General features: G+C 70.5%; 45 protein-coding genes, 1 tRNA gene and 2 pseudogenes (1 of these 48 running past the window's edge). 19 read left to right on the top strand and 29 right to left on the bottom strand.

The window, feature by feature from the left end:
* The 4 genes in view from AB0M26_RS23205 to AB0M26_RS23190 are tightly spaced (at most 11 nt apart) and all read left to right on the top strand, a layout consistent with a single transcriptional unit that may run on beyond the window.
* Positions 1–458 carry the 3' portion of a radical SAM protein gene (locus AB0M26_RS23205; RefSeq protein ID WP_365263730.1) on the top strand. It extends 445 nt beyond the left edge of the window, so the window shows 458 of its 903 coding nt (coding positions 446–903); the start codon falls outside the window, past its left edge; its stop codon occupies positions 456–458.
* Positions 451–1,092 carry a hypothetical protein gene (locus tag AB0M26_RS23200; protein WP_365263729.1) on the top strand — a complete coding sequence of 214 codons (642 nt, stop codon included), beginning with the start codon at positions 451–453 and terminating at the stop codon, positions 1,090–1,092. The genes AB0M26_RS23205 and AB0M26_RS23200 overlap by 8 nt, the downstream gene beginning before the upstream one ends.
* Positions 1,010–1,672 carry an SAM-dependent methyltransferase gene (locus tag AB0M26_RS23195; RefSeq protein WP_365263728.1) on the top strand — a complete coding sequence of 221 codons (663 nt, stop codon included), beginning with the start codon at positions 1,010–1,012 and terminating at the stop codon, positions 1,670–1,672. The genes AB0M26_RS23200 and AB0M26_RS23195 overlap by 83 nt, the downstream gene beginning before the upstream one ends.
* Before the next feature lie 11 nt (positions 1,673–1,683).
* Positions 1,684–2,271 (top strand): class IV adenylate cyclase, encoded by a 588-nt coding sequence (locus AB0M26_RS23190; RefSeq protein ID WP_365263727.1) that lies wholly within the window; start codon positions 1,684–1,686, stop codon positions 2,269–2,271.
* Between the two features lie 521 nt (positions 2,272–2,792).
* Here the strand turns inward: AB0M26_RS23190 and AB0M26_RS23185 are convergent.
* The 6 genes from AB0M26_RS23185 to AB0M26_RS23160 all read right to left on the bottom strand — a co-directional run bounded on the left by AB0M26_RS23185 (position 2,793) and on the right by AB0M26_RS23160 (position 9,114).
* Positions 2,793–3,317: a hypothetical protein gene (locus AB0M26_RS23185; RefSeq protein ID WP_365263726.1), complete on the bottom strand. Its 525-nt coding sequence runs from the start codon at positions 3,315–3,317 to the stop codon at positions 2,793–2,795.
* A 165-nt stretch (positions 3,318–3,482) separates the two neighbouring features.
* Positions 3,483–5,195, bottom strand: coding sequence for a relaxase/mobilization nuclease domain-containing protein (locus AB0M26_RS23180; RefSeq protein ID WP_365263725.1), 1,713 nt, complete (start codon positions 5,193–5,195; stop codon positions 3,483–3,485).
* Positions 5,179–5,748 carry a MobC family plasmid mobilization relaxosome protein gene (locus AB0M26_RS23175; RefSeq protein ID WP_365263724.1) on the bottom strand — a complete coding sequence of 190 codons (570 nt, stop codon included), beginning with the start codon at positions 5,746–5,748 and terminating at the stop codon, positions 5,179–5,181. Before AB0M26_RS23175 ends, AB0M26_RS23180 begins: the two co-directional genes overlap by 17 nt.
* A gap of 323 nt (positions 5,749–6,071) precedes the next feature.
* Positions 6,072–6,926 (bottom strand): DUF2637 domain-containing protein, encoded by an 855-nt coding sequence (locus AB0M26_RS23170; protein ID WP_365263723.1) that lies wholly within the window; start codon positions 6,924–6,926, stop codon positions 6,072–6,074.
* A gap of 419 nt (positions 6,927–7,345) precedes the next feature.
* Positions 7,346–8,650, bottom strand: coding sequence for a DUF3631 domain-containing protein (locus tag AB0M26_RS23165; protein ID WP_365263722.1), 1,305 nt, complete (start codon positions 8,648–8,650; stop codon positions 7,346–7,348).
* Positions 8,651–8,883: 233 nt separating this feature from the next.
* Positions 8,884–9,114, bottom strand: coding sequence for a hypothetical protein (locus AB0M26_RS23160; RefSeq protein WP_365263721.1), 231 nt, complete (start codon positions 9,112–9,114; stop codon positions 8,884–8,886).
* Between the two features lie 94 nt (positions 9,115–9,208).
* Between AB0M26_RS23160 and AB0M26_RS23155 the strand changes: the two genes are divergently transcribed.
* Together AB0M26_RS23155 and AB0M26_RS23150 are read left to right on the top strand one after the other, a co-directional pair.
* A complete protein-coding gene (locus AB0M26_RS23155; protein ID WP_365263720.1) occupies positions 9,209–9,910 on the top strand; it encodes a helix-turn-helix transcriptional regulator in 702 nt (233 codons plus the stop codon).
* On the top strand, positions 9,907–11,520 hold the full coding sequence (locus AB0M26_RS23150; RefSeq protein WP_365263719.1) for a tyrosine-type recombinase/integrase: 1,614 nt from the start codon (positions 9,907–9,909) through the stop codon (positions 11,518–11,520). The genes AB0M26_RS23155 and AB0M26_RS23150 overlap by 4 nt, the downstream gene beginning before the upstream one ends.
* A gap of 127 nt (positions 11,521–11,647) precedes the next feature.
* Here the strand turns inward: AB0M26_RS23150 and AB0M26_RS23145 are convergent.
* From AB0M26_RS23145 to topA, 6 genes are all read right to left on the bottom strand, one after another.
* A tRNA-Thr gene (locus AB0M26_RS23145) sits at positions 11,648–11,721 on the bottom strand.
* A gap of 197 nt (positions 11,722–11,918) precedes the next feature.
* Positions 11,919–13,514 (bottom strand): alpha/beta hydrolase, encoded by a 1,596-nt coding sequence (locus tag AB0M26_RS23140; protein WP_365263718.1) that lies wholly within the window; start codon positions 13,512–13,514, stop codon positions 11,919–11,921.
* Positions 13,515–13,695: 181 nt separating this feature from the next.
* Positions 13,696–14,958, bottom strand: a complete 1,263-nt coding sequence (locus AB0M26_RS23135) for a DNA polymerase III subunit delta' (RefSeq protein ID WP_365263717.1) — start codon at positions 14,956–14,958, stop codon at positions 13,696–13,698.
* A 241-nt stretch (positions 14,959–15,199) separates the two neighbouring features.
* The gene (locus tag AB0M26_RS23130; RefSeq protein ID WP_365263716.1) at positions 15,200–16,141 is read right to left on the bottom strand and encodes a glutaminase; all 942 of its coding nucleotides are present in this window, start codon (positions 16,139–16,141) and stop codon (positions 15,200–15,202) included.
* A 196-nt stretch (positions 16,142–16,337) separates the two neighbouring features.
* Positions 16,338–19,610 carry a dTMP kinase gene (gene tmk / locus AB0M26_RS23125; RefSeq protein ID WP_365263715.1) on the bottom strand — a complete coding sequence of 1,091 codons (3,273 nt, stop codon included), beginning with the start codon at positions 19,608–19,610 and terminating at the stop codon, positions 16,338–16,340.
* Between the two features lie 315 nt (positions 19,611–19,925).
* Entirely contained in the window at positions 19,926–22,787 is a 2,862-nt protein-coding gene (gene topA, locus AB0M26_RS23120; RefSeq protein WP_365263714.1) for a type I DNA topoisomerase, read from the bottom strand.
* Positions 22,788–23,036: 249 nt separating this feature from the next.
* On the opposite strand from topA, the gene AB0M26_RS23115 reads away from it, so the two are divergent.
* The 3 genes from AB0M26_RS23115 (at position 23,037) to AB0M26_RS23105 (ending at position 24,716) form a co-directional block, all read left to right on the top strand.
* A complete protein-coding gene (locus tag AB0M26_RS23115) occupies positions 23,037–23,444 on the top strand; it encodes a TM2 domain-containing protein (RefSeq protein WP_365263713.1) in 408 nt (135 codons plus the stop codon).
* A 115-nt stretch (positions 23,445–23,559) separates the two neighbouring features.
* Entirely contained in the window at positions 23,560–23,904 is a 345-nt protein-coding gene (locus AB0M26_RS23110; RefSeq protein ID WP_365263745.1) for a DUF2752 domain-containing protein, read from the top strand.
* 536 nt (positions 23,905–24,440) lie between these two features.
* The gene (locus AB0M26_RS23105) at positions 24,441–24,716 is read left to right on the top strand and encodes a TM2 domain-containing protein (RefSeq protein WP_365263712.1); all 276 of its coding nucleotides are present in this window, start codon (positions 24,441–24,443) and stop codon (positions 24,714–24,716) included.
* A 219-nt stretch (positions 24,717–24,935) separates the two neighbouring features.
* On the opposite strand, the gene AB0M26_RS23100 is transcribed toward AB0M26_RS23105, so the two are convergent.
* The 5 genes from AB0M26_RS23100 to bldG all read right to left on the bottom strand — a co-directional run bounded on the left by AB0M26_RS23100 (position 24,936) and on the right by bldG (position 31,389).
* The gene (locus AB0M26_RS23100; protein ID WP_365263711.1) at positions 24,936–26,516 is read right to left on the bottom strand and encodes a methyltransferase; all 1,581 of its coding nucleotides are present in this window, start codon (positions 26,514–26,516) and stop codon (positions 24,936–24,938) included.
* A 58-nt stretch (positions 26,517–26,574) separates the two neighbouring features.
* Positions 26,575–27,138 (bottom strand): small secreted protein, encoded by a 564-nt coding sequence (locus AB0M26_RS23095; RefSeq protein ID WP_365263710.1) that lies wholly within the window; start codon positions 27,136–27,138, stop codon positions 26,575–26,577.
* A gap of 132 nt (positions 27,139–27,270) precedes the next feature.
* Positions 27,271–29,682, bottom strand: coding sequence for a sodium-translocating pyrophosphatase (locus tag AB0M26_RS23090; RefSeq protein ID WP_365263709.1), 2,412 nt, complete (start codon positions 29,680–29,682; stop codon positions 27,271–27,273).
* Between the two features lie 839 nt (positions 29,683–30,521).
* A complete protein-coding gene (locus AB0M26_RS23085) occupies positions 30,522–30,959 on the bottom strand; it encodes an ATP-binding protein (protein ID WP_365263708.1) in 438 nt (145 codons plus the stop codon).
* Between the two features lie 88 nt (positions 30,960–31,047).
* Positions 31,048–31,389: an anti-sigma factor antagonist BldG gene (gene bldG, locus AB0M26_RS23080; protein ID WP_009716787.1), complete on the bottom strand. Its 342-nt coding sequence runs from the start codon at positions 31,387–31,389 to the stop codon at positions 31,048–31,050.
* Positions 31,390–31,443: 54 nt separating this feature from the next.
* Here bldG and AB0M26_RS23075 point away from each other — a divergent pair, with 54 nt between their 5' ends.
* A complete protein-coding gene (locus tag AB0M26_RS23075) occupies positions 31,444–33,969 on the top strand; it encodes a DEAD/DEAH box helicase (protein WP_365263707.1) in 2,526 nt (841 codons plus the stop codon).
* Between the two features lie 745 nt (positions 33,970–34,714).
* Here AB0M26_RS23075 and AB0M26_RS23070 read toward each other — a convergent pair.
* The 7 genes and pseudogenes from AB0M26_RS23070 to ssd all read right to left on the bottom strand — a co-directional run.
* Positions 34,715–35,152: pseudogene (locus tag AB0M26_RS23070) on the bottom strand (Rv3654c family TadE-like protein); the annotation flags it as partial.
* Entirely contained in the window at positions 35,149–35,529 is a 381-nt protein-coding gene (locus AB0M26_RS23065; protein ID WP_365263706.1) for a TadE family type IV pilus minor pilin, read from the bottom strand. The pseudogene AB0M26_RS23070 and the gene AB0M26_RS23065, both read right to left, overlap by 4 nt.
* Entirely contained in the window at positions 35,516–35,713 is a 198-nt protein-coding gene (locus AB0M26_RS23060) for a DUF4244 domain-containing protein (protein ID WP_365263705.1), read from the bottom strand. The genes AB0M26_RS23065 and AB0M26_RS23060 overlap by 14 nt, the downstream gene beginning before the upstream one ends.
* 188 nt (positions 35,714–35,901) lie before the next feature.
* Positions 35,902–36,507: a type II secretion system F family protein gene (locus tag AB0M26_RS23055; protein ID WP_365263704.1), complete on the bottom strand. Its 606-nt coding sequence runs from the start codon at positions 36,505–36,507 to the stop codon at positions 35,902–35,904.
* 194 nt (positions 36,508–36,701) lie between these two features.
* The gene (locus AB0M26_RS23050; protein WP_365263703.1) at positions 36,702–37,643 is read right to left on the bottom strand and encodes a type II secretion system F family protein; all 942 of its coding nucleotides are present in this window, start codon (positions 37,641–37,643) and stop codon (positions 36,702–36,704) included.
* Positions 37,640–38,827, bottom strand: a complete 1,188-nt coding sequence (locus AB0M26_RS23045; RefSeq protein WP_365263702.1) for a TadA family conjugal transfer-associated ATPase — start codon at positions 38,825–38,827, stop codon at positions 37,640–37,642. The genes AB0M26_RS23050 and AB0M26_RS23045 overlap by 4 nt, the downstream gene beginning before the upstream one ends.
* Complete coding sequence (ssd, locus tag AB0M26_RS23040) at positions 38,824–40,011, bottom strand: septum site-determining protein Ssd (protein WP_365263701.1); 1,188 nt, start codon at positions 40,009–40,011, stop codon at positions 38,824–38,826. The genes AB0M26_RS23045 and ssd overlap by 4 nt, the downstream gene beginning before the upstream one ends.
* A gap of 440 nt (positions 40,012–40,451) precedes the next feature.
* Between ssd and AB0M26_RS23035 the strand changes: the two genes are divergently transcribed.
* Positions 40,452–41,288 carry an HAD family hydrolase gene (locus AB0M26_RS23035; protein WP_365263700.1) on the top strand — a complete coding sequence of 279 codons (837 nt, stop codon included), beginning with the start codon at positions 40,452–40,454 and terminating at the stop codon, positions 41,286–41,288.
* 474 nt (positions 41,289–41,762) lie between these two features.
* Here AB0M26_RS23035 and AB0M26_RS23030 read toward each other — a convergent pair whose 3' ends face one another.
* Complete coding sequence (locus AB0M26_RS23030; RefSeq protein ID WP_365263699.1) at positions 41,763–42,584, bottom strand: oxidoreductase; 822 nt, start codon at positions 42,582–42,584, stop codon at positions 41,763–41,765.
* A 102-nt stretch (positions 42,585–42,686) separates the two neighbouring features.
* On the opposite strand from AB0M26_RS23030, the gene AB0M26_RS23025 reads away from it, so the two are divergent.
* Positions 42,687–43,703: an ATP-binding protein gene (locus AB0M26_RS23025; protein ID WP_365263698.1), complete on the top strand. Its 1,017-nt coding sequence runs from the start codon at positions 42,687–42,689 to the stop codon at positions 43,701–43,703.
* Positions 43,704–44,055: 352 nt separating this feature from the next.
* Here the strand turns inward: AB0M26_RS23025 and AB0M26_RS23020 are convergent.
* Positions 44,056–45,267: pseudogene (locus AB0M26_RS23020) on the bottom strand (hypothetical protein); the annotation flags it as partial.
* Between the two features lie 265 nt (positions 45,268–45,532).
* Between AB0M26_RS23020 and AB0M26_RS23015 the strand changes: the two are divergent.
* From AB0M26_RS23015 to AB0M26_RS22990, 6 genes are all read left to right on the top strand, one after another.
* A complete protein-coding gene (locus tag AB0M26_RS23015) occupies positions 45,533–47,983 on the top strand; it encodes a bifunctional SulP family inorganic anion transporter/carbonic anhydrase (RefSeq protein ID WP_365263697.1) in 2,451 nt (816 codons plus the stop codon).
* A gap of 134 nt (positions 47,984–48,117) precedes the next feature.
* Positions 48,118–50,079, top strand: coding sequence for an acetate--CoA ligase (gene acs / locus AB0M26_RS23010; RefSeq protein ID WP_365263696.1), 1,962 nt, complete (start codon positions 48,118–48,120; stop codon positions 50,077–50,079).
* A 198-nt stretch (positions 50,080–50,277) separates the two neighbouring features.
* Positions 50,278–51,669, top strand: coding sequence for a Na+/H+ antiporter NhaA (gene nhaA, locus AB0M26_RS23005; protein ID WP_365263695.1), 1,392 nt, complete (start codon positions 50,278–50,280; stop codon positions 51,667–51,669).
* A 97-nt stretch (positions 51,670–51,766) separates the two neighbouring features.
* The gene (locus AB0M26_RS23000) at positions 51,767–52,222 is read left to right on the top strand and encodes a phage holin family protein (protein ID WP_365263694.1); all 456 of its coding nucleotides are present in this window, start codon (positions 51,767–51,769) and stop codon (positions 52,220–52,222) included.
* Positions 52,219–53,145, top strand: a complete 927-nt coding sequence (locus AB0M26_RS22995) for an alpha/beta hydrolase (RefSeq protein WP_365263693.1) — start codon at positions 52,219–52,221, stop codon at positions 53,143–53,145. Before AB0M26_RS23000 ends, AB0M26_RS22995 begins: the two co-directional genes overlap by 4 nt.
* Positions 53,146–53,299: 154 nt before the next feature.
* Positions 53,300–53,521, top strand: coding sequence for a hypothetical protein (locus AB0M26_RS22990; RefSeq protein ID WP_365263692.1), 222 nt, complete (start codon positions 53,300–53,302; stop codon positions 53,519–53,521).
* 141 nt (positions 53,522–53,662) lie between these two features.
* Here AB0M26_RS22990 and AB0M26_RS22985 read toward each other — a convergent pair whose 3' ends face one another.
* The 3 genes from AB0M26_RS22985 to nth are packed head-to-tail and all read right to left on the bottom strand — an operon-like array spanning position 53,663 to position 56,604.
* Entirely contained in the window at positions 53,663–54,862 is a 1,200-nt protein-coding gene (locus AB0M26_RS22985; RefSeq protein ID WP_365263691.1) for a MarP family serine protease, read from the bottom strand.
* 12 nt (positions 54,863–54,874) lie between these two features.
* Positions 54,875–55,786: a CoA pyrophosphatase gene (locus tag AB0M26_RS22980; RefSeq protein ID WP_365263690.1), complete on the bottom strand. Its 912-nt coding sequence runs from the start codon at positions 55,784–55,786 to the stop codon at positions 54,875–54,877.
* Positions 55,783–56,604 (bottom strand): endonuclease III, encoded by an 822-nt coding sequence (gene nth / locus AB0M26_RS22975; protein WP_365263689.1) that lies wholly within the window; start codon positions 56,602–56,604, stop codon positions 55,783–55,785. The genes AB0M26_RS22980 and nth overlap by 4 nt, the downstream gene beginning before the upstream one ends.
* A gap of 250 nt (positions 56,605–56,854) precedes the next feature.
* On the opposite strand from nth, the gene AB0M26_RS22970 reads away from it, so the two are divergent.
* Positions 56,855–57,529: a Crp/Fnr family transcriptional regulator gene (locus AB0M26_RS22970; protein WP_351508004.1), complete on the top strand. Its 675-nt coding sequence runs from the start codon at positions 56,855–56,857 to the stop codon at positions 57,527–57,529.
* Positions 57,530–57,671 lie beyond the last annotated feature (142 nt).

Raw genomic sequence — 57,671 nt, 5'->3', positions numbered from 1 at the left:
CCACGGGCGCGACCATGACCGTCACCTCGCGGAACATCGACGAGGTCCTTCCCCTCGCCGGCGCCCTGGGACAGCTCGGGGTCCGGCAACTCAAGCTCCACCACCTGCGGCCGGTCGGCAACGCCGCCGACCACCCCGAACTGCTGGTCACCGCCCCCTCCGCCTACGGCAGGCTTCGTGATGAGCTCGCGTCGGCCGATCTGCCCCTGGAGGTGATCGTCGACGAGGATCTTTCCGAGCACGGCACCCCACAGGTCTGCGCACCGTCTGACGGCCCTCGCGAGATCGACCGCATCGAGGCCGACCCGCGCGGTGCGCTGACCATGTCCTGCAAGGCCGTGGGCAAGGATTCGCACGCCTTTTGGTACGAGAAGGGGGCAGGACGCATCGTCCACAAGCCCTCGTCCGCCGACGAACTCACTCTCGCGGTGCCGGACGTGGTGTACGCCCGTGCCTGATCACCCGCTTTTCGAGAGCCTGGAAGGCTTACGGGGCACCGGCAAGTCCACCCTGGCGCCGATGCTCGCCGCCGCCCGCCAAGCCGTCCTCGTCCCCACCGTTCCGGCCCTCTACCAGCCTCTCAGACACACAGTGGACGAGCGCACGAATGTCGAAGCGCGGATGTGCCTTTACCTCTCCGCGCTGTTCACCGCTGCCGAGGAGATCCAGCACCACCTCGACGCCGGTGTCCCGGTCGTCGTCGAGAGCTACTTCGCCCGGTGCCTCGCCAGCCACCAGGCCATGGGCGCCCGGCTCGGTATGAACCTGCCGAGCTGGCTGCCGTCACCCGTCACCTACCACCTCGTCTGCGCCGACGACGAACGGCAACGCCGCCTCGCTGGACGGAACAAGCCGGCATCGCGGTGGGACGCGCTGATGGAGACCGTCACGGACCAGGTGACGAACGCCTACGCCTCGTTCCCGATGCATCGCGTCGACACCACAGGGCGCGGCCCCGACGAGGTCCTCCGCGTGATCACGGATACCGATACGGAAGGAGCGCACTCCCATGCAGACGCAGAGCCTGTGGGAGAACACCCTCACCTTCTTCCCCCAGTTCCTCGCCACACTGCGGGAACGCGTCGCCCCTGACGCCACCGTCGCGGTCGTCGGCGCGAGCGACGGCAAGTTCGTCCTGCCTCTCGCCGCCGCCGGGTACGACGTCGTCGCCATCGAACGCGACGCGGTCGCCCTCCACGGAGGCGACGTCCACCTCCCGGGTGACAGCCAGGCACACGCGCTGGGGCTGATCGATCGACTGAAGCGCGAAGAACTCCATGACCGAGTACAGATCGTGGAGGACGACTTCCTCGACGGCGAACCTCTGAGCGTGCGGTGCGAGGCGGTCTGGACGAGCTGCTCGTGGCACTACAGTGCCAACCACCACCGCCCGCTCGCCGAATTCGTGGACCGTATGAAACGCCTGGTTCGCCAGGATGGTGTGTTCGGCGCGGAGTTCATGATGCCCGTCGAAAGACGCCACCACATGATCGAGCACTACACCTCCCCCGAGCGCCTGCGCCATCACTTCCTCGGCGACTGGGAGGTCCTGCTCACCCTGCGCACGAACGAATTCACCGAGCGGCCCCACGTCGGCCAGCTACGCGACCACACCCACCGCATGGGCCTGCTCATGGCCACCCGCACATCGCCCCTCACCGACCACTTCTGAGAGAAGGACCCATGAAGCACGAGTACGAGGCGAAGTTCCTGGCCGTCGATGCCGCCGGTCTCCGGGCAAAGCTGACGGCCCTCGGCGCCGTCCAGGCGTTCCCCCGCACGCTTCTCACCCGCAAGATCTTCGAGAACGACTCCCTCGAGGGCGGGGCCTGGATCCGCCTGCGCGACGAGGGCACTCGATCGACGCTCACGCTCAAGCAGGTCACCGACGCCACGACGATCGACGGCACCAAGGAGATCGAGACCGAGGTCACCGACCTGCACGCCATGGCCGACATCCTCCGCCGGGTCGGCCTCACCGAGGTCCGCTACCAGGAGAACTACCGCGAGGAGTGGCGCCTGGGCGAGGTCGCCTTCGACTTCGACACCTGGCCCGACCTCCCCACCTTCCTGGAGATCGAGGGACCCGACGAGGCATCGGTCCGGCAGGCAGCCGCGCTGCTTGAACTTGATTACTCCGAGGCACGATTCGGCAGCGTCGACGAGATCTACAAGAGCGAGGCCAGCCGCGACATCCTCGCCGAGCCCACCCTCCTGTTCTCCGACGCCGAGAAGCAGGAGGACGCTGCTACGACGGCCCAGAACCGTTGATCACGGAAGCGGACGCGCCATGCTGACAGAAGTCGCCTTACAACACAGGGTGATCCCCGGGATCGCTGAATTCGCCCGCGGAGGACTACCCACGCCAGCGGCCACCGACGACGGCAACGAGTGGGTCGACGGATTCTGCTGGCTCTACTGCGGGCAGCGGTGGACGCGTGTCCTGTGGATCGGCCCCGCGAGCGTCGCCGGTGCTCAGGCATCCATGTACGCGTGCGGGCCCTGCATCCGCGAACTCCAAGCACGTGTCTGGGAGTCGCTGCTCAGCAGGGACGAATCGGCTCCCTCTGACCAACCTCCCGGGGCCACGGTCACCGGACGGCCCTCGGCCCGGCGTACTGGCAGGCACCGCGCCGAGAGCAGGTTCTTGCGCCGCAGTTGAGCCCCCGCCCTGGTCCCGGAAGAGCCTGCCGTCCCCCGCGGCACGAGCCTCGTGGCCAGGGCGGGTCTTCCCTGGACGCTGGTCCAGGTTGGCGACTCTGCTGAGAGGGCGTATGCTGATGGAGCGGAAGCTACGCCTCACTCCCCCGCGAGCGGAGACGCTCGTTCTCCCTTTCCAATGCGGCTACTCGCCGCTCAAGCTCCGTACGAGTCGGCCTCTTCGGCTTCGGAGTCTCTGGCTTCGCAGGAGAAGACGGCTCTCCGGCCAGTCCAATGGGCTCGAAGGCTACGATCGCTGATGGGTCCTTCCTGCACTCCGGGCACTGCATTGATGACGAGCCGTGCAGTGTGGGCTTGCCATTCTCACAATGCCGCTGAGTCTCAGCGATGTGGCCGCAATAGAGCCGTACGCGCCAACGCATAATCTCGCGCTCAGGCGTCTGGAAGCTGCGCAGCATGTCCAGAGCTCTGGCTGCGGCAGCGCGGCGACCTGCTGCGAGCACGGGGTCTGCCTGCTCTTCGGCCTCCTTCTCGGCGAGCACGTTCTCCACCCAAAGTCTGATGTTCTCCGACTGCTCCTGCTGTCGGTGATCTTGGCGAGTGAGCTGGTAGTTCTCCAACGGACAGCCGTAGCTCTCATACTCCACCTCGCGCATGTCTGACACCGTAGTCCTGAGCAACGGAACACTCAGGCAGAGTTCTCTCCCGATCGGCCGTGGTGCCGCCCTGTGCAGATCTGACAGCCAGCGAGAGCGAGATGGTCGTACACGACCGAGTGGACTCCGGAGCAGCCCGGCGCCCGCTCGGCCACAATCGGGCTTCTAACGCCGAGGACGGGGGTTCCGCCCTGGAGTGGCGGCGCGGGCGGCCTGCTGCGGTGCCGGGATCTCGCTTCCCGCAGGCCATGTCCCGTTGGTTGAGCGTCGGCGGGCGGCCTCGGCACGGCGGTTGGGTGCCGGATTTCGGCCGGTGTGCTGGATGCGGGTGATCAGGACGCGGGCGGGTTGGCGGGCGGTGGTCAGCTCGCGCTGTGCGGCGGCTTCTTTGAGGAGCTGGTGGGGTTGATGGCCGCCGGCTTCGGCGTCGGCGAGGACGGTGGCGAGCGCTGGCCAGGCCGGGTCGGTGAGGATCCGCTCGGCGTGGTCCGGGGCGGCTGCCCATACGTCGCCGACCAGAGCACGATGCGCTTGCTCCCTGGGCCGCCGGGCTGCGAGTTCGGTGAGCGTCGGGGCAAGCGCCTGGTCGGCGGCAGTCTGGAGGTGCTGGACGGCCTGGCGGGCGGCGTCGGCCTGATGGGCGTGGCCTTTCGCTTCGTGCCAGCGTCCGGCAACGATGGCGGCCCAGACGAGGGCTGCGAGCAGGGCGACGAGCGCGCTGCCGTCGGGGCCGGTGGCGGTCTGGACGATGTCCCGAGCTGCCTTGCGCAGGGTGTGGGCAGCCTGGTTCTCGGCCCGGATCTGGGAGCGCTGTGCGCGGGCGAACGCCCTTGAGGCGGATCGCAGTTCGGCCTGCAGGGGTGAGGGGGCCTTCTGGGCGGTGGCTTCGATGAGTTCAGAGAGCGCGGTGATGTGGGCTTGGGCGTGGGTGTCGTCGGCCATGCCGGGGCGGAGGGTGTCGAGAGCGTCGGTGGCCTGGTGCCAGGGGGTGGTGGGCCGCTCTCGGCGGGCGGAGGGGTGTTCCTCTGGCGCGGTGGTTTCCAGGCGGGCCTTGAGCTTGGGGAGGGTGAGGTCAGGGGCGATCTTTCCGCCGGGGTGGAAGATCTGTTCGTCATCCTTGTTGAGGTCGCCGGGGCGGCCGACGGCGTAGCCGAGGAGGTCTCCGGACGGTCCGCGGCGGGGTTTGACCGCGATGCCGTCGGCTTCGAGATAGGCGAGGAGTTCCTCGGCGCTGCCGGCGTGAGGGATGGCGGCGCGGATGCGGTCCTGGAGCCAGTCGCGGCTGGTCTGCTCCCAGCCGAGGCGCTCGGCCTTGTGCATCTCGGCTTGGGTGGGGCGGCGTCCGGCGGTGCGGTCGCCCTTCTTCAGTTGGCGCAGGCCGTAATCCTTCTCGATCTGGCGGCAGGCGTCGCCTACGCGGATGCCGCTGTCGTGGAGTTTGGGACGGCGGCCGTCTTCGCGGACGGTGGTGGCGAGGATGTGGATGTGGTCGTCCGCGTGGCGTACGGCGATCCACCGGCAGGCCAGGTTGTCTCCTGGCGGGGCGATGCCTGCGGCTTCGACGATCCGCTGGGCGATGTCAGCCCACTCGGCATCGGAGAGGTGCCGGTCCTCGGGGGCTGCGCGGACGGGGCAGTGCCAGACGTGGTCGGTGACCTTCCTACCGAACTCGCTGTTCCGGAGACGAACCGGCTCGTCGAGGTGGTGTGCGAGCTGGGTGAGAGTGGTGTCGGGATCGCGGCCAGGGTCGGGCATGCCGAGCATGGCGAAGCCGGCCACGATGTGTGGGTCGAGGTGTTCGTCATGACGGCCGGGGCCGTAGAGGTAGGCGAGTAGGCCGCGGGTGTTGGCCCCGGCCGGTTTAATGGCGGCTATCACGCGGCCTGGTCCTTCCTGAGGTCGGCTCGCGCAGCGCCTCGGCTATCAGCTCCAGCAGATGGTGCAGTTCGTCAAGGCGTTGGCGTACGTCGGGTGGGGTGAGGTCGCTGTTGAGTGCGCGGGCGATCTGGTTGACGTTGACGCCGATGCGGGTCAGCTCGCGCAGTACCTGGGCGCGGAACATGTGGGTTCGGCGGCGGTCCTCGGACAGCGGCAGGTTCGCGGTGAACCGACCGGTGATGAAGGCGAGGACGATGTCGGCGGCGAAGCCGGATTCGCCCTTGTAGCCGTGCTCGGCTGCGGCCTCCTGGAGGTCGGCGTGCTCATCGCCGGTGAAGCGCAGCGGGCCGACGCGGACGGTCCGCTTGGTGCCGGTGAAGCGGCGGATCGCTGGCTGGACGCTCTGCACGTCTCGCTCGCCTGTCGGCGGCGCGGCGGTGGGTGTGAGGTAGAGAATCTGCTGCTGGACGACGTGGTACTCGTCCTGGTCGGGGCCGCCCTCGGCACCGGCCTCCGGGCTCGGCGCCCCCTGGCGCCGAGCCGTCTCCGCCACCCCCGGGGCGGAGATCCCCGAAGACCGGCCTTGAGTCGGACTCGGGGTACTACTGGCTCCGCCAGGGGCCGTACGTCCGAACGCCCGCCGCAAGCGCCCCAGCAGCGTGGGGGAATGCATCGACGTGGGTGGCTCAGTGCGGGTGTCGGCAGGCAGGTGCTGGTCGTGCGTCAAGGAAGATGCTCCAGGTACGGCTGGGCAGGCGGGGCGAAGATTCCCGTCCGGCGGGGTCGTCGCGTGTCCACAGATGTGGAAATCTGCCGGGCGGCTGGCTGGCGCTCGGGGTGACCGGAAAGGTTCCGGTCACCCCGAGCAGGTCGCGGTCAGCGCCTGGAGACCTCGATCCCGGCGGCTTCGAGTTCCGGCCGAAGCAGCTCCATCACCTCGGTCTGCCGCTCACTGCCGATCGTCAGGTCACGGTCTTTCACTGCCGCTCGGAACAGGCCACGCGTGAGTTTGCCGTGCTGGTGACCGGTCGCCCGGCCGATATCCGCCAGCTCCGCGATGGTCGCCTTCGGCGGACGGCCACCGCTCGGCTTGCTCTCCGCAATCTTGGATGGAAGTTCCGTCCGCTCAGCGCCGGAGACATGCGGGCCATCGGAAGCGACGACAGGCGTAGGGCCGTGGCTGCCGCCGCTGACCGATGGGTCCTGCACCTGTACGGAACCGGTCTCCGGCGCATCGTCGGGCGGTGCGACGAGCTGGTGGATCTGTCGCATCAGGACGCCGAAGGCCACCATCGCGGCGGCCGGAGGAACCGCGGCGACCACGTAGTCGAGGAACGGGACGGTGCTCGCGTTGCCGGTGCCGCTGACCCCAGCGACGTTCAGCGCTATGGAGCCGACCGATCCGATGGCGGTAACGGCGATCGCCCAGGGGTCGGTGACGCGGCGCAGAGCTGCGCGCAGCATCAGCAGTTCGCCCGCGACGATGAACGCGTCCAGGGTGGCGGGCCAGGCCCAGCGACGGATGGGCGACGCTCCGAGTCCGTGCTGGCCGGCGACGCCCGCCAAGTGCGCGTACGAGAGCCAGAACGCTCCGGCGGTCAGCGCGACAATGACGATGCCTGCCGCGACGAGCGCGTACTGCTCGACGTCAGTCTTCTTCGGCTGCCCTTCGCGAGACTGGGCCTCTGGCGGCTGCGGCTGTGGTGCGTGAGAGAGGGGCGGGGCGGTCAAGCGGAGGACTCCTGGGGGTAGCGGTGTGAGGCGTCTTTACCGTCTTGGCCGTTGCAAGTGCAGGTCAGGGCTAGGACGGCAGCGCTCTGGCGTTCTGTCCTGGTGAACAGCGCTGACGTCTTGTTCCGAATCGGAACAAGAATCGGTGTATCCGGCGCTGTCCCGCCTCCGGCTGTCGTATCTCTCGAAGGGACGGCGGCGTTGCGTCTTCCGTCCCGGCAAGCAAGGCTGTGACCAGCGGCGATAAGGCAAGGACGCCTGGGACGGGCCAAGACGGATCTGGGTGGCGTCTCCGGGCGGGATACCCGCGCGGAGACGTTTGCGTTGCCGTCTTGCCCTCGGCTGCCGTCCTGCCGATGTGTGTTCTGACCTGCGAGATCACGGCAGGGACGGCAAGTACGGCAACCAGGGGGTGGGGCTCAGCCTTCGCCGCGAGGGGCGTCGACTGGGTGGACGGTAGGGCAGTACCGCCGCCAGGCGTCGAGGAACTTGTTGCGCGTGTAGCCCTTGCGCTGCGTCCGGTCAGCCATGCGCACGTTGCCGGGCCGGATGTCGTAGTCGCGTAGCATCCCGCTGAGTTCCCGAGAGGTCAGGCCGTAGCGTCCTCGCTCTCCCCACGGGGCTTCGGCGTCTCGGTTCAGGTGGTACAGGAGATCCTCGGTGGACAGGCTGTCCACCTCACGCTGGGCAAAGAAGACCCGGCGGATGTCGGCGAGGATCCGTGCACCACTCGGGTGGTCCTCCTCAGCCGCCACTTCGGCGGCGACCATCCGCGCGCACGCGATTCGTGCCAGCCGGGGCCAGCGACCGCCTGCCAAGTCGGCGACGATCACCAGGGGCTCCCATGTGTCGGCGGCACGGTCCTCGACCGGCATGTCCGGCTCCAGGTTCCCGGCGTCCTCCAGCAGCGGGCGGGCCCAGGCGTGGATGCGGTCGCGCAGCTCGTGCAGGGCCGGGATGTCGCGCCGTGAGCGGAAGGGCCTGACCCTCTCGCCCTCGGCCCGGCGCCGCATGCGGATAACCACAGACCGGTCCATGACCGTGTCCGGCAGGTCCCCGATCCCCGCGATGGCCGCCATGGCGAAGGTGGCGAACTTGTGCGGGGTGTGGTCGTTACCGACGACCCGGGTGACGTACCGGCCGCGCTGATGGCCTGCGTTGAGGAGGCCACGCGTCTCCTCGTTCTTCTCCGCCACCTTGGGGCCGAAGATGGTGTCGGCCTCGTCCACCAGCAGCGTCGGCGGCTCTTCCTCGTTGATCGAGCGGAAGATGGCCGCTGGTGTGGTGTTGATGGTGAGCATCGGCTCGTGGACCGTATCGGTCAGCACGTCGAGGAGACGCGACTTGCCGCAGCGCTTCGCCGGCCCCACCACCGCCAGTCGTGGGGCATGCTGCCATGCAGGCTGGAGGTGCGTTGCCGCCACCCACAGGGTGATCGCGTCCAGCGCCTCGGATGAGGGTGGGATCACGAACTGGGCTATCTGGGAGCGCAGTTTGTCGAGCAGCTTCGAGCCAGCTGTCGGCTCCGCATCGGGTATGAAGTCCAGCCCGCTCGCCGCATCCGTCTCGTCGGCGCTGCCGCCAACCGCATCGTCGCTCGGGTCCGCCGGGGCGCTGTCGGCCTGCGCGGCACGCAGGTGGGCGCCGGGCTGGCCGGGGATGGCCGTTGCAGGCCAGGCCGCTCGCGCGGGAGCGGAATAGGACTCAGGGTTCTCGGGTTGCACCAGGCGACTCCTCGTCTGGCGGCGTCGGGCTTGCACGCCCCTGCCGCCGGGTCGGTTCTCATGGGATCGCTGGGGAGTCTCGGGGCCTCCGGCGTTGCACCGCCGGAGGCTCTCCCTCTTCTCGCGGGCTTCTCGGCACCGCGAGCGACCACGGACAGTACGTCCACGCCGCACCACAGTCCAGCGTTTCTGTGTCAGCTCAGCGCAGAAGCACCTGCTGCGCATCAGGCGCTTCACACCGCCAGCCCCAGCAGGGCCAACAGGTCTGCGGTCACCACCCGGTAGGCGTTTCCGAGCCTGAGCACCTTGCACGGGTACTGGTCACGCTTGGCGAGCTCGTACCCCTTGCTCCGCCCAAGCCCCAGCGCTCGATTGCCTGTCTCCAGGTCAACGGCCGCCGGAAGCTCCAGAAGCTCCTCGCGGCTCATCCCCTTCAGTCGACTGGCCTCTTCGTTCTCACGCATGCGCGCTCCATCCATCACTGAGCCCACGGCGAACGCGACCACCGCGCCCGCCTCCAGGTCTTGGAATCCACGCTAGGCGAGCTAATGTGTCCAAATGACACAACATCCGAGCGACCATGGATCCAAGACGGCTGACGACGAGGACGACGTCCTTGAGTGGGTGGACCAGGTCATGGCCACCGTGGCCGCAGAGGTCCGCAGACGACGGAAGGAACTGGGTTGGAGCGCACAGGACTTGGCCGACAAGTGCGAGGAGATCGGCCACCCGATCCCCCGCAACGTCATCGCCAACATGGAGTCCGGACGCCGCTCCAACCTGCCCTTGGTCGACGTCATGGTTCTGGCCGAGGCGCTGAACACCCCGCCCATCTGCCTCATCTATCCCGTCGGCTACGTCGACGACGTGCAGCGGCTCCCGCTCCAGGACTCCACCTCCCCTATGAACGCACTGCGCTGGTTCACCGGGGAGGAGACCGATCTCGGCACGGACGATGACATGCTCCGCTACTTCCGGGCCCACCACGCTGCCCAGGAGCGACTGCGGAACGCGCGACGCGACGAGGAATACGCGCGCTACCACGCCGAGACCGCCCCCAACGCCGACCGGAAGGCCGAGGCACTCCGCTCCCAGGCCCGTGCCGCCGAGGCGGCCGACGACGCCGAGAGCCGCCTGCGTAGGATCCGCGCCTTCATCCGGGAAGAGGGCGTCACGCCTCCCGTCCTCTGGCCCGACCTTGCCGCCGCAATCGACTCACCCGGAAGCGACCCCGACACCACCGAGGAGAATGATCTTTGAAGGGCTCCACCTACCGCCGCTGCTCCTGCCGGGACCCCAAGACCGGCAAGGAACTCGGCAGCTCCTGCCCCAAGCGCAACAGCAGGAACCACTGCACCTACTCCATACGCCAAGAGCTCTCGCCCCGTGAGGACGGCAGCCGACGTTCCTTCGCCCGCGGCGGGTACGGCAGCCTCAAGGCGGCCCAGGCCGACCTCGACCACGTCCGCGCTCTCCTCGGGCTGGCCGAGTCGGACGACCTCGAGGGCACAGAACTCATTGCCGAGATGCTGGCGGAGGTCAGCCGCGAGCGGTCGCCTCTGCCCGAGGTCGAGGAGACGAGGCGGCGCCTGAACGCCGGCCAGGACCTCATCGGCAGCCTGACGTTGAGCGAGTGGCTCGACCGGTGGCTGGCCGGCAAGCGCATACGCAAGTCCGGCCTCAACCGCTACGAGACCGACATCCGCGTGCACTTGAAGCCGCGCATCGGAAACCGGCGTCTGGACCGGCTGCGCGTCAGCCACCTCAGCGAGATGTTCACGGACATCCGCGACGCCAACGCCCAGATCCTGGAGGACAACGCCCAGCGGCGAGCCGCGATCGACGAGCTGGCAACCGTACCGTGGAAGGGCGTGGACAACCGCGCCCGCCGCAAGGCGATGAAGGCGGCGATCGACGAGATGCCGCCGTTCCGCCGCATCACCGGCCCCGCCACGCGGCAGCACGTCAAGGCCACCCTCCGTGCTGCCCTGAACGACGCGATCGGACAGCAGATCATCACGTTCAACCCGGCCGCCCACGTCGAGATCGACCCCGTGCGCAAGCCGAAGGCGCTCGTGTGGACGGACGAGCGGGTCGCCAAGTGGGAGCAGACGGGAGAGAAGCCGTCTCCCGTGATGGTCTGGACGCCCCAGCAAACCGGTGCCTTTCTCGACTTCGTTTCCGAAGACCGGCTGTACGCGATGTGGCACCTGATCGCCTTCCGCGGCCTACGCCGTGGCGAGGCATGCGGCCAGCCGTGGTCGGAGACGAACCTCGACACCCACTCCCTCACCGTCTCCTCCCAACTCGTGCAGGACGGCTGGGAGATCGAGGCATCCGATCCCAAGACGGACAGCGGCTATCGCGTCGTCGCGCTCGACGACGACACCGTCGACGTCCTGAAGCGGCACCGCGAGCGGCAGGACGCGGATCGTAAGGAGTGGGGCTCGGCCTGGGTCGAGACCGGCCACGTCTTCACACAGGAAGACGGCTCATGGCTCCACCCAGGCAAGGTCACCGACCTCTTCGAGCGGCTCGTCACCGGCTCCGGTCTCCCGCCGATCCGGCTGCACGATCTGCGCCACGGCGCGGCCACCCTCATGCTCGCCGCTGACATCGACATCAAGATCGTGTCGGACACGCTCGGGCACAGTGACACCCGGATCACGCGGGACATCTACCAGAGCGTCCTCCCCCACGTCGGCAAGAGCGCCGCCGAGGCCACGGCCAAGCTGGTCCCGCTCCAGCGCAAGGCGGAGGCCGAAGAGGCCGCACGCAAAGCCGAGAAGGCCCGGAAGAAGGCCAAGCGCGCCAACAAGGCCCAGGCCGAAGGCAAGAAGAAGGCCCGACGGAAGAAGCCCAAGAAGTAGGGCCGATCCCCCTCCGCTCACGCATCGCTCACGCAAGCCATCCCACGGCACCCCGGTCGTGTGACGCGTCATGCCCCGAGCGAACGAAAAGGCCAGGTCACGGGCTATGTGACCTGGCCTTTTTCGGAGCCGCCTAAGGGAATCGAACCCTTGACCTACGCATTACGAGTGCGTCGCTCTGGCCGACTGAGCTAAGGCGGCGAGCTGCGGATGTGCCTGGTCGCTTCGCGCGAGACCCGGTGCCGCAACGGCGCCAAGTCTACACATTCAGCCGGGCTGCCTCGCACCCCGGCCAGGGCCGCGGGGCCGCCGCTGGGCGGCATGGGCGCTTTGCCCGGAATATCGCCCCGACAGCCCCATTCGGCGGCTGGCCTCTCAGGCCCCTGCGACCCCGCGAGCTAGTCGCAGCGCGTGCCGTCCTTCGGGGCCTTGCCCTCCAGCAGATAGGCGTTGATCGTCGAGTCGATGCAGTCGCTGCCGCGCCCGTACGCCGTGTGTCCGTCGCCGTCGTACGTCAGGAGCGTGCCCGAGCCGAGCTGGTTCGCCAGGGCCTGGGCCCAGCGGTAGGGGGTCGCGGGGTCGCGGGTGGTGCCGACCACAACGATCGGCGGCGCGCCCTTCGCCTCGATGCGGCTCGGGCGGCCGGACGCCTCCACCGGCCAGTACGTGCAGTTCATCGCCGCCCATGCCAAGCCCGTACCGAAGACGGGGGACGCCTTGCGGAAGGACGCCAGCGCCTTGCGCACGTCGTCCGGACCGTCGAATGCGGCGGGGAGGTCGAGGCAGTTGACGGCCGGGTTGGCGAACATCAGGTTCTCGTAGGAGCCGTCGGCGTCGCGCTCGTAGTAGAGGTCGGCGAGGCGCAGCAGTCCTGCGCCGTCGCCGTCCATTGCCGACTGCAGGGCACTGCGCAGCTCCGTCCAGGCGCCCTCGTCGTACATCGCCGCGATCACGGCGGTCGTCGCCAGGGATTCGCCGAGCTTGCGGTCCTCACCCGTGGAGACCGGGTCCTTGTCGAGCTTCGTGAAGAACGCCTGCAGGCGCCGGCCCGCGTCCTTGGCCGTGCCCTTGCCGAGCGGGCAGTCGTCGCGCCGTACGCAGTCCTCCGCGAACGCGGTGAACGCCGTCTCGAAGCCCGCCGTCTGGTCGCGGTTCATGGCCAGCGCGGACAGGGAGGGGTCCATCGCGCCGTCCAGGACGAGGCGCCCGGCGCGGGTGGGGTAGAGCCCCGCGTACGTGGCGCCGAGGAATGTGCCGTAGGAGGCGCCGACGTACGACAGCTTCTTGTCACCCAGTGCCCCGCGCAGGACGTCCATGTCGCGGGCCGCCTCGATCGTCGAGACGTGGCCGAGGACCTTGCCCGAGCGGTCCTGGCAGCCCGTCGCGAAGTCCTTGAAGGTCGAGACGAGTTCGTCGATCTCCTTCTGGTCGTCGGGCGTCTGGTCGACCTGGGTGAAGGCGTCCATCTGCGAGTCGGACAGGCAGGTGACGGGCGCGCTGCGGGCCACACCGCGCGGGTCGACGGCCACCATGTCGTACCGGGCCCGGACCGGCTCCGGGTAGCCGATGCCTGCATAGCTCTGGAGATAGCCGATCGCGGAGCCGCCCGGTCCGCCCGGGTTCACCAGCAGGGAGCCGAGCCGCTTGCCCGGGCCCGACGCGGTTCTGCGCGAGACGGCGAGTTTGACGTCGCGGCCCCCACCCGGGTTCGCGTAGTCCATGGGCACCTTGAGAGTGGCGCACTCGAACCCTTCGATGCCGCACTCGCGCCAGCGCAGCTTCTGCTCGTAGTACGGCCGCAGTCCGTCGGGCAGGGCGGCGGGCAGGGGCTGCAGCACGTGTACGGCGTCGGCTTTCTTCTGCGGCTGCCGGTTCGCCGCCTTCGGCGAGGCGGAGGGGGTCGACGACGAACTCCCGGAGGAACAGCCGGACATCAGAAGGCCCGCGACCGCCAGGACGGTCCAGGAGGTGCGGAGCAGACGACAGGGTTGCATGCGGCGATCCCTCGTTCAGTTCTTCGCGTGGGGTGATCGGAGCGTATCCGTCCGGACACAGTCCATGCGCGGTCCGCCGTCCTCGTACGGGTGAGAGCGTGTCCGGGACTGCTCCGCCCGCGGGCTCGTCACGGACTGCTCCCCCGCGGACTCGTCACTGACGGCCCCGCCCCCGGACCCGTCATCCTTCGCGCAAGGCCATCGTCATGGCCTCCACCGCCAGCAGCGGCGCGACATTGCTGTCCAGGGCCTCGCGGCAGGCGAGCACCGCTTCGATACGGCGGAGGCTCCGCTCGGGGGTGGAGGACTGCGCCACGCGCCGAAGGTCGTCGCCGGCCTCGGTGTTGGCGATGGCCACGGCGGAGCCGAGCTGGAGGGCCAGGACGTCGCGGTAGAAACCGGTGAGATCGGTGAGCGCCAGGTCGAGGCTGTCGCGCTGGGTGCGGGTGGCGCGCCGCTTCTGCCGGTCCTGCAGGTCCTTCATCACGCCCGCGGTGCCGCGCGGGAGGCGACCTCCGGTGCCGGACGCGGCGCCCAGCGCGGCCCGCAGTTCCTCGGTCTCCTTGGCGTCGACCTCCTCCGCCATCTGCTTGGCGTCCTCTGCGGCGGCGTCGACCAGCTCCTGGGCGGCCTTGAGGCAGGCGCCCACGTCGCCGACGCGCAGCGGCAGGCGCAGCACGGCGGCTCGGCGGGCGCGCGCCCGCTCGTCGGTGGCGAGCCTGCGGGCCCGGCCGATGTGGCCCTGGGTGGCAGCCGCGGCGGACCGGGCCAGGCCCGGTTCGATACCGTCGCGCCGCATCAGCACGTCCGCGACGGCCTCCACCGACGGTGTACGGAGCGTGAGGTGACGGCAGCGGGAGCGGATGGTGGGCAACACGTCCTCGACGGAGGGGGCGCAGAGCAGCCAGACCGTACGAGGCGCGGGCTCCTCCACGGCCTTCAGCAGCACATTGGCCGCGCCTTCGGTGAGACGGTCGGAGTCCTCGAGGACGATCACCTGCCAGCGGCCGTTCGCGGGCGAGAGCTGAGCGCGCCGGACAAGGTCGCGGGTCTCCTTCACACCGATCGACAGCACATCGGTCCTGACCACCTCGACATCGGCGTGGGTGCCGACGAGGGCCGTGTGGCAGCCCTCGCAGAATCCGCAGCCGGGGGCGCCACCCAGCGCGCGGTCGGGGCTGACGCACTGGAGGGCGGCGGCGAAGGCGCGGGCGGCGGTCGACCGGCCGGAGCCGGGAGGGCCGGTGAAAAGCCAGGCGTGGGTCATCCTCGACGGCCCGCGCTCCCCCCCGTCCGGTCCGTCCTGGGGCGCAGGCGTGAGGTCGAGCGCCGTGTCACTCTCCGCCGCCGCCTCGGCGGTGACGATGGCGTCGGCATCGCGGGCGGCGGCGGCGAGTTGCTCGGTCAGCCGCTCCTGTCCGACGACGTCGTCCCATACCGCCATGGCTGCCCCTTGCCCCTGCCTGCCGATGCTGCTGCCCGTGCTCGCGTGCGGGCGCTACCGCCCCGGGGCGACGCCTGCCGTTGCCCCCGCGGCACCCCATTGTGGTCCACGGGACCGACAACGGGCGACGCCCTCCCCGCTCGTCAGGGCCGGGGCGACGCCCTCCCCGCTCGTCGGGGCCGGGGGCCCGCCGGAGGGCGACCTGCCGGCGGAGACCGTCGGAACCCGTAGGCGGAGACCGTCAGAAGACGGATAGGCCGGTCAGCGTCGTGAACCGGTCGAGCGCCGCCACCCCGGCCACCGAGTTCCCGCGCGAGTCAAGACCGGGGCTCCAGACGGCGAGTGTGCACAGCCCGGGGATGACGGCGATGATGCCGCCTCCGACCCCGCTCTTCCCTGGCAGCCCCACCCGGTACGCGAAGTCGCCCGCCGCGTCGTACGTCCCGCAGGTGAGCATCACGGCGTTGATGCGCTTGGCCTCGCTGAGGGTCAGCAGCCGCGAGGAGTCCGCCCGTACGCCGTGACGGGCCAGGAACAGCCCGGCGGTCGCGAGGTCGGCACAGCTCAGCGTGATCGAGCACTGCCAGAAGTAGTGGTGCAGGACGGTCGGTACGGGGTTGCGCATGTTGCCGTAGGCGGCCATGAAGTGCGCGAGCGCGGCGTTGCGATCCCCGTGCGCCGCCTCGGACTCCGCGACCTCCTGGTCGAAGGCGAGTCCGGGGTTGCCGCTCTCCTCACGCAGGAACTCCAGCAGTTCGCTGCTGGCGTCGCCGGTCAGGCCCTGCAGATGGTCGGTGACGACGAGGGCTCCGGCGTTGATGAACGGGTTGCGCGGTATGCCCTGCTCCTGTTCGAGCTGGACCAGGGAGTTGAAGGGGTTGCCGGACGGTTCGCGGCCTACGTGCGCCCAGAGTTCCTCGCCGCCGCGGGCCAGGGTGAGCGCAAGGGTGAAGACCTTGGTGATGCTCTGGGCGGAGAACGGCTCGCGCCAGTCGCCCACGCCGTGCACCTGCCCGTCGATGTCGGCGACGGCCATGCCGAAGCGCCGGGGGTCCACGGATGCCAGCGCCGGTATGTACTCGGCGGGGCGGCCGCCACCGATCTGCGGTGCGACGTCCGCCGCCACTTGCTCCAGGATTCCCTGGTAGTCCAACGCGGCTCGGGTCACTGCCTCATTTTCCATCGCCCACGGGTACGGCGGCACGGCGGGTCCGCGTTAATCCGAACGAACGCCCGGCGCCAGGGCCTCCGGGGCACCCCGGGCCGGATCCGCTGCGCACCCGACGGCAGGACCACGGAGCACCGAGGCGGCCGGTCCGCCTGCCGGGACGCACGGACGACCGGGGCCGGGCCCCGGGCGTCCGGTCGCGCGTCGGCGGTCAGCGACCCCTGCGGCGGCCGTTGTTGCCGTCCTCCTCCTCGCGGGGGCCCAGCAGTTCGTCGGCCAGGCTCGGAAGGTCGTCGAGCGGGGTCTCCTCGGCCCACTCCGGGCGACGGCGGCGCGGACGGTCCCCCGAGGCCGGGTCGACCTGCGGCATCTCGCGCGTACGCTCGGCCTCGCGCGGCGCCGGAGGCTCCGAACCGCCCTCGTCCTGGCGGAAGAGCCACGGCGGCACCCGGTCGGCCGGGTCCCCCCGCCGCCCCTGTCCACCCGCGGCGTCCTCGGGCCGTACGGGCGGCAGGACCGCCGTCTCGTCGGCGCTCCCCGGCGCCGGGGGCTTCGGCAGGACGGCCGTGTCCTCGGCGTCCGCGCCCTTGGCCGGAGGTCCGTCGCCCTCCGGCTCGTCCGAGCGGACCGGTCGCAGCACCGCCGTCTCGTCATCGCGCCGGGACCGCTCGCCGGAAGCGCCGGCGTCCTTCCGGTCCACGCGCGGGGTCGGGACGGTCTGCGCCGTGTCGGGGGCGGGGCCCGCTGCGCTCGCCGGACCGGTCCCGCCCTCCTCCGGGCCCTCGGCCGGGACCGGCGTCTCCACCGTCGGGTCCTGGTCGTTCGTCCGGGACTTGGACGCCGCCTGGGCAGCGGCCGCCTCCGCCTCCAGGCGCGCTTCCTCAGCCCGCAGCAGGGCTTCCTCCGCCTTGCGCTGCTTTTCCAGACGGCGGGCCTCGGCCTCCGCCCGCAGCCGGGCCTCCTCCTCCGCCTGGCGGCGCAGCCGCTCCTGCTCGGCCCTGCGCGCGGCCTCCTCGGCCTCGCGCCGCTTGCGCTCCTCCTCGGCGAGGCGACGGGCTTCCTCTGCGCGCTGCCGCGCCTCCTCCGCCCGGCGCTCCTCCTCGCGGCGGCGCTCCTCCTCGGCCTCGCGCCGCTTGCGCTCCTCCTCCTCGGCGCGCAGCCGGGCCAGCTGCTCCTGGCGCTCGCGCTCCAGCCGCTCCTCCTCGGCCTTGCGCGCCGCCTCCTCGGCCTCACGCCGCTTGCGCTCCTCCTCGGCAGCCTTACGGGCCTCCTCCCGGGCCTGGATCTCGGCCTCGGAGAGCGGCAGCATCTGGTCGAGCCGGTGCCGTACGACCGTGGTGACCGCTTCCGGCTCCTGACCCGCGTCGACGACGAGGTAGCGGGCCGGGTCCGCCGCGGCCAGGGTCAGGAAGCCCGCGCGTACGCGCGCGTGGAACTCGGGTGGTTCGGACTCCAACCGGTCCGGCGCCTCGGTGAACCGCTCGCGTGCCGTCTCCGGTGCGATGTCCAGCAGGACCGTCAGATGGGGTACGAGGCCGTCCGTCGCCCAGCGCGAGATGCGGGCGATCTCGGTGGGCGACAGGTCACGGCCCGCGCCCTGGTAGGCGACGGAGGAGTCGATGTACCGGTCGGAGAGGACGACGGCGCCGCGGGCGAGCGCGGGCCGGACGACCGTGTCGACGTGCTCGGCGCGGTCCGCCGCGTAGAGCAGCGCCTCGGCGCGGTGGGAGAGCCCGGCACTGGAGACGTCGAGGAGGATCGACCGCAACCGCTTGCCGATGGCCGTCGCGCCCGGCTCGCGCGTGACGACCACCTCGTGCCCCTTGGCGCGGATCCACTCGGCAAGAGCTTCGACCTGGGTGGACTTCCCGGCGCCGTCGCCGCCTTCGACGGCGATGAAGAACCCGGTGGCGGCCGGTGCCTGCACGGGCTCCCCGCCGCGCAGCGCCTCGCGCAGGTCGCGGCGGAGCGGCACACCGGAGCGGTCGTCCGTCTTGCCGAGAACCAGGACCGCAAGCGGCAGCAGCAGGGCGCCGACGAGCATGAGCGTGAACGCCGCGCCGCCGTGCGCGAAGACGAAGTCCTCCCCGGCCAGACGGTGCGGTCCGATGGCGGCTGCGAGCAGCGGTGCCGCGATCACACCGAGGCCGACGAAGACGCGGACGACCGCGTGCAGATGCTCCGTCGTACGGGCCTGGCGGCCTTCCTCGGCCTCCTGGTCCAGCAACGTGTGGCCGGTGTGGGCGGCGATGCCCGCCGACGCACCCGCGACCAGCGTGATGAGCAGTACCGTCGTGGCGTCGGGCACCAGCCCCGCGGCGAGCAGCGAGATCCCGGTGAAAGCCGTCGCGATCGCCAGCAGCCGCCGGCGGGAGAGCGCGGGCAGCACGCGCGGGGCCAGCCGGATTCCCGCGACCGTTCCGGCGGTCAGTCCGAGGACGAGCAGGGCGAAGAGAACCGGTCCGCCGCCCAGATCGTCCGCGTGCAGCGCGGAGACGGCGACGGCGGATGCGATGGCGGCGGCCACGGCGGCGCAGGTGAGGACGAGCAGCGGGATCGCGCCCGTACGGCCCTTGTCGGCGCCTGTGCCGCTACGCGGCCTGCGCAGGCCCTCGAGGGGGGACCGCGGGCGGGGCGTGGATCCGCCGGGCAACTCGATGAACCACAGCACCGACACGGACGCGGCGAAGAGACCCGAGGCGACGTACGAGCCCAGGGCCGCCTGGTGCATGTCGAACCACTCGATCCCGGCGGCCAGCAGCTTCCCCAGGAGCGTGACGACGACCAGCCCCGCGGCGGCGATCGGCAGGGTGACGAACGTCGTGCGCAGCCAGAGGCGGCGCAGCGCGTCGTTGTTGTCGGGCAGCGGGCGGACGGCGGCGCCCTCGATGGGAGGCGCGGGCAGCAGGGCCGGAGCGGCGCCGTCCTTGGCGACGGTCCAGAAGCGCTCGGCGACTCCTGCGACGAAGACGGTGACGAGAAGGATGGCGAGGGCGTTGTCCGGGGTCCAGTCGATCCACAGGGGCGCGACGACAAGGAGCATGAGCCGCGCCACATCCGCGCCGATCATGGTCCAGCGCCGGTCGAGCGGTCCGCCCCCGCGACGCCCGGAGCGTCCCTCTCCTGAGGAGACGGGCGCGCGTCCCTTCTCCGGCCCCGGCGCGGTCAGCGACGACAGGGGCCCGAGGAGGACGGCGCCGAAGAGGACGGTTGCGACGAGACGTGCCCCGAAGACGGCGGCGACGGCGAATGCGGCACCGCGATATCCACCGCCGAAGGAGCCCTCCGCCACCGCTGCCTGCAGCGACAGCAGGAGGAGCACCAGCAGACCGAGGGCGTCTCCGACGCCACCGACGAACTGGGCGCTCCACAGTCGTCGCAGCGGGGGGAAACGCAGCAGTGCGCGTACGGCGCGCTCGCGTGAATCTGCGGCAAGGGCGTCGGATGTGGGGGTCACGACCGTTGGCTGCTCGGCTCGCGTCATCCCGTCAGCCTATCGGGCATGGCCGAATAGCTGTCGGCCTGTCCCGAACATGTGCCCGTAGGGAGACCCACCGCGGTGCCGGTACCGAGACCCACCGCGGTGCCGGTACGGAGACGCGCCGCGGTTGCCGGTACGGAGAGGCGCTCGTGCCCGTACGGAATCCGGTACTCGTCCCCGGACGGAGAGGTACTCGTCCCCGTACGGAAACCGGTGCCCGTCCCCGTACGGAGACCGGTGCCCGTCCCCGTACGGAAACCGGCTGCGTGCGCAGGGCGGGCCCCGCACCGCCTCGGCGGCGCGGCGGGGCCCCGTCCGTCAGTCCTCGCCCTCGACGGGGGCCTTGGCCGTTGCGGTCCTCTTCGTGGCGCTGTCGGCGGCCGCCGTGGCCTTCTTCGCCGTGGCCTTCTTGGCGGTGGTCTTCTTGGCCGCCGTCTTCTTGGCCGCGGTCTTCTTCGCTGGTGCCTTCTTCGCCGCGGTCTTCTTGGCCGTCTTCGCGGACTTCTTGGCCGGACCCTTGGCGCGCTTCTCCGCCAGCAGCTCGAATCCGCGCTCCGGGGTGATCGTCTCGACGTCGTCGTCCCGGCGCAGGGTCGCATTGGTCTCGCCGTCCGTGACATACGGACCGAAGCGGCCGTCTTTCACCACCACCGGGCGCTCGCTGACCGGGTCGGTGCCCAGCTCCTTCAGCGGCGGCTTGGCCGCGGCACGCCCGCGCTGCTTGGGCTGGGCGTAGATCGCCAGCGCCTGCTCCAGCGTGATCGTGAAGATCTGGTCCTCGCTCTCCAGCGACCGCGAGTCCGTCCCCTTCTTCAGGTACGGGCCATAGCGACCGTTCTGAGCGGTGATGTCGTGATCCGACTCGGGGTCGCTGCCGACGACGCGTGGCAGCGACATCAGCTTGAGGGCGTCCTCCAGCGTCACCGTATCGAGCGACATCGACTTGAAGAGCGAGGCCGTCCGCGGCTTGACCGCGTTCTTGCCCGTCTTCGGCGTGCCCTCGGGCAGGATCTCGGTGACGTACGGACCGTAGCGGCCGTCCTTCGCGACGATCGGACGGCCGGAGTCCGGTTCGGTGCCGAGGAGGCGCTCCCCACTCGGCTTGGCGAGCAGTTCCTTGGCGAGCTCCACGGTCAGCTCGTCCGGCGGCAGATCGTCGGGGACGTCGGCACGCTGACCCGGTTCGCCCTCGGTCTCCGAGGGCTTCTCGACGTACGGCCCGTAGCGCCCGACGCGCAGCACGATGCCCTCGCCGACCGGGAACGAGGAGACCTCGCGGGCATCGATCGCGCCGAGGTCGGTGACGAGTTCCTTGAGGCCGCCGAGGTGGTCTCCGTCACCGTTCCCGGCCTCGGCGGCCGCGCCCGCGGCGCTCTCGTCCGAGCCGAAGTAGAAGCGGCGCAGCCACGGCACGGCTTGGGCCTCGCCCCGAGCGATGCGGTCGAGGTCGTCCTCCATCCTCGCGGTGAAGTCGTAGTCGACGAGCCGGCCGAAGTGCTTCTCCAGCAGGCCGACGACGGCGAAGGAGAGGAAGGAGGGGACGAGCGCAGTGCCCTTCTTGAAGACATAGCCGCGGTCGAGGATGGTGCCGATGATCGACGCGTACGTGGACGGGCGGCCGATCTCCCGCTCCTCCAGCTCCTTGACCAGGCTGGCCTCGGTGTAGCGGGCCGGGGGCTTGGTGGCGTGGCCGTCGGCGGTGATCTCCTGGGCCGAAAGCGGGTCGCCTTCGGAGACCTGCGGCAGCCGGCGCTCGCGGTCGTCCAGCTCGGCGTTCGGGTCGTCGGCGCCCTCCACGTAGGCCTTCATGAAGCCGTGGAAGGTGATGATCTTGCCGGACGCGGAGAACTCGGCGTCGCGGCCGTCGCTCGCCCGGCCGCCGACCTTGACGGTCACCGACTGGCCGACGGCGTCCTTCATCTGGGAAGCGACGGTCCGCTTCCAGATCAGCTCGTAGAGCCGGAACTGGTCGCCGGTCAGGCCGGTCTCGGCGGGGGTGCGGAAACGATCACCCGAAGGCCGGATCGCCTCGTGCGCCTCCTGCGCGTTCTTGACCTTGCCCGCGTACATCCGCGGCTTCTCCGGCAGGTAGTCGGAGCCGTAGAGCTGTGTGACCTGCGCACGAGCCGCCGCGACCGCCGTGTCCGAGAGCGTCGTGGAGTCCGTACGCATATAGGTGATGAAGCCGTTCTCGTACAGCTTCTGGGCGATCTGCATCGTCGCCTTCGCACCGAAGCCGAGCTTCCGCGACGCCTCCTGCTGGAGCGTGGTCGTACGGAAGGGGGCGTACGGCGAGCGGCGGTACGGCTTGGACTCGACCGAGCGGACCGAGAACGCGGTGTCCTGCAGGGCGTCGGCGAGCGCCCGCGCGGTGGCCTCGTCCAGGTGCAGCACCTGGGAGCCGTCCTTGAGCTGCCCGTTCGCGCCGAAGTCGCGGCCCTGTGCGATACGGCGGCCGTCGACGGTGGTCAGACGGGCCGAGAAGGTGCCGGGATCGGTGGCGTCACCGGCGCGGCCGGTGGCGAAGGACCCGGTCAGGTCCCAGTACTCGGCGGAGCGGAAGGCGATGCGTTCGCGCTCCCGCTCGACGACGAGCCGGGTCGCCACGGACTGCACACGGCCCGCCGACAGCCGCGGCATGACCTTCTTCCACAGCACGGGCGAGACCTCGTAGCCGTAGAGACGGTCGAGGATCCGGCGGGTCTCCTGGGCGTCGACCAGGAGCTGGTTGAGCTCACGCGGGTTCGCGACGGCCTCGCGGATCGCGTCCTGGGTGATCTCGTGGAAGACCATCCGGCGGACCGGGACCTTGGGCTTGAGGACCTGCTGGAGATGCCAGGCGATGGCCTCGCCCTCGCGGTCCTCATCGGTGGCGAGGAAGAGTTCGTCCGACTCCGCCAGCAACTCCTTGAGCTTGCTGACCTGGCTCTTCTTGTCGGCGTTGACGACGTAGATCGGCTCGAAGTCCTGATCCACATTGACGCCGAGACGCGCCCAGGACTCGCCCTTGTACTTCGCCGGGACCTCGGCCGCGCCGTTGGGCAGGTCCCGGATGTGCCCGACGCTGGCCTCGACGACGTATCCCGGGCCCAGATAGCCCTTGATCGTCTTGGCCTTGGCGGGCGACTCGACGATGACGAGTCGTCGGCCGCCGTTCGCGGTCTCGCTGGTCGGGGACACCTTCGCTCTTCTCTCCGGTCGACGCCTGGATGGTCTGGGCACTGCGCTGACGCTGCGGAGTGTGACGGTACCTCCCGGCCCCGTGTCAAACGGGAAAAGCCCGCAACGCCACTCGAACGGTAACCCGACAAGCGTCCTGTCTGCCGCCCGGACCGAAACCTGGCGGGCGTCTGCTGGCAGGATGGCCCGCGGCCGTACTCACCGGCCACGCCCGAAATCCAGTTCCGCTCTCCATCATCGGGGGTTCTCGTGTCCGATCAGTATCCCTACGGTCCACCGCCGAACCCGCAGAACGGCGGATACGGCTACCCGCCAGGTGGCCAGCCCGGACCGGGACAGTCGCCGTACGGCGGCGCCACGCCCGGGTACGGCTACCCGCAGGGACCCGCCGCCGGCGGCTACTCCGACCCCAACGCACCGTACGGATACGACCCTTACGGCCGTCCGTACTCCGACAAGTCGAAGATCGTCGCGGGTGTCCTGCAGCTCTTCCTCGGCAGCTTCGGCATAGGCCGGTTCTACCTCGGTCACGTCGGCCTCGCCCTCGGCCAGCTCTTCACCTGCGGTGGCCTCGGCATCTGGGCGCTGATCGACGGCATCGTGCTGCTGACCAGCAACAACACCACGGATCAGCAGGGGCGCATCCTGCGTGGCTGAGCATCCGCGCACCGGCGGTGGGGCCAGAGTCACGGCCGCCACCCGGACGGGGTCCGTCCGGACAGCGGCCGTACGCGCCCTCCGCCATCCGGCCGCGCCGCCCGTCGCCTTCCTCATGGCGGCCGCGGCGGCCGCGGTCTACCTGTGGGACCGGAACCCGCACGAGTCCGGCCACTTCCTCCCCCGCTGCCCCTTCAACTGGGCGACCGGCCTGCTCTGCCCGGCGTGCGGCGGCACGCGCATGGCGTACGACCTGATGCACGGCCGCATCGGCGCCGCCTTCCACGACAACGCCTTGCTCCTGCTGCTCGGACTGCCGGCCGCGGCGTATCTGTGCGGACGCTGGCTGCGCGAGGGCCTGCGGGGACGGCGCTACCGGCTGTCCCTGGGTCCGCGAGGCACTGCTGCCGTGATCGGCACGGCCGTGGCCTGGGCCGTCGTCCGCAATGTGATCGCCTGAGGGGCGGGGCGGGACCGGCCGGTTGCACGAGTTGAAAAGGCACGGCTCCGTCGGGCCGAACGGCTGACGGCGATCTTCCGCGCCTCCTTCCACGGGCGAGATCACTCCATGGGTCCGCCGAGCGCGGTCGGTCTGCCGACGCGGTCTGCAGAACACGGTCCGCCGAGCGCGGTCGTCTGCCGACGCGGTCTGCAGAACACGGTCCGCCGAGCGCGGTCGTCTGCCGTCGCCGTCTGCAGAACACGGTCCGCCGAACGCGGTCGGTCTGCCGTCGCCGTCTGCAGAACACGGTCCGCCGAGCGCGGTCGTCTGCCGTCGCCGTCTGCCGAACGCGGTCGTCTGCCGACACGGCCTGGTCGAACACAGTCGATCTGCCGTGCGAGGTCACTGCTCGATCACAATCACCGACCCCGAGCAACCAAGCGCGGGGGTACCGAGTCTTGATCTGCACGGCCGCCCACCGGCCCGCCCGCCGCGGGCCCCGACGGGCGGCAGAGTCCCCTGAAGCAGATGAAGATCTACGAGGAGCAGTCTCCGTGTCGTACCCCGCTCAGCCCCCCTCCGCCGAAGCCCCGTACGGTGTCGCACCCAACGGGCAGCCCTACTCGGACAAGTCCAAGGTCGTCGCCGGCCTGCTGCAGCTCTTCCTGGGCACCCTCGGCATCGGGCGCTTCTACACCGGCCACACCGGCATGGCGGTCGGCCAGCTCCTCACCTGCGGTGGCCTGGGCCTCTGGTCGCTGATCGACGCGATCATCTTCTTCGTCAGCGACACCCGCACCGACAAGCAGGGCCGCCTGCTGCGCAGCTGACCGGCCTCGCGTCGCGGCGGACCCGGGCCCGCGCTCCGGAGAACCGGAGCGCGGGCCCGTCCGCGTACAGAGCCTTCGCGCGGGCCTTTCACATCACCGGCCCGTTCGCGTACGCGGGCCCGTCCGCGTACCCGGGCGCGTTCGCGTACCGGGCCGTTCGCGTACCCGGGCGCGTTCGCGCATGGGCACCGGCCTGCGGCGCCAGGGCACGGCCGCTGGTCACACCTCGCGGGCGGCGTCCGGTTCCGGATCCCCCGCCGGGTCCCCTGCCGGGTCGAGGAAGCCCTGTTCGACCAGCAGCCGGATCGACTCCGGTGTACGGTCGCGCAGCAGCACCGGGTCCTCGCCGACAAGCTGGGCGATCGCGTCGAGGATCCGGCCGGCGGTCAGCGTCCCGTCGCACACGCCTGCGAACCCCGCGCCCACGGTGTCGACCCTCGTGGCGCGCCGCATGCCGCGGTTCTGCCGGAGCACCACGTGCTCGGGATCCTCCGCGCCCGGCAGCCCGACCTGCTCCTGCACCACTTCACCGGCCAGGCGGAAGCGGGCGGCGAGCAGCGCCGCGTCATCGGTGCCGCGCAGGAAGTCCTGCCGCTCGAAGTGGCCGCGTACGGACGGGCCCAGGGGCTGCTCCACCGGATGGGGCCACTCTTCCGCGATCACCGAGGGGTGTTCGGCGCCGGACTTGCGCAGCGTGATCCACCCGAACCCGACGGCCCTGGCCTTGCGGGCCTCGAACTCCTCCAGCCAGGCGTCGTAGCGGGCGGCGTACTCGGCCGGATCGCCCCGGTGGTCTCCGGCGTCCCGGAGCCACAGCTCCGCGTACTGCGCCGCGTCCTGGACCTCGCGCTGGACGATCCATGCGTCGCAGCCGCCGGGCACCCAGGACGCCAGCCGTTCGCGCCAGTCCTCGCCCTCGATGTGCTGCCAGTTGGCGAGCAACTGGAGGTAACCGCCGTCGGCGAGGTGATCGGCCGACCTCTGGACGAGCGCCCGGCACAGATCGTCCCCGCCCATTCCGCCGTCGCGGTACTTCAGGCGCGGGCCCGGCGAGATGACGAACGGGGGGTTGGAGACGATCAGATCGAACCCCTCGTCGCCCGCGACCGGATCGTAGAGCGACCCTTCGCGCAGGTCCGCGGCGGGCGCAGCGGAGAGGGCGAGCGTGAGGCGTGCGAAGCCCAGTGCGCGCGGGTTGACGTCGGTGGCCGTGACCCGGGTGGCGTGCTGGGCGGCGTGCAGCGCCTGGACGCCGGAGCCGGTGCCGAGGTCGAGGGCGCGGGCGACGGGGGCCCGGACGGTGATGCCGGCCAGCGTCGTGGACGCGCCGCCGACGCCGAGGACGAGCTGGGACCTGTCCACGCCCGTCACCCCGGTCACCTCGCTGGTGCCCGCGCCGATGCCAGCGGCGCCCCCGACCGCGCAGCCGAGGTCGGAGACGATCCACCAGTCCTGGCCCTCGGGCCCGCTGTACGGGCGTACGTCGACGCTCGCCCGCACCTCGTCGCCGTGCTGCACCAGCCAGCCGTCGGCCACGCAGTCCTCGACGGGCAGCGACGCCCGCGCACGCTCGTACGGGACGGTGGCCTGCAGCAGGAACAGCCGGACCAGCGTCTCCAGCGCCGAGTCGCCCCGGGTCGCCCGCAGCGCGGGCACGGTCTCGCTGCGGGCGAGAGCGGCGTACGCGGGCGCACCGAGCAGGTCGAGCAGTCCGTCGGAGGTGAAGGCGGCGGATTGCAGCGCTTCGCGCAGCCGGGAGGTTCGGTCGGCGTCGGGCGTGGGGAGGGTGTGCGTACTCACCGGATCATTGTCGGGCCTGCCCGGGCACGCCCGTGCACACCGGGCCAGGGACGACCGGTCAGGACCCCTTGGTGGGCGTCGCGGACGCGGGGCGCCGGCAGCCGGACTGCGTGCTCATCGACTTGCCGATCTCGCCGGACTGCAGCTTCTTGATCGCGTCGTCTCCGACCTTGTTGACCTTACCGAGCTCCTCGGCGACACCTTTGAGGCCCTCGGCGAAGTCGCCCTGGTCATTGGTCTTGAGCTTGTCGACGGCCCGCTTGAGGTCGGCGTACGCCTTGGATGTGGCGTCGAGCTCCTTGACCGCGTCCTTCTGGACCCGCTCGCCGCCGTCGACCGGCGGGACGCCCGCGTTCTCGACGGAGTCGGACATCGCGGCGTAAGCGGCGGAGATCTCCTGGAAGGCTGCGGAGTCCGCCTTCTTGATGTCCGCTGGCTTGCCGTCCGCGGCCGTGGAGGTGATCGACTCGTTGGCGTTGGTGATCTTCTTCAGCTGAGGCTGGACCTCGTCACAGACCTTCTTGGCGTAGCCGTCGACCTTGCTGTTGTCGTCGATGCAGCCCGAGAGCGCCAGCAGCAGCGCCGCGCCTCCCGAGAGCGCGGCCACAAGCTTTATGTTCACGATCGGTCCCTTCCATGGCCTACGGCCCCGGAACATACACGGCGGGGCGGGTGCCGCGCCCCTGGGCACAGCACCCGCCCCGTCGGCGGCAAGGGCCTCCGCCCGCCCGCCGAACCGACCGAAAACGCCAGGTCAGCTGGAGACCACGGCGGGGTCGCCAGCGGTGTCACCGGCCTGGTTCTCGGCCTTGCCGGAGTTGCCTTCATCACTTACGGCGATGCCGCGCCGCTTGGAGACGTAGACCGCCCCGACGATGATCGCGATGGCGATGATCGCCACGACGACGCGGACACCGACGCTGGCGTCGTCGCCGTAGCTGAACTTCACCACCGCGGGGGCGATCAGCAGCGCCACCAGGTTCATGACCTTCAGCAGCGGGTTGATCGCCGGTCCTGCGGTGTCCTTGAACGGGTCGCCGACCGTGTCACCGATAACGGTCGCCGCATGGGCCTCGCTGCCCTTGCCGCCGTGGTGGCCGTCCTCGACCAGCTTCTTCGCGTTGTCCCAGGCACCGCCCGAGTTCGCGAGGAAGACGGCCATGAGGGTTCCGGTGCCGATCGCGCCCGCGAGGTACGCGCCGAGGGCGCCGACACCGAGGGTGAAGCCGACGGCGATCGGGGCGAGGACCGCGAGGAGACCGGGCGTGGCCAGCTCGCGCAGCGCGTCCTTGGTGCAGATGTCGACGACGCGGCCGTACTCCGGCTTCTCGGAGTAGTCCATGATCCCCGGCTTCTCGCGGAACTGCCGACGGACCTCGTAGACGACCGAACCGGCCGACCGCGACACGGCATTGATCGCCAGCCCCGAGAAGAGGAAGACGACCGCGGCACCCAGGACGAGGCCGACGAGGTTGTTCGGCTGGGAGATGTCCAGGCTCAGGCCCAGCTCCCCTGCCTTGGCGTCCACCTCCGCGACCGCCGTGGCGATCGCGTCCCGGTACGAACCGAAGAGGGCGGCCGCGGCGAGGACGGCCGTCGCGATCGCGATGCCCTTGGTGATCGCCTTGGTGGTGTTGCCGACGGCGTCGAGATCGGTGAGGACCTGCGCCCCGGAGCCCTCGACGTCACCGGACATCTCGGCGATGCCCTGCGCGTTGTCGGAGACCGGGCCGAACGTGTCCATCGCGACGATGACGCCGACGGTGGTGAGCAGACCCGTACCGGCCAGGGCCACGGCGAACAGCGCCAACATGATCGACGTACCGCCGAGCAGGAACGCTCCGTACACGCTGAGACCGATGAGCACCGCCGAGTACACGGCGGACTCCAGGCCCACCGAAATGCCCGCCAGCACGACGGTCGCGGGACCGGTCAGCGAGGTCTTCCCGATGTCCCGTACGGGGCGCCGGGTCGTCTCGGTGAAGTAGCCCGTGAGCTGCTGGATCAGGGCGGCCAGGACGATGCCGATCGCGACGGCGACGAGCGCCAGCATCCGGGGGTCGCCGTCGTGGGCGGCGATGGCCGAGTCGCTGACGCCCTTCAGGTCCGCGTAGGACGAGGGGAGGTACGCGAAGACGGCACCGGCCACCAGCACCAGGGAGATCACTGCGGAAATGAAGAAGCCGCGGTTGATCGCGGTCATGCCGCTGCGGTCGGAACGCCGCGGGGCGACCGCGAAGATACCGATCATCGCGGTGACCACACCGATCGCCGGGACGAGCAGCGGGAAGGCGAGGCCGGAGTCGCCGAAGGCGACCTTGCCGAGGATCAGCGCGGCGACGAGGGTCACGGCGTACGACTCGAAGAGGTCGGCCGCCATACCGGCGCAGTCGCCGACGTTGTCGCCCACGTTGTCCGCGATGGTGGCGGCGTTGCGCGGGTCGTCCTCGGGGATTCCCTGCTCGACCTTGCCGACGAGGTCGGCGCCGACGTCCGCGGCCTTGGTGAAGATGCCGCCGCCGACACGCATGAACATCGCGATCAGCGCGGCGCCGAGACCGAAGCCCTCGAGCACCTTGGGTGCGTCGGCGGCGTAGACCAGGACGACGCATGAGGCGCCGAGGAGGCCGAGTCCCACGGTGAACATGCCGACGACGCCGCCCGTACGGAAGGCGATCTTCATGGCCTTGTGGGACACATCAGTGAGGTCCTTGGCGGCCTCGCCCACGGCCGGCGTCGCCTCACGGGCGGCCGCGGCTACGCGGACATTGCTGCGCACCGCCAGCCACATGCCGATGTACCCGGTCGCCGCGGAGAAGGCGGCGCCGATGAGGAAGAACGCGGAACGCCCTGCGCGCTGCGTCCAGTTGTCCGCGGGAAGCAGCATGAGCAGGAAGAACACCACCACGGCGAAGATGCCGAGGGTGCGCAGCTGCCGGGCCAGGTAGGCGTTCGCGCCTTCCTGGACGGCGGCGGCGATCTTTTTCATGCTGTCGGTGCCTTCGCCCGCGGCGAGCACCTGGCGTACCAGCACCACGGCGACGGCGATCGCCGCGATCGCCACCGCCGCGATGACCAGCACAATCAGGCGATTTCCGCTGGTCAGAACGGCGGCTGCGAGTGATGAGGTGTGGTCCTGCTGTAGAGGGGTGAAGGGCCCCGCCATTCGTCCTCCTTGACGTTTGGCACATGGGCGCGCGCAGCCAGTCCTTGCGACTCCTTGTGACAAGAACAGCCGCCACGCTCAGGCGTCCTGAGCTCAAGATGTGGACGGATTCTAGGGAGGGGGGCTAGATCAAAAAAGAGCGCGACAAGGGGAATTCGCCGAGATCGGTGAACGGACCAGCGAAGATCAAATAAGCGGCCGCCGGACAATTCACCTGGACGAAGGAAATCGATCAACGCGCTGACGCCAAGAAAATGATCACGAGAACACGGGAAAAAGATCTCCGGCATGTACGACTGGCCTGATCAGCGCGCTTTGGAGGCAGTGCGCGGCGCACTTCGGAGGCGTTGCGCGGCGCACTCGCCAGGGCACGGAAGCGCAGATGGCGGGGCCCCTGAGGCAGGGGCTCCAGGGGCAGAAGAGGCGCCGGTGGCGGCAGGTGCTGGCCGCCGAACATGCCGCTGGTCCGGGTCTTGGACCTCGGGCCGTGGGCAAGTGGATGGGCACCGAACGTGAGCGGGGCGTAGTGGGCTGGACCCTGCGGGCACCGGGCCCTGGGGCCGGATTCCCGACTCGGACCCGCTTGTGAGCCGCAGTCCGCCGGGGGACCACCCACCGCCCGGGGCCCGTACGCGACGAGCCCGCCCACCGGCGCGTCGCCGATTGGCGGGTCGCGCATGGTCGTCCATGACGGTGACGGGGACGACCGGGCGTGTCCTGGACGCCGAGAACTCCGACGGCGGAGAACTCCGAACGCGGGCTCGCGGGGTGCAGGAATCAGAGCCCGAACTGCGGGCCGCGCCGGACGAACCGCAGACTTCGTGAGGCGACGCGGCGCGTTACGGGAGCGAGTCGGGCATGGTCGGCCAACTCATGCGAATGAGACCACCGACCTCCCCGGCGGTCACTTCCACGTCGTCGACAAGGCCGCTGATGACAGCCAGCCCCATCTCGTCCTCCTCCTCGGCGGTGCCGTCGTCGGCAGGCGGCTCGCCGTCGTGGGAGGCGGGCGCCGAGCTCATCGCGTGCGGCGCCTCGTCACCCACCTCGATGGAGAACTTCTTCTCGTCCTCGATCAGCACGACCTTGACCGGGGCGGACAGGGCGTTGCTCTGGTGAAGGCTCACGGCCCGTGTGCAGGCCTCACCTACAGCCAGACGCACTTCGTCCAGCACGGCCTCGTCGACTCCTGCCCTGCGCGCGACCGCGGCCGCCACCAGGCGTGCCGTTCTGACGTGCTCGGGCAGAGCGCTGAACAGCAGCTCAACGGTGGCCATGCGATCCCCCTCGATCGTGCGGGCTTGCTTCTCAAGGGGGGCCGGGCAGAGCCCGGAGCCCCCCGGTGACTCCCGTGCGGTGACGTCGTCAGTCAGTGGCGGCGACGGCGTCCTCGACCGAGGTGTGGATCGGGAACACCTTGGTCAGACCCGTGATACGGAAGATCTTGAGAATGCGCTCCTGGTTGCAGACCAGGCGGAGCGAGCCCTCGTGGGCGCGCACCCGCTTGAGTCCGCCGACCAGCACGCCGAGCCCGGTGGAGTCGAGGAAATCGACGCCCTCCATGTCGACAACGAGGTGGTAGCTACCGTCGTTGACGAGCTCGACAAGCTGCTCGCGCAGCTTGGGCGCGGTGTATACATCAATCTCGCCACCGACCTCGACGACCGTGCGGTCGCCAACGGTCCGGGTCGACAGGGACAGGTCCACGGATCCTCCAGCAGCTTGCATCGAGCGGTCGCCCCCCATGGATCGGCAGCCGCAATGGCATTCAATCACTTACGAGCAGGCGTGCACGACGCCTTCAGCCCATTGTCCGTCACGCCAGTGACACACTCGTTGCCGATGGCCGACTTTCAACTCCCGCACGGCGCGGGCCTGCGCCCATCCCCGCGCTCGGTCCTGGACCGGCTTGCCGCTGGGGCCGATCGGGCTGCGCGCATCACTCATACGGAGCACTTGCCCCCGCGCGCAGGCCGTCATGCGGACTGGCCGACGGAGATCCGCAAGGAAGTCACCGAGGCCATCGGGCGCGCCGGAATCGAACGGCCGTGGGAACACCAGATGCGTACGGTCCAACACGCGCTGCGCGGAGAATCCGTCGTGGTCGCGACGGGGACCGCCTCCGGCAAGTCGCTCGCCTATCTGACACCGGTCCTCAGCACTCTCCTGGACGGCTCCGAGGCGCCCAACGGACGGGGCACGACGGCCCTGTATCTCGCGCCCACCAAGGCGCTCGCCGCCGACCAGCGGCGCGCGGTCTCCGAGCTGGCCGTCCCGCTCGGCAGCGGCGTGCGCCCGGCGGTGTACGACGGGGACACCCCTGTCGAGGAGCGCGAGTGGGTACGCCAGTACGCGAACTACGTGCTCACGAACCCCGACATGCTGCACCGGGGCATCCTCCCCGCCCACCCGCGCTGGTCCTCCTTCCTGCGCGCCCTGCGCTATGTCGTGATCGACGAGTGCCACACCTACCGGGGCGTCTTCGGATCGCATGTCGCCCACGTGCTGCGCAGGCTGCGGCGGCTCTGCGCCCGCTACGGCTCGGCCCCGGTCTTCCTCCTCGCCTCCGCCACGTCCGCGGAGCCCGCGCGCGCCGCGACCCGCCTCACCGGCCTCCCGGTCGCCGAGATCACCGATGACGCCTCCCCGCGTGGTGAGATGGTCTTCGCCCTCTGGGAACCGCCCCTGACCGAGCTTCACGGCGAGCAGGGCGCCCCTGTGCGGCGCACGGCCACCGCCGAATCCGCGGACCTGCTCACGGACCTGGCCGTCCAGGGCGTCCGCTCAGTGGCCTTCGTACGCTCGAGGCGCGGCGCCGAGCTGATGGCCCTGATCGCCCAGGAACGACTGGCCGCCGTCGACCGGTCGCTGCCCGCGCGTGTCGCGGCCTACCGCGGTGGCTATCTGCCCGCAGAACGCCGTGCCCTGGAGCGGGCACTGCACTCGGGCGAACTGCTGGGCCTGGCCGCCACCACGGCCCTGGAGCTGGGCGTGGACGTCTCCGGCCTCGACGCGGTACTCCTGGCCGGTTACCCGGGGACGCGGGCGTCCCTGTGGCAGCAGGCGGGCAGGGCGGGCCGCTCGGGCCAGGGAGCACTCGCCGTACTCGTGGCCCGCGACGACCCGCTGGACACCTACCTCGTGCACCACCCCGACGCGCTCTTCCGGCGGCCCGTGGAGTCCACCGTCCTCGATCCCGACAACCCGTACGTCCTCGCCCCCCATCTGTGCGCGGCTGCCGCCGAGCTTCCGCTCACGGAGGCCGACCTCGAGCTCTTCGGGCCAGAGGCCCCGGATCTGATTCCGCAGCTCGAGCAGCGCAAGCTGCTGCGCCGCCGTGCCACAGGCGGGACCACCGCCTGGCACTGGCCACGCCGCGAGCGGGCCGCCGACCTCACCGACATCCGCGGCTCGGGCGGCCCGCCCGTCCAGGTAGTCGAGTCGGCCACGGGACGGCTGCTGGGAACGGTGGACGCGTCCGCGGCCCACTCCGCGGTCCACGAGGGCGCGGTCCACCTCCACCAGGGCCGTACCTACCTGGTGAAGAGCCTCGACCTCGAGGATTCGGTGGCCCTGGTCGAGGAGGCGAACCCTCCGTATTCGACCACCGCCCGCGACACGACCGCCATCTCCATCCTGGAGACCACGACGGCGATTCCGTGGGGCGACTCGAACCTGTGCTTCGGCTCGGTAGAGGTCACCAATCAGGTCGTTTCCTTCCTCCGGCGGAAACTGATCACGGGCGAGGTCCTGGGCGAGTCGAAGCTGGACCTCCCGCCCCGCACCCTGCGCACGCGCGCAGTGTGGTGGACCGTCACCGAGGATCAGCTCGACACCGCGCGCGTGGCCCCGGAGCAGCTCGGCGGGGCCCTCCACGCCGCTGAGCACGCCTCCATCGGCATGCTGCCGCTCTTCGCCACATGCGACCGTTGGGACATCGGCGGTGTCTCGGTCCCGCTGCACCCGGACACCCTGCTGCCCACCGTCTTCGTGTACGACGGCCACCCCGGAGGCGCGGGCTTCGCCGAGCGTGCTTTTCACACCGCGCAGCGCTGGCTCCGTGCCACCCGGGAGGCCATCGCCTCCTGCGAATGCGACGCCGGCTGCCCCTCCTGCATCCAGTCCCCGAAGTGCGGTAACGGCAACGACCCCCTCAACAAGCGAGCCGCCGTCCGTCTGCTGACCACGCTTCTCTCGGGCGCGCCTCCCGAGACGCAGAATGCCGCGGAAGGTGCGGGACCGGGTGCTGCGGAGGACCGAGGCGCGGACGGCACGAAGCCGGAGTGAGATCCGGCCTGCCCGACCCGCCCGTTCTCGGACCGCGGGTCCCAACCAGCGGTCGCGAGCCTCCGTCCCCAGCTGCCGGTTCCGGCGCCCGAGCCGATTGCCCCCATGGCCCTGCCGTGCCCGTTCGACCTGGTACCAGCGCCAATCTCGGACCGGCGGGCACCGTACGGCCCGGTCCGGCATGCCCGACCCGCCCGTTCTCGGACCGCGGGTCCCAACCAGCAGTCGCGAGCCTCCGTCCCCAGCTGCCGGTTCCGGCGCCCGAGCCGATTGCCCCCATGGCCCTGCCGTGCCCGTTCGACCTGGTACCAGCGCCAATCTCGGACCGGCGGGCACCGTACGGCCCGGTCGAAACGGCCGTTTCCGAGGTGCCGGTTCCGAGCCGCCGGTTCCGGAGCCGATTCGAGCCGCCGGCTCCAAGCTCTCGGTTCCAGCTGCCAGTTCTGAGTTGCTGATCCCGAGCAAGCCGGTTCCGAGCAGCCGGTTCCAAGCCGCCGGTTCCGAGCCCCCGGTTCCAAGCCGCCGGCTCCAAGCTGCGGTCCCCCGCACCGGCGTCTGAGGTGCCGGATCTGCCCGGGTCCGACGTGTGCCGCTGCCGCGCCGTCCCCCTCCGCAGCCACCTCGGCGCGGCCCGTGCGGGCGTCTTCGCTACGGGCGGACCACGACCTCCGGCCGTCTGCAGTCGTACTTCTCGTAGCCACCGACTGTCGTCACCACCGCCGTCAGCATCGGCGGGTCCTGCCCGTGCACCGGCAGGACCCGCCCGTGCTCGAATCCGCGAACCGAACGGGCCCGACCGCGCCTCCGCCGTGAGATCGGCGATATCACCGCTCACCGCGCAGCGCACCACCCTCGCGCCTTGAGCAGCGGCCACACGCCTCGCCTCGGCGCACGCCGACGGCTGCCCCTCCATGGCGTGATCAGCGGCGGCCAGAGCTGCCAAGTCGGCTGCTCCGCCCGCTCGGTGACGAGCCACCACAGCCTGACCGAGGCTGAGGATCACCGCGAACACGACGCAGAGTGCAGTGGCCAGCACTGCCGTCCAGATGGTCGCGGCACCACGGTCCGCGTGCCAGGTCAACCGTCCAGCAGCAGCACACCTGCGGACGGGGCCGGTCCTGGCCGCAGCCTTCCCTGCGCGACAGGGCCCTCGTACACCTCCGAGGTGTCTCAGCGAGCTCATCCGCTCTCCTCCCCCGCGTCCTCGGCGAGGGCAGCCGCCTCGGCGTGCAGCCGGACCGATAGAGGCCCTGGCCCCGCCGTGGCCGCCTCGACCCGTACGCGAACGAGGTCACCCTCGCGCCGGATGGCGACGTCCGCCCCGCGTGGGGCGGCCGACCGGACGGCGGCCAGGGTGGCCGCCCTCGGCTCCGACCGTGCCGCTGCTCGCGCCCCGGCACGAGCAGCGTCCACGCACTGAATCTGGCATGCCGCCGCCATCAGCCCCCACAGCAGCACGGCAGCGAACAGGACCAGGGTCGGCAGCACCACCGCCGCCTCCGCCGTGACGTAGCCCTCGTCGGATCGGACCTGTCGGCCCGAGTGGCTAGAACTGCGCATCGAGGGCCTTACCGATCACCGACTCGAGCGCGGCGGACACCGTGTCGCTGGTTACCACTTTGTAGAGGACGGCGGCGAATCCACAGGCCGCGACCGTCCCCACCGCGTACTCGGCCGTGGTCATCCCGGCGTCCTGCCGGACCCCGCAGCGGTTCCTGATCCAGGCACCGATCCTTGCGAACATCGCAACCCCCATGTGTCGTACCACTCGTATTGCTCTTGCTTCTTCGTCTTCGCTTCCAAGGAGCGGCACCCTCCTCCGCCGGCCCACAGATCCCCACAGATCCCCACAGCTCCCCGCCGATCCCCACGGATCCCCGTCGATCGCAGTCGTCACCGCTGGTCAGTCACCGCTGTTCGGTCGCCGCCTGGTCAATCGCCGCCCAGCAGTCCGTTCGTCAGGCCGAGCAGGACGGGTGCGACGCCGACGGTCAGAAACGCGGGGAGGAAGCACAGGCCCAGCGGCGCGGTGGCCAGGACCCCCGCGCGCCGTGCTCTCGCCGTGGCCGCTCGCGCCTCTTCGGCGCGGCAGTCGGCCGCCAGTCGGCTGACCGGCTCGACGGCCGGCACTCCCGTGGACATGGACCGTTCGAGGCAGCGCGCCAGCCCCCGTGCGCCCGGAAGCTCGCCCAACTGCCCCCAGACGGAAGCGGGTTCACCACCGAGCCGCAGTTCGGACGCGGCCCGTCGCAAGCCGTCCCCGACAGGACCGCCCATCGAAGTCCCCACGGCCGCAGCGGCCTCTCGCGGTCCGGCGCCGGCGGCCAGGCAGGCCACCAACAGCTCTGCGGCCAAAGGGAGTTGTTCCCGCGCCGCGGAAGCCCGGTCCGTCCCGACACCGCGGGCACGGGCCCGCCACCATTTCCGTATGCCGAAGGCCGCTACGAGCCCCGCGGCGCATCCGAGCAGGCCACCGATCAGCACGTAGACGGTGACCCCCGCGGCCACCGGCGGCCATTGGTTCTTCAGACGAGCCACAAGTCCCTTGCCCAATCGCCTGAGTCGGCTCCGGATGACATCCCGCGGGCCGGAGGGCTGTTGACGCACCTCCAGCAGAGCCGCCAGCCGCCGGCGGGACAGTCGCTCCCGTTGCATCCCGCATATCGCCGCGGACAGGCCAGCCGCCGCCGTCACGGCCGCTGCAATCGCCCCCAGGCTGTGGACAACCTCGCTCATACCGACCCCCGTTCACCCGTGCCGGCAGCGCATCGCACGATGTGTGCCGTCCAGGTGAGCCCCGCGCCTTCGAGCAGAAAGCCCAGTGCCAGGCAGACCCAGCCTGCCGGGGTGTGGAGCAGTACGCGCAATGGATCGGCACCCAGGGCGCTTCCCATCAGCAGCCCGAAGACCGGCAGCAGGGAGAGCAGGGTCGCCGTGGATCTCGTGCCGGCGAGCTGAGCGTGCAGTTCTTCGCGCTGCCCCCGCTCCGCGCGGAGCGCCGTGGCCACCCGCTCGAGACCTGTCGCCAATCCGGCTCCGCCGTCCGCCGCGACCTGCCAGCAGGCCGCGACTCCGATCAGTCCCTCCGCACCGGGTCTCCTGGCCGCCTTGCGCAACGCCTCCGGAACGTCCCCGCCGTAGCGGGCCGCAGCTTTCAGGGACGCCTCCGCCCCACCGTTCAGCCCCGCAACCGCTTCGTACAGCGCCCGGTTCGGCTGCTGCCCCGCTCTCAACTCGCCCGCCACCGCGGCACACAGCTCGATCACTTCAGTGGCCGTGCGCTCACGGGCCCGTCGGCGCTCCCTGCCGCACAGCCATCGCCTCACCAGGGGCAGCGCCGCCGCCGCGGCCACCAGCGGAAGCAGGGACTCGCCCAGCAGCGCGAGCGCCACCCCGGCCGGTAGGCACCAAACCTCATGCCCGATCGGCCCGCCCCACGGCGCCCGCCACCTCACCGGAAAACGGGCAACTACCGTCTCCCACAAGGACGGTGGCACGCTCCGGCCGCCGCCCGCAGCGGCCCCCGCCTGATCGGCGAAGAGCAGCCGTGCCCTGCGCAGATCGCGACCGCGCCCGGCCAGCACCCAGAGAGCCAGGCCCGCACACAGTGCCGCCGCATACGCGGGAGCCGCCTCGGCTCCTACGCCGCTCGTCAGTGGGCTGCTTCCCGTCACAGCACACCTCCGCCCCGCGCGCACAGGCCCTCCAGCCGGGCCCACCCCGGCTCCCGCAGGAACCCGCCCGCTCCCCACGACACCGCGGGGACCGTTCTGACGAACCCGGCTCCGTCCCGCTGGAGCACATGGACCTCGGCGATGCGTCGGCGCCCCTTCCGGTCCCGTACCAGATGGATGACCGCCGACAGCGCCGCCGCCAACTGGCTGTGCAGCGCCGCCCGGTCCAGCCCCGCCGTCGAGCCGAGGGCCTCGAGCCGCGCGGGAACGTCCGTGGCGGCATTGGCATGCACCGTGCCGCATCCGCCCTCATGGCCGGTGTTGAGTGCCATCAGCAGGTCCAAAACCTCGGGCCCCCGGACTTCACCGACCACGAGCCGGTCGGGCCGCATGCGCAGCGCCTGCCGCACCAGGTCCCGCAAGGTGACGCGGCCGGTGCCCTCCTGGTTCGCCGGACGCGCCTCGAGCCGCACCACATGCGGATGGTCGGGGCGCAACTCCGCGGAGTCCTCGGCCAGAACGATCCGCTCCTCCGGACCGACACGGCCCAGTAGCGTGCTGAGGAGTGTGGTTTTGCCGGAGCCCGTCCCGCCACTCACGAGAAAGGACAGGCGCGCGTCCAGCATTGCCGCGAGCAGCCGCTCGCCTCCCGGCGGCACTGTGCCGGCGGCGACGAGCTCCGCCAGGTCGAAGGCTCTGGGGCGCACCACCCGTAAGGACAGGCACGTCGAACCGACGGCAACCGGCGGCAGCACCGCGTGCAGCCGCGTCCCGTCCGGCAGCCGGGCGTCCACCCATGGCCGGGCATCGTCCAGCCGCCGTCCCGCAACCGCGGCGAGACGCTGTGCGAGCCTGCGTACGGCACCCGCGTCGGCGAAGCGCACGTCCGCGCGCTCCAGGCCGAGTCCACGGTCCACCCAGACCTGATCCGGCGCCGAGACCAGTACGTCGGTGACGTCCGGTGCGGCGAGCAGGGGCTCCAGAGGACCGCTGCCGACCAGCTCCGATCGCAGCCGCGTGACCACACCGAGCACCTCGGTATCGCCCAGCAGCCGCCCCTGCTCCCGTAGTACGGCAGCCACGCGCGCCGGCGTCGGTTCGGCGCCGGTCTCCGCGAGCCGCAACCGCACGGCCTCCACCAACTGCGGCGACAAAGCAGCGGCCGCAGGTGTCATCACGCTCATCCCGTCACACTCCCGCCCTGGCCACCGGCCTCGACTGCGGAAATCTGCGCGCCGACCCGGGACTGCGCACCTGGCCTGGCGGAGGTCGATCCCGCATCCGGCAGAGCCTGCGACCAGAACCGCGAACAGAACTTCGCGAGTGGACCCCGCACACTGCTCCCCGGTGGAGCACCGGCGCCGAATGCGCCCAACAGCCCCGGCTCAGCGGCGAGTTCGCCGGCAAGGGGCAAGTCCAGCAGCCGCGCGATCTCCTCGTCGTCGAGCCCGGAGCCGCACGGGCCGCGCACCACCACCCGCAGATCCCGCACCGCCGGACCCACCGACGCCGCCACCCGGTGAGCCGCCGCGACGGCCCGCAGCTCCGCGGGCACCACGAGCAGCCCGACATCGAGCTGGGCGAGCACCTCGGCCACCCCGTCGTCCACCCGGCGGGGCAGATCGACGACCACGACACCACCGCGCCGCCGAGCGGCGGACAGCACTGCGCGCATCGCCTCCGGCGGGACGACGACCGAATCTCCGCGATCCCAGCTCAGGACGCGCAGCGAGTGCAGCTCGGGCAGCGATTCCTCCAGCGCCCCGCCACCCAACCGGCCCCGCGACTCGGCGAAGGCCGGCCACCGAAGACCTTCCGCCGCCTCACCGCCCAGCAGCACATCGAGACCGCCTCCCAGCGGGTCGCCGTCGATGAGCATCGTGCGCCGGCCCGAGCGGGCCGCGCTCAGTGCGAGCGCGCAGGCCAGCGTGCTCGCACCCGCCCCGCCGCGCCCGCCGATCACACCCACGGTCAGGGCCTGCCGACCGGCGCCCTCCGCCGCGTCGGCGATCCGGTCCACGAGCCATGCCTCGGCGTCGGGCAGGCGAAGGACATGGTCCGCGCCGATGACCACGGCCTGCCGCCAGACCGCGTGGTCGTCGAGGTCCCGGCCGATGAGCAGCACCCCTTCTCTGCGCACCACACCCTGCAGGCGGTGCGCCGCGTCGTCCCCGACGAGGACCAGCGGCGCCCGCTCCCAGCGCCCCCGCTCAGCAGGCATCCCCGCTGCGACCTCCGGCTCCGCGCCGGCTGCCGCGCACAGGCGCAGCAGATCGTCGAGCAGGCGCTCGTCCTCCGAGACGATCAGCGGCCTGCCCGGCGCCCCGCCGGCAGCCTGCTGCGCATCGGATGTGGTGGATCCCGTCACGATCCCCGTCCCCTCTCACTTCGCACTCTCACTCCGCGAACACCGCGGGGAATCACCGTGCAGTGATCCGTGAAAACGTGGGGATCTTGGTCAAATACTGTGGACAACTCGTTGGTTGTGAATATCCCTCTCACCTGTCCCGGTGACTCCCCCTGCGCAGCCTCGCGATCACGCTCCGTAACGTGCCACGGTGGTCGACGCCGGCAGCGCGCACGGCGCGGAAGGGCGGCAAGATGAGCGGTGGACAGCGAAGATGCGTCCGGACATGCGACGACCCCCGCCGGGGGGGAGAGCGGGGGTCGTCCCCACGGCCGACTCGGGGGGGGGAGGAGCCGGACCGGGTTAGCACGGTCGCGAACGATCCGTGACTTCCATGGTGTACCCGAGAGCCTTCTCAGGCAAACCCACGCGCCACAGCTTACGCCGAATGGCGGGCGCCTATGCTCACCCTCGTGGAAAACCACTCCTTGCCGCGCACTGCCGCCTTCTTCGACCTCGACAAGACAGTCATTGCCAAGTCGAGCACGCTGACCTTCAGCAAGTCCTTCTACCAAGGCGGGCTGATCAATCGCAGGGACGTACTGCGCACCGCTTATACGCAGTTCGTCTATCTCATCGGCGGTGCCGACCACGATCAGACGGAGCGGATGCGCCAGTACCTCTCCGACCTGTGCCGTGGCTGGAACGTCCAGCAGGTGCGGGAGATAGTGGCCGAGACCCTGCATGCACTGATCGACCCGATCATCCACGACGAAGCGGCCTCCCTCATCGAGAAGCACCACACCGCAGGCCGCGACGTCGTGATCGTGAGCACCTCCGGCGCGGAGGTGGTCGAGCCGATCGGCGAGCTGCTCGGCGCCGACCGCGTGGTGGCCACTCGCATGGTGGTCGAGGACGGCCGCTTCACGGGCGAGATCGCGTACTACTGCTACGGGCCGACCAAGGCGGAAGCCATCGCCGAGCTGGCCGAGAGCGAGGGCTACGACCTGGCGCGCTGCTACGCGTACAGCGACTCCGTGACCGATATCCCGATGCTCGAGGCCGTCGGTCATCCGCATGCCGTCAACCCGGACAAGGGCCTCCGTCGCGAGGCTGCCACCCGCGGCTGGCCGGTGCTCACCTTCAACCGTCCCGTCCGGCTCAAGCAGCGGCTGCCGTTGCTGTCCATGCCGCCACGCCCGTACCTCGCCGTCGCGGCGGCGGTGGGTGCGGCCGCCGCGACGGCCGGTCTCGTCTGGTATGCGAGCCGCCGCCGCGCCGCCTATGCCCGTATTTGAAGTTAAAAGTAAAGATCTGCAGTCGGGACTTCCGCTTAATCTGCGGCAGTAGTACAAAGAACGTAACGGCCCGCGAGACCAGGGATTTCCGGGAGGATCTTCCCGTTAACGCACCGAGGCCCCACGGACCGCGCATGGAAGTCGGGCACCCACGCGACGCCGACCCGTCGAATACGGGCCCGCCGCACCAGGTGACGGGCAAAGTTCCCGACCTGATGGGCGAATATCGAGCACGCACTGGTAACCGGACGGACATGCCAGCGGCGGTACCAATTGGTACCGCCGCAACTCTGTTTCAGGAATCACCGATTCCAGTGCCCCTGGGCACCTCGGGCGCCTCCGGCGCAGTCCGGTTCGGCAGCACGTTCCCGGCCCGCCTCCGCCCCCTGCGCTTCGCTCCCGCATGCTCCGCCCCGTACGGTCCCCAACCGGCCCTCCCCATCCGAGGCCCAACGCTCAGCGTTACCGCCCCGCTCAGGCGGCGCCGCGCTGCAGCGCCTCGCACACAGCCGTGCTCTCCCTGACCCCCAGCTCCACCGCGCGTCCGCAGTGCGTGATCCACCGCGCCATCCCCTCCGGCGTACCGGACGCGTAGCCCCCCAGCGCGCTGACGTACTCCTCGACCCCCAACTCCGCGTGCCCGACTTCCGCCGGGCAGATCGACTTGGGGTCCAGTCCGCTGCCCACGAGAACGATCCGCTCCGCGGCCCGCGCCACCAGCCCGTTGGACGAGGCGAACGGCCGCAACGCCATCAGTTCGCCGTGCACCACCGCCGCCGTGACGAGCGCCGGCGCCTCCGTCCCGGCGAGGAGCACGTCCGCCAGCCCTTCCAGCCGGCCCGCCACCTCGTCGCCGTCCGGGAGGGGAAGTGTCACGAGCGGCTCCGCGACCTGTTCGCCGGCCTGCCGCGGACGGCCCACGGTGTCGTCCGGCGCGGAGCCACCCGCCGCAACCAGATGCAGACGGGCCAGGGCCCGCACCGGGGACTGGCGCCAGACGCCGAGCAACTGGCCGGCCTCGGCCGTCAGCCGCAGCGCCGCTCCGACCGTCCGCGGCTCGCCCTCGCCGCCGAAGTCGCTGCGGCGGCGCACCTCTTCGAGAGCCCAGTCCGCACCCGACAACGCCGCCGAGCCGCGCGCTCCGCGCAGCGCCGCCTCCGAAGTGATCTCGTTGCTGCGGCGGCGCATCACCCGGTGACCGTAGACCCGGTCCACGGCTTTGCGCATGGAGTCGACGGAGTCGGCCACGCCCGGAAGACCGGCCAGAGCGGCGAGCGGATCGGCATTCGTACTCATGGGCAGGAGCCTACGCACCTCAGCGATCTCACCCCTCGAAGGAGTGGTCTTCCTCACGGAGATCACTTCCCGCACGCCGGGGGCGGCCTAGTCTAGGTGAACATGAAGATCGCTTTCGTAGGGAAGGGCGGCAGCGGCAAGACGACGCTGTCCTCGCTGTTCATCCGCCACCTCGCCGCGTCGGGCACCCCGGTCATGGCCGTGGACGCCGACATCAACCAGCACTTGGGCCCCGCCCTGGGCCTCGACGAGGACGAGGCCGCGAAGCTGCCCGCGATGGGCGCCCGCTTGCCGTTGATCAAGGACTACTTGCGCGGCACGAATCCACGGATCGCCTCCGCCGAGACCATGATCAAAACGACCCCGCCGGGTGAGGGCTCCCGTCTGCTGCGGATCCGTGAGGAGAATCCCGTCTACGCCGCCTGCGCCCGCCAGTTGGAACTCGAGGGTGGCACGGACGTGCGTCTGATGGCGACCGGCCCCTTCACCGAGTCCGACCTCGGCGTCGCCTGCTACCACTCCAAGGTCGGGGCGGTCGAACTCTGCCTGAACCACCTGGTGGACGGCCGGGACGAGTACATCGTCGTCGACATGACGGCCGGCTCCGACTCCTTCGCCTCCGGGATGTTCACCCGCTTCGACACGACCTTCCTGGTGGCCGAGCCCACCCGCAAGGGCGTGGCCGTCTACCGCCAGTACAAGGAGTACGCCCGCGACTTCGGCGTCGCGCTGCATGTGGTCGGCAACAAGGTGCAGGGACCGGACGATGTCGGCTTCCTGCGCGAGGAGGTGGGGGACGACCTGCTCGTCACCTTCGGGCACTCCGACTGGGTGCGCGCGATGGAGAAGGGCCGCCCTCCGCGCTTCGACACGCTCGAGCCCGCCAACCGCGCCGCGCTGCGGACTCTGCACGAGACCGCCGACGCCTCGTACGACCGGCGCGACTGGGAGCGCTACACCCGCCAGATGGTCCACTTCCACCTGAAGAACGCCGAGAGTTGGGGCAACGCGAAGACGGGTGCCGACCTGGCCGCCCAGGTCGACCCCGCCTTCACGCTCGACGAGAGCCTCGCCACGGACCGGCGTCCCGCGCCTAGTCCCGCTCCTCAGCCCGCTTGACCGCCGACCGGGACTTCGGAGCCGGCGCACCGTCTCGCGCCGGACGGGGCCCGTCCGAGCGGACCGCGACGGCCTGGGCCTCGACCGGCAGCCACTTGATCGCCGAACGGGACGCGTCCCGCGCCTTCTTGCCCGGCGACTGCAGCTTTGACGGCTGGTGCTTCCCCGAAGCCCCGTGCTCGGGCGCCGACTTGGCCCTGACGGCGGCCCGCTCCTCCCCAGGCAGGGCTCGGTCGGACGGGCGTTGCGACGACGACTTGGCCTTGGGCGTCGGCCCCTTGCCGGACACCTTGCCCGGCGACCGGCCGGTGACGGACGACGTGGCGCCCGCGGGGGCAACGGGCCGGTCGGACATGAAGAGCTCCCACCCCTCCGCGGGCTCCTCGCCGACCTCGAGTGAGCGCAGCCGGGCCAGTACGGCGGGGTCCTGTGCGTCCAGCCAGTCGCTGAGCTGCTTGAAGGTCACACAACGCACGCCGTCCCTGCGGCACACCCGTTTGATGATGTCCTCAACGGCGCGCATATAGGTGCCGCCGTTCCAGGACTCGAAGTGGTTGCCGATGAACAGCGGGGCGCGGTTGCCGTTGTAGGCCCGATCGAAGGCGGCCAGGAGCCCGTCGCGCATCTGCTTGCCCCACATCTTGTGCTGCGAGGGGTCGCCCTTGGTCGTCCCCGACTGGTTGGCGAGGAAGTTGTAGTCCATCGACAGCGTTTCGAACCTGCGGCCCGGAAAAGGGACTTCCTGCAGGGGGAAGTCCCAGAGGCCGTTGATCTTGCCTGGCCAGACCTGACGGCCGCCGGATGAGCTGGCGTCATAGCGGAAGCCCATCTTCTTGGCCGCGGGGATCAGGTTCCGCTGGCCTTCGAGGCAGGGTGCGCGGCCGCCGACCAGTTCGTTGCTGTAGTCGAAGGGAAGCGGGGCGTCCTTCTTCAGGCCGGCGTTGGTACGCCAGCGTTTGACGAATCCCTCCGCCTGCTCGATCTCGCTCTTCCACTCGGCGGGGGACCAGGTGCCGACGCCGCCGTTGGGGCCGCAGAAGTGGCCGTTGAAGTGGGTGCCGATCTCGTTGCCCTCGAGCCAGGCGAGGCGGATCTGCTCCAGGGTGTCGCGGACACCTTTGACGTCGTTGAAGCCGATGTCGGACGCGCCGCGCTCGTGCTGCGGCGGAGCGTAGAGGTCACGCTTCTCGTAGGGCACGAGATAGACGCCGCTGAGGAAGTAGGTCATGCGCGCGTCGTACTTCTTGCCGACCTTGCGGAAGTGCGAGAACAGCTTCTGGCCGTCCTCGCCCGCGCCGTCCCAGGAGAACACCACGAACTGCGGCGGCCGTTCACCGGGGCGCAGCTTGGCGACCGCGGGCTGCAGGGGCTGGCGTCCCGTGTCCGCCGTGGACCCGTCACCGAGCAGCCGGACCTTGGAGGCGGTCGGCCCCTTGGGCACGGAGAAACGTTTCTGCTCTTCGCTCCGGTCCCGCTTCGCAACGTCACCTCCGGAGCAACTGCCGACCGCCAGGGCCATCGCCGATGTGGCGACACCCAGGAGCACCTTCTTCGGGGCTGCCATAGCACCTCTCCTCCTCGCGCGTGCGGACATCACCGCGACACACCGTCGCATGACCGAGACGGAGGATTTGTACGACAGGCTGAAGAATATACATATTCACTCGATTGACGTAACTACAGGGCAATTTGCCCCTAATGGATATTCTGGGCCTTTACCTTGCGTTACGATTCTTTTACCGAGTGTTGAGGATTGTCATCCCGCCGCTGCATGCCGTGACCCACGGCCGCCTGATCGCGACCGCGTCGCCCCGGAGGAGACGGGAACCATGTCTGCCTGCTCGCCCACCCCCCTCGAAGGCCCCAGTGCCGCGCATCGCTCCGCGCGGACTCAGGCGCCCGGCCTGACCGAGCCGAACTCCGTATCGTCGGCCCGGAGTTCGTCGGCCGGCTTTCGCGACCGCCGACCCGGCAGCCGCTTCCCTGTCCACCCCGCCGACCTCTCGGCCTCGATCACCGTCTTCCTCATCGCGCTGCCGCTCTCGCTCGGCATCGCCCTGGCCACCGGTGCCCCGCTCCAGGCAGGCCTGGTCGCGGCGGCGGTCGGCGGCATCGTGGCGGGTCTGCTCGGCGGCACGCCGCTGCAGGTCAGCGGACCGGCCGCAGGTCTCACCCTGGTCACCGCGGATCTGATCCATCAGTACGGCTGGCGCATCACGTGCGCCCTCACCGTGATCGCCGGGGTCTCCCAAGTCGCCCTGGGCTGGGCCCGGGTGGCGAGATCGGCTCTGGCGGTCAGTCCCGCCATCGTGCACGGCATGCTGGCGGGCATCGGGGCCACCATCGCGCTCGCGCAGCTCCATGTCGTGCTCGGCGACAGCCCTCAGAGCTCAGCGATCGCCAACGCCATGGCCCTGCCAGGTCAGTTGATGGATCTGCATCCGGGGGCGCTGTCGGTCAGTGTGATCACCGTGGCTACGCTGCTGCTCTGGCCGCGATTGCCCGGGAAGGGGGGCCGCCTCCTCCGCAAGGCACCCGCAGCCCTGGCGGCCGTCGCGCTCGCGACGGCGTGCTCCGTAGTGGCCGGTCTGCACCTGCCGCAGGTCGAGCTGCCCTCCTGGCGCAGCCATGCACTGCCCGAAGCGCCGCACGGTCCCGTACTGGGGATGATCGCCGCGGTTCTCACGATCACCCTGGTGGCGAGCGTGGAGTCGCTGCTCTCCGCCGTGGCCGTCGACAAGATGACGGCAGCGCGGAAGAACGCCCCGGACGTGCGCGTGCCACGCGCCGATCTGGACCGGGAGTTGCGTGGCCAGGGCACGGCGAACGTCGTGTCGGGTCTCCTGGGAGGACTGCCGATCACCGGTGTGGCCGTCCGCAGCACGGCGAACGTCAGGGCCGGTGCGGTCAGCCGCGCGTCGTCGGTGATGCACGGCGTCTGGGTGCTGCTGGCCGCGGGGCTGCTGGTCGGTGTTCTGGAGCTGATCCCGCTGGCCGTGCTCGCCGCGCTGGTCATGGTGGTGGGCGTGCAGATGGTCAATCTGACCCACATCCGAAGCGTCCGGCGCCACCGCGAGGTTCTGGTGTACGCGGCGACGACGACGGCCGTCGTGCTGTTCGGCGTGCTGGAGGGCGTGGCGATGGGCATCGCCGTCGCGGTGGCGGTCGCGCTGCACCGGCTGGCCCATACACGTATCACGGTCGAGGAGCGGGAGGACGGCGCGTACCGGGTGCTGGTACGGGGGCAGTTGACCTTCCTGGCGGTCCCGAGGCTCAGCCGGATCCTGAGTCAGGTGCCGGACGGGGCGTGTGCGGTGGTCGAGCTGCACGGCTCGTTCATGGACCACGCGGCGTACGAGGCGCTGCAGGGCTGGCAGGACGCGCACACGGCGCATGGCGGGGCCGTCGGGATCAGCGGCCGGGGAAGCAGAATCGCCGAGCCGGCGTCCGCGGCTGTGCACAGTTGCCGTCCCTGGACCCCTTGGCGCAACCACGCCTGTACGCAGCCGTCGGCTGCGACCGGGTTCGGCGGCGTCGGGAGCCGCGAGGGGAACCGTCAACTCGCCAGCGGGCTCAGCGCGTTCCAGCGGAACACCGCGCCACTGGTTCGTGAGGAGCTGGCCCGCCTGGCCCGGGAGGGCCAGCGCCCCTCGCAGCTGTTTCTGACGTGCGCGGACTCCCGGCTGGTCACCAGCATGATCACGAGCAGTGGTCCGGGCGACCTGTTCACCGTGCGGAACGTGGGGAACCTGGTGCCGCCGTCCGCGGGGCCGCCCGCTGCCGGGCCCGGTACGAACGGCGGACCCGGGGCTGTGGAGAACGGAGACGACTCGGTGGCGGCCGCCATCGAGTTCGCGGTCGACGTTCTGGAGGTCCGCAGCATCACGGTGTGCGGGCACTCCGGCTGCGGCGCCATGAAGGCGCTCCTCGGTGTGATGCCGGACAACCGAGACACCTCACTGGGACGGTGGCTCCGCCACGGCCTGCCCAGCCTGGAACGGCTGACCGGACAGCGGGGGCAGCCGGCTCCGCGGATCGAAGGCAGGGAGGCGACCGACCGCGTCGAGGAATTGTGCCTGACCAATGTCGTGCAACAGCTCGAGCATCTGGCCGCGCACGAGTCGGTGGCGCACCGGCTGGCCGACGGCTCCCTCGAGCTGCACGGGATGTACTTCCACGTGGGCGAGGCTCAGGCCTATCTGCTCGACGAGAACGCCGAGGTCTTCGCGCCCGTGGCCCCCACCCAGCCGGAACCCGCGGAGGAGCCGGATCCGGCGTGATCGAACCTCCCTACCCCGCGCTCACCAGCACCTTCAACAGGTCTAAACCAATTTATCCGGAAACCCTTGTCACCTGGCCGACTGACTGATGAGCTATGCCGTGGGAACAAGTCACCCCGGGATTGGGAGATGCCGTGAGCAACGAGAGCCTGGCCAACCTGTTGAAGGAGGAGCGGCGGTTCGCCCCGCCCGCCGGTCTCGCCTCCGCAGCGAATGTCACCGCGGAGGCGTACGAACGGGCCAAGGCTGATCGACTGGGCTTCTGGGCCGAGCAGGCGCGCCGGCTGACCTGGGCCACAGAACCCACCGAGACCGTCGACTGGACCAACCCGCCCTTCGCCAAGTGGTTCGCCGACGGCAAGCTCAACGTCGCGTACAACTGCGTCGACCGGCATGTGGAGAACGGCCTCGGGGACCGGGTCGCCATCCACTTCGAGGGCGAGCCGGGTGACACGCGCGCCATCACGTACGCCGAGCTGCAGCGCGACGTCTCCCGGGCCGCCGGGGCCCTGACCGAGCTGGGCGTCCGGGCCGGGGACCGGGTCGCCATCTATCTGCCCATGATCCCGGAGGCTGTCGTGGCGATGCTGGCCTGTGCCCGCATCGGTGCCCCGCACTCCGTCGTCTTCGGCGGCTTCTCCGCGGACGCGCTCGCCACCCGCATCCAGGACGCCGACGCCCGCGTCGTCATCACCGCGGACGGCGGCCACCGCCGCGGCAAGCCCTCCGCTCTCAAGCCCGCCGTGGACGAGGCGCTGACCCGACCCGGCACGGAGAACGTCCGCAGCGTTCTCGTCGTCCGCCGCACCGGCCAGGACGTGGACTGGACCGAGGGCCGCGACGTGTGGTGGCACGAGGTCGTGGACCGCCAGCCCGAGCAGCACACGCCCGAGGCGTTCGACGCCGAGCACCCGCTGTTCATCCTGTACACCTCCGGCACCACCGGGAAGCCGAAGGGAATCCTGCACACCACCGGGGGCTACCTCACCCAGACCTCGTACACCCACCACGCCGTCTTCGACCTCAAGCCCGAGTCGGACGTCTACTGGTGCACCGCCGATGTCGGCTGGGTGACCGGCCACTCCTACATCGTCTACGGGCCGCTCTCCAACGGCGCGACCCAAGTCCTCTACGAGGGCACCCCGGACACCCCACACCAGGGCCGCTGGTGGGAGATCGTGCAGAAGTACGGTGTCACGATCCTCTACACGGCCCCGACCGCGATCCGCGCCTGCATGAAGTGGGGCGACGACATCCCGGCCAAGTTCGACCTCAGCAGCCTCCGCGTCCTGGGATCGGTGGGCGAGCCGATCAACCCCGAGGCCTGGATCTGGTACCGCAAGAACATCGGCGGGGACAGGACGCCCGTCGTCGACACCTGGTGGCAGACCGAAACCGGCAGCATCATGATCAGCCCGCTGCCGGGCGTCACCGAGACCAAGCCTGGTTCGGCCCAGATCCCGCTGCCCGGTATCGCCGCGACCGTCATCGACGACGAGGCCCGCGAGGTTCCCGACGGTGCCGGCGGCTACCTGGTCCTGACCGAGCCGTGGCCGTCGATGCTCCGCACCATCTGGGGCGACGACCAGCGTTACAAGGACACGTACTGGTCCCGGTTCGAGGGCCGGTACTTCGCGGGCGACGGTGCCAAGAAGGACGACGACGGCGACATCTGGCTGCTCGGCCGCGTCGACGACGTCATGCTGGTCTCCGGCCACAACATCTCGACCACCGAGGTCGAGTCGGCGCTCGTCTCGCACCCGAAGGTCGCCGAGGCCGCGGTCGTCGGCGCGACCGACCCGCAGACCACCCAGGCGATCGTCGCCTTCGTGATCCTCCGCGGGACCGCGTCCGAGGACGAGGGACTGGTGGACGAGCTGCGGTCCCATGTCGCCAAGGCCCTGGGCCCGATCGCCAAGCCCAAGCGGATCCTGCCGGTGGCCGAGCTGCCCAAGACCCGCTCCGGCAAGATCATGCGGCGTCTGCTGCGCGATGTGGCCGAGAACCGCACGCTCGGCGATGTCACCACACTCACGGACTCCTCCGTGATGGAGCTGATCCAGAGCAAGCTCCCGTCCGCACCCAGCGAGGACTGACGGGACCGGCGACGGTGGTACGGATCGAGGGGCGCTCCGCCGCGGCGGGGCGCCCCTCACCCGTTCCGGCTAAGCTGGACGGCAGTCGCGTCAGGATTGCGACAAGAAGTCAGGGTGCGCCGGGAAGTCTGGTCGGCAGGTACTCGCGCCGTGTGCTCGGCCGAGGGCCTTCGCCGTCGCAGACCGGAGGATGAACCCGTGCCCGCGCCCCCTTCCCGTAAGTTTCTCGGACGGCTCTCGCTCCCCGAGCGGACGTTCGTGGGTGACGCGTTGCGCGCCGAGACCGTGGGCGGCGTTCTCCTCCTGGCCGCCGCGGTCGCCGCGCTGATCCTCGCGAACACCCCGCTCAGTCATGTGTACGAGGACGTCCGGGACTTCAGTTTCGGCCCGGCGGCGCTGCGCCTCCACCTCCCGGTCGGAACCTGGGCGCAGGACGGATTGCTGACCGTCTTCTTCTTCGTCGCCGGGATCGAGCTCAAGCGCGAACTGGTCGCCGGCGAACTGCGCGACCCGAAGGCGGCGGCCCTCCCCGTCGTCGCGGCGGCGTGCGGCATGGTCGCCCCGGCGCTGGTCTACGCCGCCGTGAACGCGGGCGGCGGCGGGGACTTGGACGGCTGGGCCGTTCCGACCGCCACCGACATCGCGTTCGCACTCGCGGTCCTCACTGTCATCGGCACCTCCCTGCCGTCCGCACTGCGCGCCTTTCTGCTCACCCTCGCCGTCGTCGACGACCTGTTCGCGATCCTGATCATCGCGGTCTTCTTCACCACCGACATCCACCTCCTGCCGCTCGGCCTCTCCGTCGCCGGACTGGTCCTGTTCTGGTTCCTGCAGCGCAGGGGCGTACGGGGCTGGTACGTCCATGTGCCACTGGCCCTGGTCATCTGGGGGTTGATGCACGCGAGCGGTGTGCACGCAACCGTGGCCGGTGTCGCGATGGGCTTGATGCTCCGCTGCACGGTCCGGGATGGCGAGAAGCAGTCGCCCGGGGAGCACATCGAGCACCTCGTGCGGCCTCTCTCGGCGGGCATCGCGGTGCCGTTGTTCGCCCTCTTCGCGGCCGGGGTGACGATTTCCGGGGACGCCCTCACCGACGTATTCACCACACCGGAGCCGCTGGGCGTCGTCCTCGGCCTCGTCGCAGGCAAGACCATCGGCGTCTTCGGTGGCTCCTGGCTCGCGGCCCGCTTCACCCGCGCCGAACTGAACGAGGACCTGGAGTGGGCCGACGTCTTCGCCGTCGCCTCGCTCGCCGGCATCGGATTCACCGTGGCGCTCCTCATCGGCGGCCTCGCGTTCCCCGGCGCCCCCGTTCTCACCGATGAGGTGAAGGCCGCCGTGCTCGTCGGCTCACTCGTCGCGGCGCTGCTCGCGACCGTGCTGCTCAAGCTTCGCGACGTCAAGTACCGCAAGCTGTACGAGGATGAGGAGCGCGACGAGGACCACGACGGCATCCCCGACATCTACGAGATGGACAACCCGGAGTACCACCTGCGGATGGCCGCCATCCACGAAGCGAAGGCCGCGGAACACCGGCGGCGTGCCGAAGCGGCCGCCGCCCGAGGCACGAACGACGACGGTCCGGCATGATCTGGAGGGCGACCGGCCGTCCGGCACACTCGACGGAGCGAGCGGCCCCGTGCACGGAACCAACGGAAGCAGCTGAGAAGAGAAGAGGGACACAGCGATGAGCGCAGTCGAGCAGGACGGCGACCGCAACCTCGGCCGGCTGGTGGCCAAGGCGACGGCCGATCTGTCCGCCCTGGTGCACGACGAGATCGCCCTGGCCAAGGCCGAGATCCGCCAGGACGTCAAGCGCGCGAGCATCGGAGGCGGAGCGATCACGGCGGCCGGGATCCTGGCGCTGTTCGCCCTGCCGGTGCTGAGCTTCGCCGCCGCGTACGGCATCCACAACCTGGGTCTCGGCCTGGCCTGGTCCTTCCTGATCGTGGGCGCGGCATATCTGCTCATCGCGGCCGTGCTCGGGCTCTTCGCCGTCGCCAAGTTCAAGAAGGTGAAGAAGCCCGAGAAGTCGATGGCCTCGGCCAGGAAGTCGGCAGCGGTGCTGCAGCACGTACGGCCGCATCCCCGCCCGGCCGGTGCCCTCCCCGCCGACGCGACTGTGACACGCTCGTCCGTATGACCGTCCCCGAAACCCCCGCCTCGGTCGTACGGCCCGACGGCCCCTGGACCCACCGGAACGTGGCCGCCAACGGCGCCCGCTTCCACATCGCCGAGGCCGGCGACGGCCCGCTGGTGCTGCTGCTGCACGGCTTCCCGCAGTTCTGGTGGACGTGGCGCCACCAGATCACCGCGCTCGCCGAAGCGGGCTTCCGCGCGGTGGCCATGGACCTGCGCGGCGTGGGCGGCAGCGACCGCACGCCCCGGGGCTACGACCCCGCGAACCTCGCCCTCGACGTGACCGGAGTGATCCGGTCCCTCGGCGAGCCGGACGCCGCGCTCCTCGGCCATGACCTGGGCGGCTACCTGGCCTGGACGGCCGCGGCGATGCGGCCGAAGCTCGTCCGGCGGCTCGCGGTCTGCTCGATGCCGCATCCGCGGCGCTGGCGCTCGGCCATGCTCGTCGACGCCCGGCAGTCGGCGGCCGGCAGCCACATCTGGGGCTTCCAGCGGCCATGGATCCCGGAGCGGCGGCTGACGGCCGACGGCTCGGCGCTGGTCGGACAGCTCATCCAGGAGTGGTCCGGACCCCGCCCGCCCGAGGCGGAGGTTCTGGACGTCTACCGGCGGGCGATGAGCATCCCGTCCACGGCGCACTGCTCGATCGAGCCGTACCGGTGGATGGTCCGGTCGATGGCACGGCCGGACGGGATCCAGTTCAACCGGCGGATGAAGCGGCCCGTACGCGTGCCAACGCTCCATCTGCACGGGTCGCTCGACCCGGTGATGCGCACGCGGAGCGCCGCGGGATCCGGGGAGTACGTCGAGGCGCCGTACCGCTGGCGGCTGTTCGACGGGCTCGGGCACTTCCCCCACGAGGAGGACCCCGTCGCGTTCACGGCCGAACTCATCAACTGGCTGAAGGACCCCGAACCGGACCGCTGACGGCGGCGCACGTTGCGTCCGGGGCCCGTTCCCGGCAGGCCCGGCGAAGCCTTGGCCGTACAACCTTCCTACGAACGCCAATTGCCGCGCGCATAGGCCGATTGGCGGTCCGGGAGGCGGTTACCGACCCTTCGTCACGGGCACGCTTCCCGGTATGGGTTGGACGCACGACTCCCATGACGCAGGGAGTACGGGGGCCGCTCCCCGGGACACCACAGCTCGTAGCCGCCGCGCCGCCACCGCGCGCACTGCCCCCAAGGGGGTGATCGTCGCGGGACGCCCCGGCCGGGTTTCCGATCTTCAGCTAGGCATTCCGCGCATTCTCAGGCGCCGCGCTCGCTGGGTGTCGGCGCGGTTGCGCCACCCACGCGGCTAGGGCGGTCCAGGGCGACAGTCGGCACGGCCTCGGGCCGGTTCGTCCGCCCGTGTCCGACGGCGCCGCCCTGCCTTCCCGCTCGCCCCGATGGGGCACCGCGCGCTTCTCGCTCGGGGCTCCCGCCTGCTGCTGCAGGGCCGTCTACAGCGCGCACTCCTGGGTGTCCACCCGGCGCTTGGCCGTACGGCCCTTGACGATGTCCTCGCGCACCTCGTCGGCGGTCAAGGCGTATCCGGTGTTGGCGTCGTCGAGCGACTTGGCGAAGACCACGCCGTAGACGCCGCCGTCCGGAGTCAGCAGCGGCCCGCCGGAGTTGCCCTGCCGGACCGTGGCGTAGAGGGAGTACACATCACGGCCGACCGTGCCGCGGTGGTAGATGTCCGGGCCGCTGGCGTCGATGCGTCCGCGGATACGGGCCGCGCGGACGTCGAACGCGCCGTTCTCCGGGAATCCGGCGACGATCGCACTGTCGCCCGTGCCGGCGTCGCGCTGGGTGAACTGCAGGGCCGGAGCGCGGAGGCCGGGGACGTCGAGGACGGCGACGTCGCGCTTCCAGTCGTAGAGGACGACGCGGGCGTCGTAGAGCTTGCCCTCGCCACCGATCTGCACGGTCGGCTCGTCGACACCGCCGACCACATGCGCATTGGTCATGACACGGTTCGGCGAGAAGACGAATCCGGTGCCCTCCAGGACCTTGCCGCAGCTTCGGGCGGTGCCGAGGACCTTCACGATGCTGCGCTGGGCGCGGGTGGCGACGGGGCTGGTCGCCAGCTTGGGGTCGGGCGGGGGGACCGAGGTGATGGGCTCATTGGAGAACGGGCTGAAAACTTGCGGGAAGCCGTTCTGGGCGAGGACCGAACTGAAGTCCGCGAACCAGGTATTGGCCTCGCCGGGGATCACCTGCGATACGCCCAGCAGGATCTTGGAGTTGCGGACCTCCTTGCCGAGCGTGGGCAACGAGGTGCCGGCCAGGGCCGAACCGATGAGCCAGGCCACGAGCAGCATGGCGACGACGTTGACCACCGCGCCGCCCGTCGCGTCGAGCGCGCGGGCCGGTGACCAAGTGATGTACCGGCGGAGCTTGTTGCCCAGATGTGTGGTGAACGCCTGGCCGACCGAGGCGCACACGATGACCACGACGACCGCGGCGACCGCGGCTCCCGTCCCCGGAGTCGCCTCGTCCGTGAGCTGGTTCCAGATCACGGGCAGCAGGTACACGGCAACGAGTCCGCCGCCGATGAAGCCGATCACCGACAGGATGCCGACGACGAAACCTTGCCGGTAACCGACAATGGCGAACCACACGGCGGCGAGCAACAGAAGGATGTCCAGCACATTCACCGGGACACCGTCTCATGCACTCCAGTCGAGCGGGACGTGCTTGGTGCGGTCCCAGGGGCGTTCCCAGCCGGAGAAATGCAGCAGGCGGTCGATCACACCGGCCGTGAAACCCCAGACCAGGGCATCCCGGACGAGGAACGCGGGGCCCTTGTGCCCACTCGGGTGGGTGGTGACCGCACGGTTGGCCGGATCCGTGAGTTCCGCCACTGGCACGGTGAACACACGGGCGGTTTCGGCCGGATCGACCGGGCCGACCGGTGACGGCGTCCGCCACCAGCCGAGGACGGGGGTGACCACGAAGCCGCTCACCGGGATGTAGAGCTGGGGCAGGACGCCGAATATCTGGACACCCGAGGGGTCGAGGCCCGTCTCCTCCCAGGCCTCGCGGAGCGCGGCGCGCAGCGGCCCCACCGTCCGCGGATCGCCGTCCTCCGGGTCGAGGGCACCGCCGGGGAAGGACGGCTGTCCGGCGTGTGATCGGAGGGTCCCGGCGCGCTCCATGAGGAGCAGCTCGGGCCGGTGACCGTTCGCCGCGCGCGCCCCGGCCCCGCCGGTACGGGCGGTGGCCCGGCCGGCGGCAGGGGTGACCGCTCCGTCGGTTCCCCCGTCGGTTCCCCCGCCGTCGCCGAAGAGGATGAGGACTGCGGACGCGCGGCCCCCGGAATCGGGCGGGAGAAAGCGGCTCAGCTGCTCCGGCTCCACTGTCTTCGCCGCGCGCACCACCGGCCCCAGCCACTCGGGAAGCCCGTCGGTGCTGATGGTGATCTCGCCGATCTCGCCGATCTCGCCGATCTCGCCGGTCTCGCCGGTCTCGCCGCCGAAGGCTCCCGAGGCTCCGGAGATCCCGGCTGATGCTCCGGAAGTCCCGGCGGACGCTCCGAAGGTCCCGCCGGATCCTCCGACGGTCTCCTGGGGACGGCTCATGCGGCCCCCAGCGGCAGGGCGGGCTCGCCCGGGTAGTCGGCCGGGGGCTTCAGCCGCTGGCCCCGCGCGCCGCCCAGCTCGTACTTCAGCAGCTTCTTCGCCTTCTCCGGGTCGGTCTCGCCCTCGCCGTACGCGGGGCAGAGCGGGGCGATGGGACAGGCGCCGCAGGCCGGTTTGCGGGAATGGCAGACGCGGCGGCCGTGGAAGATGATGCGGTGCGAGAGCATGGTCCACTCGCTCTTGGGGAAGAGCGAGGCGATTTCGGCCTCGACTTTGTCCGGATCCTCCTGCTCGGTCCACTTCCACCGGCGGACGAGCCTGCCGAAGTGGGTGTCCACGGTCAGGCCGGGGACCCCGAAAGCGTTGCCCAGCACCACGTTCGCCGTCTTGCGGCCCACACCGGGCAGGGTGACCAGGTCCGTAAGGCGCCCCGGAACCTCACCGCCGAAATTGTCCCGCAGGGCGGTGGAGAGGCCGATCAGCGACTTCGCCTTGGCCCGGAAGAAGCCGGTGGGCCGGATGATCTGCTCCAGCTCCTCCGGATTCGCGGCCGCCATGTCCTCGGGAGTGGGATAGACGGCGAAGAGATCCGGGGTCGTCTGATTGACCCGGAGATCGGTGGTCTGGGCGGAGAGCACGGTGGCGACCAGGAGCTGGAACGGATTCTCGAAATCCAGCTCGGGGTGGGCGTACGGGTAGAGATCGGCCAGCTCGCGATTGATTCTGCGCGCCCTCCGGACGAGCGCGAGCCGGGACTCCGGTTTGGCTTTTGCGCTTTTCGCTACTTTTCTGCCTTTGGCAGGCTCGTGTTCGCCCACAGCGGAATTCGGCGACGCGCTCACCCGTACAGCCCCCTTGCCCTGTGCTCTCACCGGCGTATTGGACACCCGGCCAGCGTAAGGCCCGGCACCGACAAACGGCCTGGCCGATGGAAATCAGCACCCCTATCGGACCCCTGCCGTATGGCTTCCGCGGGGGATGCGCCACACTTGTGTTTGATCACACAGTTTTACCGTCCGGCATCATGGGGACGACGGTCCCCTGTGCATGTCGACAAGGAGAGATCTCGTGGACGACGTTCTGCGGCGCGCCCCGCTGTTCGCGGCGCTCGATGAAGAGCAGGCCGCCGAGCTGCGCGCCTCGATGAGCGAGGCCACCCTGGCCCGCGGCGACGCCTTGTTCCACGAAGGCGACCCGGGCGACCGCCTGTACGTGGTCACCGAGGGCAAGGTCAAGCTTCACCGCACCTCCCCCGACGGCCGCGAGAACATGCTCGCGGTCCTCGGCCCCGGTGAGCTCATCGGCGAGCTCTCCCTCTTCGACCCCGGCCCGCGTACGGCCACGGCCAGCGCCCTCACCGAGGTGAAGCTGCTGGGCCTGGGCCACGGCGACCTCCAGCCATGGCTGAACGCGCGGCCCGAGGTGGCCACCGCGCTCCTGCGCGCCGTGGCCCGCCGCCTGCGCCGGACCAACGACTCGATGTCGGACCTGGTCTTCTCCGACGTGCCCGGTCGCGTCGCGAAGGCGCTGCTCGACCTCTCCCGCCGCTTCGGCGTGCAGTCGGAGGAGGGCATCCACGTCGTCCACGACCTGACCCAGGAGGAGCTGGCCCAGCTCGTCGGCGCCTCCCGCGAGACGGTCAACAAGGCCCTCGCGGACTTCGCCGGCCGCGGCTGGCTGCGCCTGGAGGCGCGGGCCGTGATCCTGCTGGACGTGGAGCGGCTGGCCAAGCGCTCGCGCTGACCTCGACGGCGCTCGTACCGTGCGAAGGGCCCCACCGGTCGGTGGGTGGGCGGTACGCGCCACACGTGACGCGGCAGCCGGTGCAGGAACAGCGGTGCGGGCAGCGGGAGGGGTGCTGCCGGACGCGGTCTGGTCCGCCGCC

The sequence above is a fragment of the Streptomyces sp. NPDC051776 genome (assembly GCF_040681345.1).
In the GTDB taxonomy this organism is placed as follows: domain Bacteria; phylum Actinomycetota; class Actinomycetes; order Streptomycetales; family Streptomycetaceae; genus Streptomyces.
The sequence above is the reverse complement of the archived record's forward strand: the minus strand, read 5'-3'. Positions and strand labels throughout refer to the sequence as shown.

Excerpts from the sequence above, each read along its gene's own strand:
- AB0M26_RS23065 (WP_365263706.1), bottom strand. The coding sequence starts at position 35,529 with ATGCGCAGTTCTAGCCACTCGGGCCGACAGGTCCGATCCGACGAGGGC.
- AB0M26_RS23045 (WP_365263702.1), bottom strand. The coding sequence starts at position 38,827 with ATGAGCGTGATGACACCTGCGGCCGCTGCTTTGTCGCCGCAGTTGGTG.
- AB0M26_RS23185 (WP_365263726.1), bottom strand. The coding sequence starts at position 3,317 with ATGCGCGAGGTGGAGTATGAGAGCTACGGCTGTCCGTTGGAGAACTAC.
- AB0M26_RS23030 (WP_365263699.1), bottom strand. The coding sequence starts at position 42,584 with ATGAGTACGAATGCCGATCCGCTCGCCGCTCTGGCCGGTCTTCCGGGC.
- AB0M26_RS23090 (WP_365263709.1), bottom strand. The coding sequence starts at position 29,682 with ATGGCGGGGCCCTTCACCCCTCTACAGCAGGACCACACCTCATCACTC.
- AB0M26_RS22995 (WP_365263693.1), top strand. The coding sequence starts at position 52,219 with ATGACCGTCCCCGAAACCCCCGCCTCGGTCGTACGGCCCGACGGCCCC.
- AB0M26_RS23155 (WP_365263720.1), top strand. The coding sequence starts at position 9,209 with ATGACACAACATCCGAGCGACCATGGATCCAAGACGGCTGACGACGAG.
- AB0M26_RS23190 (WP_365263727.1), top strand. The coding sequence starts at position 1,684 with ATGAAGCACGAGTACGAGGCGAAGTTCCTGGCCGTCGATGCCGCCGGT.
- AB0M26_RS23140 (WP_365263718.1), bottom strand. The coding sequence starts at position 13,514 with ATGCAACCCTGTCGTCTGCTCCGCACCTCCTGGACCGTCCTGGCGGTC.
- AB0M26_RS23015 (WP_365263697.1), top strand. The coding sequence starts at position 45,533 with ATGTCTGCCTGCTCGCCCACCCCCCTCGAAGGCCCCAGTGCCGCGCAT.
- AB0M26_RS23085 (WP_365263708.1), bottom strand. The coding sequence starts at position 30,959 with ATGGCCACCGTTGAGCTGCTGTTCAGCGCTCTGCCCGAGCACGTCAGA.
- AB0M26_RS23060 (WP_365263705.1), bottom strand. The coding sequence starts at position 35,713 with ATGTTCGCAAGGATCGGTGCCTGGATCAGGAACCGCTGCGGGGTCCGG.
- tmk (WP_365263715.1), bottom strand. The coding sequence starts at position 19,610 with ATGACGCGAGCCGAGCAGCCAACGGTCGTGACCCCCACATCCGACGCC.
- AB0M26_RS22980 (WP_365263690.1), bottom strand. The coding sequence starts at position 55,786 with ATGAGCCGTCCCCAGGAGACCGTCGGAGGATCCGGCGGGACCTTCGGA.
- AB0M26_RS23025 (WP_365263698.1), top strand. The coding sequence starts at position 42,687 with ATGAAGATCGCTTTCGTAGGGAAGGGCGGCAGCGGCAAGACGACGCTG.
- AB0M26_RS23160 (WP_365263721.1), bottom strand. The coding sequence starts at position 9,114 with ATGCGTGAGAACGAAGAGGCCAGTCGACTGAAGGGGATGAGCCGCGAG.
- AB0M26_RS22990 (WP_365263692.1), top strand. The coding sequence starts at position 53,300 with ATGGGTTGGACGCACGACTCCCATGACGCAGGGAGTACGGGGGCCGCT.
- AB0M26_RS23035 (WP_365263700.1), top strand. The coding sequence starts at position 40,452 with ATGCTCACCCTCGTGGAAAACCACTCCTTGCCGCGCACTGCCGCCTTC.
- AB0M26_RS23130 (WP_365263716.1), bottom strand. The coding sequence starts at position 16,141 with ATGGAAAATGAGGCAGTGACCCGAGCCGCGTTGGACTACCAGGGAATC.
- AB0M26_RS23000 (WP_365263694.1), top strand. The coding sequence starts at position 51,767 with ATGAGCGCAGTCGAGCAGGACGGCGACCGCAACCTCGGCCGGCTGGTG.
- AB0M26_RS23075 (WP_365263707.1), top strand. The coding sequence starts at position 31,444 with ATGGCATTCAATCACTTACGAGCAGGCGTGCACGACGCCTTCAGCCCA.
- AB0M26_RS23135 (WP_365263717.1), bottom strand. The coding sequence starts at position 14,958 with ATGGCGGTATGGGACGACGTCGTCGGACAGGAGCGGCTGACCGAGCAA.
- AB0M26_RS23195 (WP_365263728.1), top strand. The coding sequence starts at position 1,010 with ATGCAGACGCAGAGCCTGTGGGAGAACACCCTCACCTTCTTCCCCCAG.
- AB0M26_RS23110 (WP_365263745.1), top strand. The coding sequence starts at position 23,560 with ATGGCGGCCGCGGCGGCCGCGGTCTACCTGTGGGACCGGAACCCGCAC.